The sequence below is a fragment of the Nocardiopsis sp. iso_40 genome (assembly GCF_056173285.1).
Window position 1 is genome coordinate 5,273,636 of the sequence record NZ_CM149666.1, and the last position, 55,573, is coordinate 5,329,208.

Here is a 55,573-nt window from a genome sequence, read left to right on the forward strand (position 1 = left end):
CTAACCCTGGCGCTGCTTGTGGCGCGGGTCCGAGCAAATGACCATGATCCGTCCGTTACGACGGATCACGCGGCACTTCGCGCAGATCTTCTTCACGCTCGGCTTGACCTTCATGGTGACTCCGAACTCATCACATCACCAGTCTTGGGCCGTGCGGCCCCTGACGGGCTACTTGTAGCGGTAAACGATGCGCCCGCGCGTGAGGTCGTACGGGCTCAGCTCCACGACGACCCGGTCGTCGGGGAGAATACGGATGTAGTTCATCCGCATCTTGCCGCTGATGTGGGCAAGGACCGTGTGCTTGTTGTCGAGCTCTACCTTGAACATAGCGTTGGGTAGCGACTCGACAACGGAACCCTCGATCTCGATGGCGCCGTCTTTCTTCGCCATGTCCTCCACGCCTCGCTCATCAATTGGTTGATCATGACAACCCGACGCGACCCCAGTGGCCTCGCATGACACGAAGGCTCCGGCGATCGCGGTGAACCGGATCGCCAAAGCCGAAACACACTGGAAGCTCGGGCCAACTGCAAGAGAGCGTACGCCTGTGGAATGACGTGGCACAAAGAAGGCAGACTGACCCAACAGCCCGCGTATGGGCAGTGTCAGTCTATCCCCTTCGGACAAGTACTCCTAACCGGAGGACGCAGCAGCCTACACCGTCCGCGGCTCGGGCCTGACCGGACGGCGACCTCCCCGCTGACCCCGTCGGGGCCTCACCATACAACACGGGTGCGGGGCGTGCCGTTCCCTCAGCTCTCGCCCTGCCCTCGCTGGGCGGCGAGCACACCGAAGGTGACCACCGACATCAGGATCCCCCAGGGGCCGAGCACCCACAGGAACCAGGGGTAGTCGGCACCGGTCGTGAAGTAGAGGATCAGCCAGATGGAGAAGCACAGGACGTTCACGCCCCCGTAGAGGACCCACGGGACCATGAGCGCCGGGTCGCGCATCCGCAGGGGCGGCACCGAGCTGTCGGAGACGGCGACCCGGGCGATGTCGGCCAGGTCCCGTTCGGGGAGGTCGGTGGTGACCCTCGCCAGCTCGTCCACGGTCCTGGCGCGGTAGACCTCGCCGAGGCGTTCGGTGAACTCCTCGTGGTCGAGCCGGCCCTGCGCGAAGTGCTCCTGGAGCAACTGCGCGACACGGTCGCGTTCGGAGTCGGACGAACGCATCGACGGCGCCGGATCGGACACTGCGCACACCTCGCCTCTACAGCCGTGAGTGGTCGCATCCCCGCCCCGCCCGGTCACCGGAGGGGCCGGGAGACGGGCCCGCCGTCACCAGGTCGGTTGGACGAACCCCATACGGGAGATTTTATCGCGGTTCGACTCGCGCGCGGTCAGCACCATCGGGCCGTCCGCGGTGATCGCGACGGTGTGCTCGAAGTGGGCGGCGCGGCCGCCGTCCCGGGTGACGACGGTCCAGCCGTCGTCGAGCTCCACCACATCGTGCCCGCCGAGCGTGGTCATCGGCTCGATCGCCAGGCACATGCCCTCGACCAGCCGCATGCCGCGGCCCTTCTTGCCGTAGTTCAGCACGTGCGGGTCCATGTGCATCTCGGTCCCGATGCCGTGGCCGCCGTACTCGCGTACGTTGCCGTAGTCACCGTTGGCGCGGATGTGGCCGCCGATCGCGTGGCCGATGTCCCCCAGGCGCATACCCGGGCGCATCTGCGCGATCCCCTGCCACATGGACTCCTCGCACACGTCCATCATCGCGAGGTCCTCGGGCCGGCCCTCGCCGACCGCGATGGTGACCGCGGAGTCGCCGTGCCAGCCGTCGAGGATGGCACCGCAGTCGACGGAGATGATGTCACCCTCGGCCAGGGTGCGCTCGGCACTCGGAATGCCGTGCACGACCTCCTCGTTCACCGAGGCGCAGATCGAGCCGGGGAAGCCGTGGTAGCCCTTGAAGGAGGGGACGGCCCCGGCGTCCCGGATGACCTTCTCCGCGACCGCGTCCAGTTCGAGGGTGGACACTCCGGGCCGCACCGCGGCCCGGAGGGTGTCCAGGGCGCGGGCCACGACCTGGCCCGCCGCCCTCATCTTGGCGATCTGCTCCGGCGTCTTGATCTGCACGCCCGGATCCGCCTTTCGAAACATCAGGCCGCCGACCGCTTCTCGGCGATGGCGGCCTTCGCGCGGGCCGTCACCTCCGCCACGGGTCCCGTGGCGGCGATGGTGGCCAGCAGGCCCTCCGCGGCGTAGAACTCCACCAGCGGCGCGGTCTGCTCGCGGTAGACCTTCAGGCGGTGCCTGATGGTCTCCTCACGGTCGTCCTCGCGCTGGTACAGCTCGGCGCCCTCGTTGTCGCACTTGCCCTCGCTGCGCGGGGCGTCGTACTCGACGTGGTACACCCGGCCGCACTCGGGGCAGGAACGGCGCCCCGAGAGGCGCTTGACGACCTCTTCCTCGTCGACCCTCAGCTCCAGGACGACGTCCAGGCCGCTGCCCAGGTCGGAGAGCATCCCCTTGAGGGTCTGCGCCTGGGGGACGTTGCGGGGGAAACCGTCGAGGAGGAAGCCCCCCGCCGCGTCGTCCTGGGCCAGTCGGTCCTTGACCATGGCGTTCGTGACCTCGTCGGGGACGAGGTCGCCACGGTCCATGAACTCCTTGGCCTTCTTGCCGAGTTCCGTACCACCGCTGACGTTGGCCCGGAAGATGTCACCTGTGGACACCTTCGGTACCGACAGCTCTTCCGCGAGGATCTGGGCCTGGGTGCCCTTGCCGGCCCCAGGCGGCCCCACCAATACTGCACGCATTTATCGCAGAAAACCTTCGTAGTTCCTCTGCTGGAGGTGACTCTCGATCTGCTTCACCGTGTCCAGCCCGACACCCACCATGATCAGGATGCTCGTCCCGCCGAAGGGGAAGTTCATGTCGGCGCCGGTGGCACCGAGAGCAACCATGGGCAGGAGAGCGATCACACCCAGGTACAGAGAGCCGGGGGTCGTCAGTCGAGTCAAGACGTAGTCGAGGTACTCAGCGGTCGGACGCCCTGGTCGGATACCCGGGATGAACCCACCGTACTTCTTCATGTTGTCGGCGACCTCAGTGGGGTTGAAGGTAATCGCCACGTAGAAGAACGCGAACCCGATGATCATGACGAAGAAGGTCGCCATGTAGACGGGGTGGGTGCCCGTGAGGAAGTAGGTCTGGAAGAACTGGGCCACCGGGTGGGTGGAGTCCTGGCCGATCAGACCGACGACCAGCTGCGGAAGGTACAGCAGCGAGGAGGCGAAGATCACGGGGATGATGCCCGCCTGGTTGACCTTCAGGGGGATGTAGGTCGAGCTGCCGCCGTACATGCGGCGGCCGACCATCCGCTTCGCGTACTGGACCGGGATGCGGCGCTGGGCCTGCTCCATGAACACCACGGCGGTGATCAGGGCCAGACCGGCGATGCAGATGATGATGAAGATCCAGACCGACCGCTCCTCGTACATCCCCATGATGGAGGCGGGGAACATCGCGATGACCTGGGTGAAGATCAGCAGGGACATACCGTTGCCGACACCGCGCTCGGTGATCAGCTCACCCATCCACATGATGATCGCGGTACCCGCGGTCATCACGAAGACGATCGTCACCATGGTGATGATGTCCTGGTTGGGCATGTACGTCGACGGGGAGATCGAGTTCTGGAAGAGGGCGCCGGTGCGGGCCATGGCCACGATCGAGGTGGCCTGGAGCACGGCGAGCATGAGGGTCAGATAGCGGGTGTATTGGGTGATCTTGCTCTGTCCGGCCTGGCCCTCCTTCTTGAGGGCCTCCAGACGGGGGATCACCACCGTGAGCAGGTTGATGATGATGCTCGCGGTGATGTACGGCATGACCCCGAGCGCGAACACCGCAAGTTGCAGCAGCGCGCCGCCGCTGAACAGGTTCACCAGGGCGTAGACACCGGACTGGTCCTGCGCGGTGATGAACTCCATCTGGTCCCGGATCGCCGCCGAGTCGATGCCCGGAGCGGGAATCACCGAACCCAGCCGGAAGATCGTCAGGATGAACAGTGTGAACAGCAGCTTATTGCGCAGGTCGGGCGTGCGGAATGCACGAACGAACGCACCTAGCACGTCTCCTCCTGCGCGGCTTCGGCGGCGGAACGGGTTCCAGACATCGCGGCCGATCCTGAATCGTCGTAGAACGTCAGCACCGGGCCTGTCGCCCGGTGCTCGGAAGTACTCACATTACGTCAAGCGGGGAGCTCAAACAGATGGCACTGTAACAGTCATCACCCGACGAGGGGGTTCGTGAGGCATAACGATCAACACTCACAACACATAGGGGCGCCCGCCAGCAGGCCCTATTCGGACCTACCGGGCAGGCGCCCCCAGTGCGCATCGTAGGGAAAACCCTACAGCTCGGTGACAGTGCCGCCGGCGGCGGTGATCTTCTCCTTCGCCGAGCCGGAGAACGCGTTCGCGCTCACCTGCACGGCGACGGTGATCTCACCCGTGCCCAGCACCTTGACGGGCTGGTTCTTGCGAACCGCGCCCTTGGCGACCAGGCCCTCGACGGTGACCTCGCCGCCCTCGGGGTAGAGCTCGCTCAGCCGGTCCAGGTTGACGACCTGGTAGGTCGTCTTGAACCGGGCGTTGCTGAAGCCCTTGAGCTTCGGGATCCGGCGGATGAGGGGCATCTGCCCGCCCTCGAAACCGGGCCGAACGGTGTTACGAGCCTTCGTGCCCTTGGTGCCGCGACCAGCCGTCTTGCCCTTGGAAGCCTCGCCGCGACCCTTGCGGATCTTGGCCTTGTTGGCACCCGGGGCGGGACGCAGGTGGTGCAGCTTGAGCAGCTCGTCGGGGTTGTAGTCGCTCATTCTGCGACCTCCTCGACAGTGACGAGGTGCGAGACGATCGTGATCTGCCCGCGAACCTCAGGGCGGTCCTCACGGACGGTGGACTTACCGATCCGGCCCAGGCCCAGCGACTGGAGAGCAGCGTGCTGCTTCACCTTGCCGCCGATCTTGGAACGGGTCTGCGTGATCTTGATCTTGGCCATGATCAGGCTCCTGCCTTCGCCTCAGAGCGAGCGCGCAGCATGGCAGCCGGGGCCACATCCTCGATCGGCAGACCACGGCGGGCCGCGATCTCCTCAGGCTGGTTGAGGCCCTTGAGCGCCGCCACCGTGGCGTGCACGATGTTCAGCGGGTTGGACGAACCGAGCGACTTGCTCAGGATGTCGTGAATGCCGGCGCACTCCAGGACGGCGCGCACGGGACCACCGGCGATAACACCGGTACCCGGGGCGGCCGGACGGAGCAGGACGACGCCGGCGGCTTCCTCGCCCTGGACCCGGTGCGTGATCGTGCCCTGGATGCGGGGGACGCGGAAGAAGTTCTTCTTCGCCTCCTCGACACCCTTGGCGATCGCGGCCGGAACTTCCTTGGCCTTGCCGTAACCGACACCCACCATGCCGTTGCCGTCTCCGACGACGACGAGCGCGGTGAAGGAGAAGCGACGGCCGCCCTTGACGACCTTCGCGACCCGGTTGATGGTCACGACCTTCTCGATGTAGGAGACACCCTTGTCTGCGGCGCCGCCGCGGCGATCGTCACGGCGATCACGCCGCTCGCCACCGGCGCCGCGCCGCGGTGCTGCAGCCATCAGTGGTTCCTCTTCTCGTGGTTGTTCTTCGCCAGTACAGAGGTCATCGAACTAGAACTCCAGACCGCCCTCGCGCGCCGCGTCGGCGAGCTTGGCGATACGACCGGCGTAGCGGTTACCGCCACGGTCGAAAACGACCGCGGTGATACCGGCGTCCTTCGCGCGCTGCGCGACGAGCTCACCGACCTTGACGGACTTGTCGGACTTGGTGCCCTCGGCGCCACGCACGTCGGTCTCAACGCTGGAGGCGGCGACCAGGGTGTGACCCCTCGTGTCGTCGATCACCTGCGCGACGATGTGCTTGGAGGAGCGGAACACAGCCAGGCGGGGACGCTCGGCGGTGCCCACGACCCTCTTGCGCACGCGGAACTGGCGGCGCTTACGAGCGGTGGTGGCCTTCGCGGTGCGCTTGCGGCTCACGGTGATGCCCATGCCTACTTACCAGCCTTTCCGGCCTTGCGGCGGATGTGCTCACCCTTGTACCGCACGCCCTTGGCCTTGTACGGGTCAGGCTTGCGCAGACCGCGGATGTTCGCGGCGACCTGGCCCACCAGCTGCTTGTCGATGCCCTCGACGTGGAGGAGGGTCGGCTTCTCCACGCGGAAGGTGATGCCCTGCGGGGGTTCCACGACGACCGGGTGGCTGTAGCCCAGCGAGAACTCCAGGTTGGAGCCGCGGGCCTGGACGCGGTAACCCACACCGTGGATCTCCAGCGTCTTGGCGTAACCCTTGGAGACACCCTCGACGAGGTTCGCGACCAGTGCGCGGGTCAGCCCGTGCAGCGACCGGTTCTCCGGCTTGTCGTCGGGACGCACCACCGTGACGATGCCGTCCTCGAAGGAGGCGGTGATCGGCTCGGCGATCGTGTGCTTCAGTTCGCCCTTCGGCCCCTTGACAGTGACGTCTTGCCCGTTAATCGTGACTTCGACGCCCTTGGGGACCGAGAGCGGCAGTCGACCGATTCGCGACATGCTTCAGTCTCTCCCTATTACCAGACGTAAGCGAGGACTTCGCCGCCCACGCCACGCTTCTTGGCCTGCTTGTCAGTCATCAGGCCACCGGACGTCGAAATGATCGCCACACCGAGGCCACCCAGCACGCGCGGGAGGTTCTCCTTCTTCGCGTACACCCGCAGACCGGGCTTGGAGACCCGGCGGATGCCCGCGATGGAACGCTCTCGGGTGGGGCCGTACTTCAGGTCCAGGACGAGGTTCTGGCCCACGGGGGCCTCCTCGGTCCGCCATCCCTGAATGAAACCCTCCTGCTGGAGGATCTCGGCGATGTGCGCCTTGATCTTGGAATACGGCATCGTCACGGTGTCGTGGTACGCCGAATTCGCGTTACGCAGACGCGTCAGCATGTCTGCGATCGGGTCGGTCATCGTCATGGCCGGCTGGCCCTTCCTCACCGCGGTTTCCGAGTGCGGGCTTTCCCAGAGCCTGCCTCCCTGAAGGGTTGCCCCCCGGGAGTGCACAAACGGACCTTCGGCGTGGTCGTGGGCACCGCGGTCCCTCTCGGGACTGCCGTGCCCTGATGGTTGGATGTTGCTGGACCGCGCACCGCCCGGTGGCGGCGGCGGACACTGCTATGAGCTACCAAGCAGGTGGTGGCTCGGGGGGCCGACCGCGCTGTGCGCAGGGTCGGCCCCGCCGGGAACTACCAGCTCGACTTGGTGATGCCGGGCAGCTCGCCCCGGTGCGCCATCTCGCGGAAGCAGATACGGCACAGGCCGAACTTCCGGAAGACGGCACGCGGACGGCCGCACCGCGAGCATCGAGTATACGCACGAACGCCGAACTTCGGCTTCCGCTGCGCCTTCGCAATCAGGGACTTCTTAGCCATCTGTGGTAACCCCTCAGGCTTCCTTGAACGGGAAACCGAGCCGCTTGAGCAGGCTGCGGCCTTGTTCGTCGCTGGTCGCCGTCGTGACAACCGTGATGTCCATCCCACGCTGACGGTCGACCTTGTCCGGGTCGATCTCGTGGAACATGACCTGTTCGGTCAGACCGAACGTGTAGTTGCCGTTCCCGTCGAACTGCTTCGGGGAAAGGCCACGGAAGTCCCGAATCCGGGGCAGGGCCAGCGAGAGCATCCGGTCGAGGAACTCCCACATCCGGTCGCCGCGCAGCGTGACGCTGGCGCCGATCGGCTGCCCCTCGCGCAGCTTGAACTGCGCGATGGAGTTCTTGGCCCGGTTGATCTTCGGCTTCTGGCCGGTGATCGCCGACAGGTCGGCGATCGCGCCCTGGATCAGCTTCGCGTCACGAGCCGCCTCGCCCACGCCCATGTTGACCACGATCTTCGTGAGACCGGGGATCTGCATGACGTTGGCGATGTCGAACTCGTCCTTGAGGCCCGCAGCGATCTCGTTGCGGTACTTCTCCTTGAGCCGCGGCATCGGAGGTGCGGTGATGTCGTTGGTAACCGTCATCAGATGTCCTTACCGGTGCGGCGGGAGACCCGAACCTTGGTTCCGTCTTCCTCGAAGCGGTAGCCGACCCGAGCGGCCTTACCGTCCTCCGCGAGCGCAACGTTGCTCACGTGGATGGGGGCCTCCTTGGTGACGACCTCGCCCTGCTGGCCGCCCGCCGGGTTGGCCTTCCTGTGCTTCTTGACCAGGTTGACGCCCTCGACGATGACACGGTCGTCCTTCGGCATGGCCTTGACGACCTTGCCGGTGGCACCCTTGTCCTTGCCGGCGAGAACGATGACCTCGTCGCCAGATTTGATCTTCATCGCTTAGAGCACCTCCGGCGCCAGCGAAATGATGCGCATGTACTTCTTGTCACGCAGCTCACGGCCGACCGGGCCGAAGATGCGGGTGCCTCGCGGGTCCCCACCGTCCTTGATGAGCACGGCAGCGTTCTCATCGAAGCGGATGTAGGAGCCGTCGGGCAGGCGGCGCTCCTTAGCGGTGCGCACGACAACGGCCTTGACGACGTCGCCCTTCTTGACTCCAGCGCCAGGCAGGGCGTCCTTCACCGTGGCGACGATAGTGTCGCCGATCCCGGCGTAGCGCCGACCCGAGCCACCGAGAACACGGATGGTAAGGATCTCCTTGGCACCCGTGTTGTCGGCGACCTTGAGTCGCGACTCCTGCTGAATCACGTCTGCTCCTGATGTGATGCGTGCGGTCCACTGCCGCACGGCTAGGTGGTCTCACCCCTCGCGTCGGCGGCCGACAACGTGTGTCGGCCGCCGACAGGCTGGGGTTACTTAGCCTTCTCCAGGATCTCCACGACGCGCCAACGCTTCGTCGCGGAGAGCGGCCGGGTCTCCATCATGCGGACCCGGTCGCCGACGCCAGCGGAGTTCGCCTCGTCATGCGCCTTGTACTTGGTCGTCCTACGGATGACCTTGCCGTACAGGGCGTGCTTGACGCGGTCCTCAACCTCGACAACGACGGTCTTGTCCATCTTGTCGCTGACGACGTAGCCCTCGCGCACCTTGCGGTAGTTGCGCGTCGCGGTCTGGTTCTCACTCATTCGGCTGCTTCCTTCGTCTCCTCAGCCGACTCACCAGACAGCGGGACGATGCCCAGCTCGTGCTCGCGCAGGACCGTGTAGATCCGCGCGATCTCGCGCTTGACAGTGCGCAGACGGCTGTGGTTGTCGAGCTGACCGGTGGCGGCCTGGAAGCGGAGGTTGAAGAGCTCTTCCTTGGCTTCCTTGAGCTTCGTGACCAGGTCCTCGACGGACTGGTCGCGCAGCTCGTGGGCAGTCACGGACTTTGCCACTACTCCCACACCTCCCGCTTAACAAACTTGCACTTCATCGGGAGCTTGTGCATCGCACGGCGCAGGGCCTCCTTGGCCACGGCCTCGGGCACGCCCGACAGCTCGAACATCACACGCCCGGGCTTGACCGGCGCGACCCACCACTCGGGCGAACCCTTACCGGAACCCATACGGACCTCGGCGGGCTTCTTCGTCAGCGGACGGTCCGGGAAGATGTTGATCCACACCTTGCCGCCACGCTTGATGTGACGCGTCATGGCGATACGAGCGGACTCGATCTGACGGTTCGTCACGTAGGCCGACTCCAGAGCCTGGATGCCGTACTCGCCGAAGTTGATCGACGTGCCACCCTTGGCCTTGCCGCGCAGGTCCGGGTGGTGCTGCTTGCGGTACTTGACCTTACGAGGAATAAGCACGGGTCAGCTCCCCTCGGTCTTCGGGGCCTCGGCCGAAGCACCAGCCTTGGCCTCGGTGTTCGGGCCACCAGCGGCGCCGCCACGGCGACGACGCTGCGGACGCTCACGACGCTGGCCGCCGCCGGCGGTGCGCTGGGCGGCCTGGGCCGCCTCGCGCTCGGCGCGGGTCACAGGGGCGTCGCCCTTGTAGATCCACACCTTGACGCCGATGCGACCGAACGTCGTCCGGGCCTCGAAGAAGCCGTAGTCGATGTCGGCGCGCAGCGTGTGCAGCGGGACCCGGCCCTCGCGGTAGAACTCCGAGCGGGACATCTCAGCCCCGCCCAGGCGGCCACCGCACTGGATCCGGATGCCCTTGGCACCGCTCTTCATCGCGCTCTGCATGGCCTTGCGCATCGCGCGGCGGAAGGCCACGCGGCTGCTCAGCTGCTCAGCGACGCCCTGGGCGACGAGCTGCGCGTCGATCTCGGGGTTCTTCACCTCGAAGACGTTCAGCTGCACCTGCTTGCCGGTGAGCTTCTCCAGGTCCGTACGGATCCGGTCGGCCTCGACGCCGCGGCGGCCGATGACGATGCCCGGCCGGGCGGTGTAGACGTCCACGCGGACACGGTCACGGGTGCGCTCGATCTCGACCTTGGAGATGCCCGCGCGCTCCATGCCACGGGTCAGCATCCGACGGATCGCGACGTCTTCCTTGACGTAGTCCTTGTAAGACTTGTCGGCGTACCAGCGGCTCTTGAAGTCGGTGGTGATGCCGAGGCGGAACCCGTGCGGGTTTACCTTCTGCCCCACTATCGGGTCCTTTCCTTCGTCTTGGACGAGGCGCCCGAGTTCTCAGCGACGACCACGGTGATGTGGCTCGTGCGCTTCGTGACCCGGAAAGCCCGGCCGAAGCCTCGGGGGCGAATGCGCTTCAGGGTCGGACCCTCGTCCACCCACACGCGCTCGACCACCAGGGTCTCGCGGTCCAGCTTGTCGTTGTGCTCAGCGTTGGCGATGGCGCTTGCCAGCACCTTGCCAACAGGCTCGCTAGCCGACTGGGGCGCGAACCGGAGCACCGCCTGTGCCTCGTCAGCGGGCAACCCGCGAATAAGGTCCGCCACCCGGCGAGCCTTCCGGGGCGTAACGCGGACGAACCGCGCCTGTGCCCTCGTTCCCATCGCTTTTCCCTCGCTCACGGAAATTCATTCCCCACTCACCGTGGAGAAAATGGTTCTTACAACTGCTGCAACCGCTAACGGCGGCTACGGCGGTCTTCCTTGACGTGGCTACGGAAAGTACGCGTGGGAGCGAACTCACCGAGCTTGTGGCCGACCATCGACTCCGACACGAACACCGGAACGTGCTTGCGTCCGTCGTGGACGGCGATCGTGTGACCGATCATCTCCGGGACGATCATGGACCGCCGGGACCACGTCTTGATGACGTTCTTGGTCCCCTTCTCGTTCTGGACTTCCACCTTCTTGATGAGGTGGTCGTCGACGAAGGGACCCTTCTTAAGGCTACGTGGCATCAGACGTGCTCCTTACCGCTTCTTCTTACCGCTACGCCGACGCCGCACGATCAGCTTGTCGCTGGCCTTGTTCTTGGTCCGGGTCCGGCCTTCCTTCTTGCCCCAGGGGCTGACCGGGTGACGACCACCGGAGGTCTTGCCCTCACCACCACCGTGCGGGTGGTCGACCGGGTTCATGACCACACCGCGGACGGTCGGGCGCTTGCCCTTCCACCGCGAGCGGCCGGCCTTGCCCCAGTTGATGTTGGACTGCTCGGCGTTGCCGACCTGGCCAACCGTGGCGCGGCAGGAGATCTCGACCATGCGCATCTCACCGGAGGGCATACGCAGCGTGGCGTAGCCGCCCTCCTTGGCGAGGAGCTGGATCTGCGACCCCGCGGAACGGCCCAGCTTGGCACCGCCGCCCGGCTTCAGCTCGACCGCGTGCACGAACGTACCCGTGGGGATGTTGCGCAGCGGGAGGCAGTTGCCCGGCTTGATGTCGGACTGGGGGCCGTTCTCGACCTTGTCACCCTGCTTGAGGCCGGCGGGCGCCAGAATGTAGCGCTTCTCACCGTCCACGTAGTGCAGCAGGGCAATGCGAGCAGTGCGGTTGGGGTCGTACTCGATGTGAGCGACCTTGGCCGGCACGCCGTCCTTGTCGTGACGACGGAAGTCGATCACGCGGTAGGCGCGCTTGTGGCCGCCACCCTGGTGACGAGCGGTGATCCGGCCGTGGCCGTTACGACCGCCCTTGGAGTGAAGCGGACGAACCAGGGACTTCTCCGGCTCCGAGCGCGTGATTTCGACGAAGTCGCTCACGCTGGAGCCGCGACGACCCGGCGTCGTCGGCTTGTACTTACGAATGCCCATCTTCTTCGCGCATTCCTTTACGTATTGCTTGGTGTGTAGCGGTCAGACCCTGAGAAGGTCAGACACCGAAGATGTCGATCCGCTGGCCGTCGGCCACGCTGACGATCGCGCGCTTGGTGTCGGGACGCTTCCCGAAACCGAAACGGGTCCGCTTGCGCTTACCCTTCCGGTTGATCGTGTTCACGCTCGTGACCTTCACCTCGAAGATCTTCTCGATCGCGATCTTGATCTGGGTCTTGTTGGCGTCGGGGCGAACGATGAACGTGTACTTGTTATCGTCCATGAGCCCGTAGCTCTTCTCGGAGATCACCGGCTCGACGATGATGTCCCGGTGGTCGGCGATCCTCACTGGTCGTCCTCCTCGGACTCAGCGGCCTTCGAGGTACCGGCCGCGTGGGCCAGGAACTCGGCGTAGCCCGCCTCGGTGAAGACCACGTCGTCCGCGTACAGGACGTCGTAGGTGTTCACCTGGTCCGCGTCGAGGATGTGCACCTCTTCGAGGTTGCGCAGGGCGCGCCGGTTGTGCTCGTCCTCGCGGGCCAGGACGACGAGAACCTTGTCGGACTCGGTGACCTGGCGCAGCGCCTTCAGAGCGTTCTGCGTGAGCTTGGCGTCCGCGTCCTCGGCCACGAACTGGCTGACGACGTGGATACGGCCGTGGTTGGCCCGGTCGGAGAGGGCACCGCGCAGGGCGGCGGCCTTCATCTTCTTCGGGGTCCGCTGGCTGTAGTCACGCGGCTGGGGACCGTGAACGGTGCCACCACCGGTGTACTGCGGGGCGCGGATCGAGCCCTGACGGGCGCGACCGGTTCCCTTCTGGCGGTAGGGCTTCTTGCCACCGCCGCGGACGTCGCCGCGGGTCTTGGTGGCGTGGGTGCCCTGCCGACCGGCAGCCAGCTGGCCGTTCACGACCTGGTGGATCAGCGGAATGCTGACCTGCTGGGCGAAGACGGACTCGGGAAGCTCCACGCTGCCCTTGGAACCGCCTTCAGGGTTCTTGACCTCGATCTGGGCCATGGCTTACTTGTCCCCCTTCACAGCGGTGCGGACGAGCACCAGACCGCCGTTGGGACCGGGCACAGCACCCTTGACCAGGATGAGGCCCTTCTCCGCGTCCACGGAGTGAACGGTCAGGTTCTGGATGGTCTTGCGCACGTTGCCCATGCGCCCGGCCATCCGCATGCCCTTGAAAACGCGGCCGGGAGTGGCGCAGCCGCCGATGGAACCGGGCGAGCGGTGCTTGCGCTGGGTGCCGTGCGTGGCGGAGAGACCACGGAAACCGTGGCGCTTCATCACACCGGCGAAGCCCTTGCCCTTGCTCTTGCCCGTGATGTCGACCTTCTGGCCGATCTCGAACGAGGCGGCGTCGACCTCCTGGCCGAGCTGGTACTCGGAGGCGTCGGTGGTGCGCACCTCGACGTAGTGACGGCGCGGGGTCAGGTCGTTCGCGCGAAGGTAGTCGCCGAGAGGCTTGTTGACCTTGCGCGGGTTGATCTGCCCGTAGCCGAGCTGGATGGCGGAGTAGCCATCGGTGTCCGGAGTCCGGATGCGGCTCACGACGCACGGACCGGCCTTCAGGACGGTTACCGGCACCATCTTGCCGGCGTCGTCGAAGACCTGGGTCATGCCGAGCTTTTCGCCCAGAACTCCCTTGATCTGCTTGGTGGCCATGTCTGTGCGTCCTTAAAGCTTGATCTCGATGTCAACGCCAGCCGGCAGGTCGAGACGCATAAGCGAGTCGACCGTCTTCGGTGTGGGGTCGATGATGTCGATCAGCCGCTTGTGGGTGCGCATCTCGAAGTGCTCGCGCGAGTCCTTGTACTTGTGCGGCGATCGGATGACGCAGTAAACGTTCTTCTCCGTCGGCAGCGGCACCGGGCCCGCGACCTGTGCGCCAGTTCGCGTCACAGTCTCAACGATCTTGCGCGCCGAGCTGTCGATGACCTCGTGGTCATAGGCCTTTAGCCGAATGCGGATCTTTTGTCCCGCCATGTGGCCTGTTCGTCCTTCGCTTCAGTGTCCGTAACGGTGAGCTGTCCCGGTCACAGACGCCCAGGCCCGTCGGCGAATCCGCCGGCGTGTTCGGCCGTGAGCCCCTATTCCCTTGAGAAACCGCAACAGGGCTTGCCCCTGCGGTGCGTCACCGTCACAGAGCCCGATGACGTCTTGTCAGTGTGGTGGGTGGGCCGCGGTGAGGCGGCCCACCCACCACGTCGGGGCGGCTCCTCAGGGGGCCACCCCAACGTGTGTGCTACTTGATGATCTTCGTGACGCGACCCGCGCCCACGGTCCGGCCACCCTCGCGGATGGCGAACTTCAGGCCCTCTTCCATCGCGACCGGCTGGATCAGCACGACGGACATCTCGGTGTTGTCACCGGGCATGACCATCTCGGTGCCCTCCGGCAGCGTCACGACGCCGGTGACGTCGGTGGTGCGGAAGTAGAACTGCGGGCGGTAGTTGTTGAAGAACGGCGTGTGGCGGCCACCCTCGTCCTTGGACAGGATGACGACCTGGCCCTCGAACTCGGTGTGCGGGGTGGTCGTGCCGGGCTTGATCACGACCTGGCCGCGCTCGACGTCCTCGCGCTTGATGCCGCGCAGGAGCAGACCGACGTTGTCGCCGGCCTGGCCCTGGTCGAGCAGCTTGCGGAACATCTCAACACCGGTGACGGTGGTGGTCTGCTTGTCTTCCTTGATACCGACGATGTCAACGGTCTCGTTGACGTTGACGATACCGCGCTCGATACGACCGGTGACGACGGTGCCGCGACCGGTGATCGAGAAGACGTCCTCGATCGGCATCAGGAAGGGCTTGTCGGTGTCACGCTCGGGCTCCGGAATGAAGCTGTCGACCGTGCCCATGAGCTCCAGGACGGCCTTGCCCCACTCGGCGTCGCCCTCGAGCGCCTTCAGAGCCGAGACCTTGGTGACGGGAACGTCGTCGCCGGGGAACTCGTACTCGCTGAGCAGCTCACGGACCTCGAGCTCGACGAGCTCGAAGATCTCCTCGTCGTCCACCATGTCGGCCTTGTTCAGGGCGACGACGATGGCGGGGACGCCGACCTGGCGGGCCAGGAGCACGTGCTCCTTGGTCTGCGGCATCGGGCCGTCGGTGGCGGCCACGACCAGGATCGCGCCGTCCATCTGCGCGGCACCCGTGATCATGTTCTTCACGTAGTCCGCGTGGCCGGGGCAGTCGACGTGAGCGTAGTGACGCTCGGTCGTCTGGTACTCGACGTGAGCGACGGAGATGGTGATACCGCGCTCGCGCTCCTCGGGAGCGTTGTCGATGTCCTCGAACGGGGTGAACGGGTTCAGGTCCGGGTACGCGTCGTGCAGCACCTTGGTGATGGCTGCGGTCAGCGTGGTCTTGCCGTGGTCAATGTGACCGATGGTGCCGATGTTGACGTGCGGCTTAGTCCGCTCGAACTTTTCCTTCGCCACTGGAAGTCTCCTAGACGTACAGAACTATCTGACTGTGGTCCAACCCGCGGTTGCGGGAACAGCCTGGTTACGTGTTCGCGACTATTCGCCGCGAACCTTCGCCACAATTTCTTGGGCGACAGCGGACGGAACCTCCGCGTAGGAGTCGAACACCATCGAGTAGTTGGCTCGACCCTGCGTACGGCTGCGCAGGTCACCCACGTAGCCGAACATTTCCGAAAGGGGCACCTGGGCCTTGACGAGCCGGACACCGGAACGCTCGTCCATGGACTGGATCTGTCCACGACGGGAGTTCAGGTCACCGATGACGTCGCCCATGTACTCCTCGGGCGTGGTGACCTCGACGGCCATGACCGGCTCGAGCAGCGCAGGCTTCGCGAGCCTGACGGCCTCCTTGAAGGCCATCGAACCAGCGGTCTTGAACGCCATCTCGGAGGAGTCGACGTCGTGGTACTGGCCGTCCTGCAGCGTCACCTTGATGCCGACGAGCGGGTAGTGCGCGAGCACACCCAGCTCAGCGGCCTCCTGGCAGCCCGCGTCGACCGACGGGATGTACTCCCGCGGGATGCGGCCACCGGTGACGGAGTTGACGAACTCGTAACCCGACGCGTCGCCCTCTTCGGCCACGAGCGGCTCGAGGTCGATCTTGACCTTGGCGAACTGGCCCGACCCACCGGTCTGCTTCTTGTGGGTGTAGACGTGGCCTTCGACCTTCTTGCGAATGGTCTCGCGGTAGGCCACCTGGGGCTTGCCGATGTTCGCCTCGACCTTGAACTCGTCGCGCATGCGGTTGACCAGCACCTCGAGGTGCAGCTCACCCATGCCGGAGATCACGGTCTGGCCGGTCTGCTCGTCCGAGGCCACCTGGAAGGAGGGGTCCTCGTCGGCCAGACGCTGGATCGCGATGCCCAGCTTCTCCTGGTCGCTCTTGGTCTTGGGCTCGATGGCCACCTCGATGACCGGAGCCGGGAAGGTCATGGACTCCAGGACGATCGGCGAGCCCTGCTCGCAGAGCGTCTCACCGGTCGTGGTGTCCTTCAGGCCCATGACCGCGACGATGTCGCCCGCGCCCGCCTCGGGGATCTCCTCACGCTTGTTGGAGTGCATGCGGTAGATCTTGCCGATGCGCTCCTTGCGGCCCTTCAGGCTGTTCAGAACCTGGGTACCGGCGGTGAGGACACCCGAGTAGATGCGCACGTAGGTGAGCTTGCCCAGGTGCGGGTCGCTCATGATCTTGAAGACCAGTGCGGACATCGGCTCGTCCACGCTCGGCTTGCGCTCGAGCTTGGTCTCCTCGCTCTCGTCCTTGGGGTCGTGGCCCTCGATGGCGTCCACGTCCAGGGGCGAGGGGAGGTAGGCGGTGACCGCGTCGAGCAGGGGCTGGACGCCCTTGTTCTTGAAGGCGGTGCCGCAGACCACGGGGACGGCGGTGCCGGCGATGGTGGCGCGACGGATCGCGGTCACCAGCTGCTCCTCGGTGGGCTCCTGGCCCTCCAGGTACAGCTCCATGATCTCGTCGTCGGCCTCGGCCAGCGTCTCGATGAAGGAGTCGCGGGCCTCGCGGGCGGCGTCCGTGTGGGTCTCGGGGATGTCGACCGTGTCGTACATCTCGCCGAGCTTGGCCTCGTCGTTCCAGACGTAGGCCTTCATCTTCACGAGGTCGATGACGCCCTGGAAGTCGCTCTCGGCGCCGATGTTCAGCTGGATCGGCATGGCGTTCGCGCCGAGGCGCTCACGGAACATGTCGACACAGCGCTGGAACTCCGCGCCGATCTTGTCCATCTTGTTGACGAAGCAGATCCGGGGGACCTTGTAACGGTCGGCCTGGCGCCAGACCTGCTCCGACTGGGGCTCGACGCCTTCCTTGGCGTCGAACACCGCGACGGCACCGTCGAGCACACGCAGCGACCGCTCGACCTCGACCGTGAAGTCGACGTGGCCAGGCGTGTCGATGATGTTGATGGTGTAGTCGTCCCAGTGGGTGGTGGTAGCAGCCGAGGTAATGGTGATACCCCGCTCCTGCTCCTCCTTCATCCAGTCCATGGTGGCAGCGCCATCGTGGACCTCGCCCACCTTGTGGGTCACACCGGTGTAGTAGAGGATCCGCTCGGTCGTCGTGGTCTTGCCCGCGTCGATGTGGGCCATGATGCCGATGTTGCGGACCTTGGCCAGGTCAAGCAAAGTCTTAGCCATGAGGCTCGTCTTCCCTAGGTCTCAAGGAATCGATTCGCCGCGGGATTACCAGCGGTAGTGGGCGAAGGCCTTGTTCGACTCGGCCATCTTGTGCGTGTCCTCACGCTTCTTGACAGCCGCGCCCAGACCGTTGCTGGCGTCAACCAGCTCGTTCATCAGACGCTCCGTCATGGTCTTCTCACGGCGCTTGCGCGAGAAGTCGACCAGCCAGCGCAGGGCCAGCGTGGTGGACCGGGAGGCGCGAACCTCAACCGGCACCTGGTAGGTCGCGCCACCGACACGGCGGCTGCGGACCTCCAGCGCGGGCTTGATGTTGTCCAGGGCTCGCTTGAGGACGACGAGCGGGTCCTGACCGGTCTTCTCACGGGCGCCTTCGAGGGCGTCGTAGACGACGCTCTGTGCGATGGAGCGCTTGCCGTCGAGGAGCACCTTGTTGATGAGTGCGGTGACGAGCGGCGAGCCGTAAACCGGGTCGGTGATGAGCTGGCGCTTCGGCGCCGGGCCCTTGCGCGGCATGCTTACTTCTCCTTCTTGGCGCCGTAGTGGCTACGGGCCTGCTTGCGGCCCCGGACACCCTGGGTGTCGAGCGAACCGCGGACAATTCGGTAGCGGACGCCCGGCAGGTCCTTCACTCGACCGCCACGAACCAGCACGATGCTGTGCTCCTGGAGGTTGTGACCAATGCCGGGAATGTAGGCCGTGACCTCGATGCCGCTGCTCAGCTTGACGCGAGCGACCTTACGCAGAGCGGAGTTCGGCTTCTTCGGCGTAGTGGTGTAGACACGCGTGCACACACCACGACGCTGCGGACTCCCCTTCAGCGCCGGGGTCTTGTTCTTTGCGACCTTGTCCTGTCGGCCCTTGCGGACCAGCTGCTGGATGGTGGGCACCGCGTCTCCGTCTTCCTCGTGACCTACGCCGGTTCTCGTAGCCGATATCGCTATTGACCTGCTGAATTTCCCGAAACTCCCCGACCCCCGAGGTCGGGCGTGTCGCACTTGTTCCCACGCATGGCGGATGGCGCACACCCGGCCGTAAGGCCGATTCACAGGAGGGGGTTCACATGCGCCGCGCGCCTTGCGTCCGTCCTGTGGAGGACTGGGGCGCCGCACACGCACGTGTGACCCGTCGACTCACGGGCACAATCACACAGGCTACCGCTTACCGAACAGGCGGTCAAAACGGTGTGCGACATGGCGAGACAAGCGGAACCGGATCTCGCGTAGCCGTGGGTCACCCCTAGTCTACGCGCTTCCAGACTCGTTTCGCCCATGTTTTCCCGCCGGGGGGACGGGTGGAGGGCCGCAAAAGGGCAACGGCCGCTCCCAGGGGGCCAATTGTCCCCCGGAAGCGGCCGAGAAGCTACAGCGCGAACCAGATCGCGACGGAGATCACCGTCACCAGGATGCCGATGACCGCGAAGACGGTACCGGTGGTGATCAGCCCCAGCCCGTCGAGTGTGCCGCGCGACTCACGGATCGCCCTCTTGGCCTTGGGGCCGGTGACGAACAGCGCCAGGACCGCGGTGATCACACCGAGCCCCGGGAGCAGCGAGGCCACACCCAGCCACAGGGTCAGGTTCGCCCCGGGTTCGGTGTCGGCCAGGAAGTCGACGCTGTCGTACCCGGGGTAGGCGTCGCCCACGTCCCCGCCCAGTGGCGCGTCGTCGAAGCCCGGGAAGTCCGCGGCGATCCGGTCCCGGCGCCGCCGGGACTGCCTGGGCCGTTCCGGCATCCCGTAGTCCGCCGGGGTGAAGCCGTCCTCGTAGTCCGACTCCTCCTCGCGGGCCTCGTCCTCGGCGGCGCGTTCCCGAAGGGCCCGGTCCACGGGCGGCGGCACCGCTCCCAGGTCGGAGGGGACCCCGGGAGCCACCGGCTCCTGTTCCTCCGACGGACCGCCGGGTCCGTCCCCGGCCCGGTCGTCGGCCAGGTCGCCGTAACCGTCCTCGTCCCCGTACTCGCCGTATTCGACGCCGTCGTCGAGCCGGTCGTCGTCCACGTCCCCGTAGGCCCGGTCCCGGTAACCGTCCCCGCCGGAGGCGGCCCCGCGCTCGTCGTAGCCCAGCTCGTCGTAGCCCCGGGGTTCCTCCCGGTCCCAGGTGCTCCGGGTCCCCGCGGACCAGTCCTGACGGACTCCGCCGTCGAGGCCGCCGGGGTCGGCGGGGTCGGCGGGGTCGGCGGGCCCGTCGAAGGAGGGTGCCGTGAACATCTGGGTGGAGCCCTCGCCCCCGCGCCAGGAACCGTCCTCGGCAGCGGCGGCGGAGCCGCCCCAGGAGGGCTGGCCCAGGGGGTGTTCGTCCGGGGCCGCCCGGCCCCACGACGGTTCCTCGGCCGGCGGCGCGTCCCAGGAGAGCCCGTCCCGCGCGGGTGCGTCCCACGGGCGCTCGTCCCACCCCTGGCCGGAGGCGGGCCCGTACTCCTCCTCCGGGCCCGGGTCCTCCTTGGCCCTGGCCCGCGACTGCATGTCGGCGATGGCGGCCAGGGGGTCATCGGAGGTGGCCACGGCCGCGGACAGCTCGCCCGTGTCGGGTCCGCCGTCCCGCTCCCCCGCGGGTTCCCCGTCGGGGGCGGCGCCCCAGTCGGTGTCGGCGCTCCAGTCGGTGTAGGAGGGCTCCTCCGGGGCCGTGTCGCGGCGGCGGCGCTCGGCGTCACGGACCACGTCGGGCAGGCGGGGGTCGTCGCGGTCGAAGGCCCAGGTGTTGCCGCTCCCGCTGCCGATCCCGCCCCGGTCGGCGGAGACCGCGTCGGGCGGGGGCGCGGAGAGCTCGTCCTCGTACCCGCCGGTCCGGTCGCGGGTGTACTGGTCGCGCGCCGGGGACTCGTCGAGCGGTGGCACGGGCCGGGGCGAGAGCTCGTCGTCGTACCGGTCGACGCCGTAGGAGGGGGCGGGGGCCGGGTCGCTCCACTGCCGGGCGGTCGGCTCGGCCCAGGGCTCGGTGGTGCCCGCACCCCTCCAGGCGTCCCCGCCGTCCGGTGTCGGGCTCCAGCTGTCCAGGCCACCGGTGCCCGGCCACTGCTGCGGCTGGTCCCGCTCGGGCTCGGGCCGCCATGCCTGTCCGGCCGGACCCGCCCAGGTGTCCTGCGCGGGCTCGGGGGCCGACGGCTCGCCCGCGGTTGCGGGCTCGGGCTCCGCGGCCGCCTGCGGCGCCCAGGAGTCCTCGGCCGGAGCGGTCCAGGTGTCCTGCGCGGGTTCGGGGGCCGGCGGCTCCGCTCCCCACGATCGCGCGTCCGCGGTGGGCTCCTCGGCCGCCCAGCCGTCGCCCGCAGCCGGGGGTGCCTCGGCGGACCAGGTGTCGTTCACCGTTCCGGATGCCTCGGCCGCCCACGGCTGCGCAGCCGGAGCGGCCGTGTCCGCCGCCGGGAACGGTTCGGTCCCGGCTTCCCCGGCGGGCCGGATCCGTCGTGCGGGGGCCTCCTCGGGCTCCTCCTCGGCGGGCCGGGCGGCCCACGAGTCGTTCCCGGACGCCGCCCAGCTGTCGTCGGCGGGTTCGGAGCCCTCCGGCGGCAGCGGGACCTCGGCGCTGGCGGCGATACCCGGGTAGCCGCCGGTCGCGGCGCTCTCCCGGGCCTCCGTCGGGACCTCGGTCTCCACCGGCCCCTCCGGCTCCGGGAACCCCCCGGGCGCACCCAGCGGGTCGCTCTCCCCCGGGATCCGGGTGACCGGCTGGTAGGCCGTGCTCCCCGCGCCCGGGTAGGAGATCCCCGGAACGTACGGGGGCTCCCCGCCGTAGGTCGGCGGGGTCTCCTTCGGGGCCGCGGGCGGACCGCCCAGGGCGTCCGGGTAGGGCTCCACCATGGCCGGACGCGAGGCGCTCAGCCCGGCGTAACCCCCGCTGTCCGGGAAGACCGCGCCACCGGCGGGGGCGTCGTCGCCCTCCCCGGTGCCTTCCTCGCCCTCCAGGGGGTCCTGGTACTCCGACTGTGTGCGATAGCGGTTCTCACTGGGCTTGAACCACGAGTCCGCGTCCTGCTCGGACGCCCGGTTCCCCGGTGCGTCGCCCCCGTTATCAGTCACTTGCCTGCTCTCCCGCCAGCGCCGTAGCGCCCTCTCCCCGTCCACACAGCGGTGTGCGGACCGACAACGACGAAACGGCGGCGGGGCCACCCCCGCTGTGGGGGTGGCTGACCGCCGCCGTCAGCTCAGCCAACGTTCAGGTTGACGCTTACCGGTTGTACGGCCCGAAGTCGTACTCCTCCAGGGGAACGGCCTCTCCCGATCCCTGACCGAAGGTGTACTCGCTGGGCTCCTCGTAACCGGAGACCGAGTACATCGAGGCCTTGGCCTCCTCGGTCGGCTCCACCCGGACGTTGCGGTACTGCGGAATTCCGGTACCGGCCGGGATGAGCTTACCGATGATGACGTTCTCCTTGAGGCCGAGCAGCGGGTCGCTCTTGCCGTGGATCGCGTTCTCGGTCAGCACGCGGGTGGTCTCCTGGAAGGAGGCCGCCGACAGCCAGGACTCCGTGGCCAGCGAGGCCTTGGTGATACCCAGCAGTACCGGACGTCCGGCGGCCGGCTGGCCGCCTTCGGACACGACACGTCGGTTGATCCGCTCGAACTTGGGCCGCTCGACCATCTCACCGGGCAGCAGCTCGGTGTCGCCCGACTCCAGGATGTTCACGCGCTTGAGCATCTGGCGGACGATGATCTCGATGTGCTTGTCGTGGATGGACACACCCTGCGACTTGTACACCTCCTGGACCTCCGACACGAGGTGCTGCTGCACCGCGCGCGGGCCCTGGATGCGAAGCACCTCGTGCGGGTTGATCGCACCCTGGATGAGCTGCTGGCCGACCTTGACGTGGTCGCCGTCGCCCACCAGGAGCTGCGCACGCATCGGGACCGGGTAGGCGATCTCGTCCGTGCCGTCGTCGGGGATGACGACGATCTTGCGGCTCTTCTCGGTGTCATCGATCCGGATCCGGCCCTCCATCTCGGAGATCGGGGCCATACCCTTGGGGATACGGGCCTCGAAGAGCTCCTGGACACGGGGCAGACCGTGGGTGATGTCCTGACCGGCCGAACCACCCATGTGGAAGGTACGCATGGTCAGCTGGGTACCGGGCTCACCGATGGACTGGGCCGCGATGATACCGATCGCCTCACCGACGTCCACCGGCTTACCGGTCGCCATGGAGCGGCCGTAGCAGGTGGTGCAGACACCGATCTTCGCCTCACAGGTCAGCGACGAGCGGATGCGCACGCGGGTGACCCCGTGGGCGACGAGCTTGTCGATGTTCTGCTCGGAGGTGTCGGACAGCGCCGGGAGCACGAGGTTGCCCTCGGGGTCCAGCGTGTCCTCGGCGATCGTCCGACCGAAACCGGTGTTCTCGACGTTGTGCTTGCGCACGACGACGCCGGCGGCGTTCTTCTCACCGATCTCGTGCCAGAGCGAACGGTCGGTGCCGCAGTCGATCTCACGGACGATGACGTCCTGTGCGACGTCCACCAGACGCCGGGTCAGGTAACCCGAGTCGGCGGTACGCAGGGCGGTGTCGGCCAGACCCTTGCGCTGACCGTGCGTGGAGATGAAGTACTCCAGCACGGACAGGCCCTCGCGGTAGGAGGACTTGATCGGACGCGGGATCGTCTCACCCTTGGTGTTGGAGACCAGACCACGGATACCGGCGATCTGGCGCACCTGCATCGGGTTACCGCGCGCACCGGACTGGACCATCATCCACACCGGGTTGTCGGCGGGGAAGTTGTCCTCCATGTTCTTGGCGACCTCGGCCGTGGCCTGGGTCCACACCTCGGTGAGCTCCTGACGGCGCTCGTCGTCGGTGATCAGACCGCGGTCGTACTCGCGCTGGATCTTGTCGGCCTTGCCCTCGTAGCCGCTGAGGATCTCGGCCTTGCGCGGAGGCGCGACGACGTCCTCGATACCGATGGTCAGGCCGGACCGGGTGGCCCAGCGGTAACCGGCGTCCTTCAGGGCGTCCAGGGTCGTGGCGACCTGGACCTTCGGGTAGTTCTCGGCGAGGTCGTTGACCAGGACCGAGACCTGCTTCTTGCCCACCTGGAAGTTGACGTAGGGGTAGTCCACCGGGGTGGCCTCGTTGAAGAGGTACCGGCCCAGGGTGGTCTCCAGGACGTAGACGTCGCCCTGCTCCCAGCCCTCCGGCGGCGTCCAGTCCTTGGGCGCGGGAGCGCCGTCGGCGATACGCAGCCGGATCCTGGCCTGCAGGTCCAGGTCACCCAGGTCGTAGGCCATGATGGCCTCGGCCGGGGAGCGGAAGGCGCGGTCCTCGCCCCTGGCCCCGGGCTTCTCCGTCGTCAGGTAGTACAGACCGATGATCATGTCCTGGGTGGGCATGGTCACGGGCTTGCCGTCGGACGGCTTGAGGATGTTGTTGGTGGCGAGCATCAGCAGCCGCGCCTCGGCCTGGGCCTCGGCGGACAGCGGCAGGTGCACGGCCATCTGGTCACCGTCGAAGTCGGCGTTGAACGCCGTGCACACGAGCGGGTGGATCTGGATGGCCTTGCCCTCGACCAGCTGCGGCTCGAAGGCCTGGATGCCCAGGCGGTGCAGCGTGGGAGCACGGTTCAGCAGAACCGGGTGCTCGGTGATGACCTCTTCGAGGACGTCCCACACGACCGGACGGGACCGCTCCACCATGCGCTTGGCGCTCTTGATGTTCTGCGCGTGGTTCAGGTCGACCAGGCGCTTCATCACGAACGGCTTGAAGAGCTCCAGGGCCATCTGCTTGGGCAGACCGCACTGGTGCAGCTTGAGCTGCGGGCCGACGACGATGACCGAACGGCCGGAGTAGTCGACTCGCTTACCGAGCAGGTTCTGACGGAAACGGCCCTGCTTGCCCTTGAGCATGTCGGACAGCGACTTGAGCGGACGGTTGCCGGGACCGGTGACCGGGCGGCCGCGGCGGCCGTTGTCGAACAGCGCGTCGACGGCCTCCTGCAGCATCCGCTTCTCGTTGTTGACGATGATCTCGGGCGCGCCGAGGTCCAGAAGCCGCTTGAGGCGGTTGTTCCGGTTGATGACGCGGCGGTACAGGTCGTTGAGGTCGGAGGTCGCGAAGCGGCCGCCGTCCAGCTGCACCATCGGACGCAGGTCCGGCGGAATGACCGGGATGCAGTCCAGCACCATGCCCATGGGGCTGTTGGTGGTGTTGAGGAACGCCGAGACGACCTTGAGCCGCTTCAGGGCGCGGGCCTTCTTCTGGCCCTTGCCGGTGCGGATGGTCTCCCGGAGCTTCTCCGCCTCCTCGTCCAGCTCGAAGTTGGACAGGCGGTCCTGGATGGCCTGGGCGCCCATGCCGCCGCGGAAGTACTTCCCGAAGCGGTCCCGCATCTCGCGGTAGAGCATCTCGTCGCCCTCGAGGTCCTGGACCTTGAGGTTCTTGAAACGGCTCCACACCTCGTCGAGGCGGTCGATCTCGCGCTGGGCGCGGTCGCGCAGCTGGCGCATCTCACGCTCGGCGCCCTCGCGCACCTTGCGGCGCGCGTCGCCCTTGGCGCCCTGCTCCTCCAGCTCGGCCAGGTCGGCCTCGAGCTTGCGGTGGCGCTCCTCGATGGTGGAGTCGCGGCGCTGCTCCAGGTGCTGCTTCTCGACCGAGATCCGGGCCTCCAGCGACTGGAGGTCGCGCTCACGGGCCTCGGTGTCCACCCACGTGACCATGTAGGCGGCGAAGTAGATGATCTTCTCGAGATCCTTCGGCGCCAGGTCCAGCAGGTAGCCCAGTCGGGAGGGCACGCCCTTGAAGTACCAGATGTGCGTGACGGGGGCGGCCAGTTCGATGTGGCCCATCCGCTCACGGCGCACCTTGGCACGGGTCACCTCGACGCCGCAGCGCTCACAGATGATGCCCTTGAAGCGGACGCGCTTGTACTTGCCGCAGTAGCACTCCCAGTCCCGGGTCGGACCGAAGATCTTCTCGCAGAAGAGTCCGTCCTTCTCGGGCTTGAGGGTGCGGTAGTTGATGGTTTCGGGCTTCTTGACCTCGCCGTGCGACCACTGGCGAATGTCGTCGGCGGTGGCGAGGCCAATCCGCAGCTCGTCGAAGAAGTTGACGTCGAGCACTTAATTCGTCCCCTGCTCTCGGATTCCGCGGAAGTTAGACCTCTTCGACACTGCTCGGCTCTCGCCTGCCCAGGTCGATTCCCAGTTCTTCCGCGGCGCGGAAGACGTCCTCGTCACTGTCCCGCATCTCGATGGACATACCGTCACTGGACAGCACCTCCACGTTCAGACAGAGCGACTGCATCTCCTTGATGAGCACCTTGAAGGACTCAGGGATACCCGGCTCGGGGATGTTCTCGCCCTTGACGATGGCCTCGTAGACCTTGACGCGTCCCACCACGTCGTCGGACTTGATGGTGAGCAGCTCCTGGAGCGCGTAGGCGGCACCGTAGGCCTCCAGCGCCCAGACCTCCATCTCACCGAAGCGCTGACCGCCGAACTGCGCCTTACCGCCCAGCGGCTGCTGGGTGATCATGGAGTACGGGCCGGTGGAGCGGGCGTGGATCTTGTCGTCCACGAGGTGGTGGAGCTTCAGGATGTACTTGTAGCCGACGGAGATCGGCTCCGCGAAGGGCTCACCGGTACGGCCGTCGAACAGGCGGGCCTTGCCGTCGGTGTTGATGAGGCGGTCGCCGTCCTTGTTCGGGCGGACCGACTGGATGAGGCCGCTGAGCTCGTCACCGTGCAGGCCGTCGAAGACCGGCGTGGCCACACGCGAGTTCGGTTCGACCTCGGCGGCGCCGATCGCGTGCAGCGACTTCTGCCACTCCTCCTCGACCCCCTCGACCAGCCAGCCGTTCTTGGCCAGCCAGCCCAGGTGGACCTCCAGCACCTGACCGACGTTCATTCGGCCGGGGACGCCCAGCGGGTTGAGGATGATGTCGACGGGGGTGCCGTCCTCCAGGAAGGGCATGTCCTCCTGGGGCAGGATCTTCGAGATGACGCCCTTGTTGCCGTGACGGCCGGCGAGCTTGTCACCGTCGGTGATCTTGCGCTTCTGGGCCACGTAGACGCGGACCATCTCGTTGACGCCGGGGGCGAGCTCGTCGCCCTCGTCGCGGCTGAACACCCGGACGCCGATGACCTTGCCGGTCTCGCCGTGCGGCACCTTCAGGGAGGTGTCGCGGACCTCGCGGGCCTTCTCGCCGAAGATGGCGCGGAGCAGGCGCTCCTCCGGGGTCAGCTCGGTCTCGCCCTTGGGCGTGACCTTGCCGACGAGGATGTCGCCGTCGACGACCTCGGCACCGATGCGGATGATGCCCCGGTCGTCGAGGTCGGCCAGGACCTCCTCGCTGACGTTGGGGATCTCGCGGGTGATCTCCTCCGGACCCAGCTTGGTGTCACGGGCGTCGACCTCGTGCTCCTCGATGTGGATCGAGGAGAGGACGTCGTCCTGCACCAGGCGCTGGGAGAGGATGATCGCGTCCTCGTAGTTGTGGCCCTCCCAGGACATGTACGCCACGAGGAGGTTCTTGCCCAGCGACATCTCGCCCTGGTCCGTGGACGGACCGTCGGCGAGGACCTGCTTGGCCTCGATCCGCTGACCCTCGTACACGATGGGGCGCTGGTTGAAGCAGGTGCCCTGGTTGGAGCGCTGGAACTTGCCCATCCGGTACGTCTTGCGCGTGCCGTCGTCGGCCATCACGGTGACGTAGTCGGCGGTGACGTCCTCGACCACGCCGGCCTTCTCCGCGACGATGACCTCACCGGCGTCGGTGGCGGCGCGGTACTCCATGCCGGTGCCGACGAAGGGCGACTCGGCGCGGAGCAGCGGCACGGCCTGGCGCTGCATGTTGGAGCCCATGAGCGCGCGGTTGGCGTCGTCGTGCTCCAGGAAGGGGATCATGGCGGTGGCGACCGACACCATCTGGCGCGGCGACACGTCCATGTAGTCGACCTCGTCGGTGCTGACCTGCTCGAACTCTCCGCCCTTACGGCGGACGAGCACGCCGGCCTCGGCGAAGGTGCCGTCCGGGTTCATCGGCGTGTTCGCCTGCGCGATGACGTAGAGGTCCTCCTCGTCCGCGGTGAGGTAGTCGACGTGGTCGGAGATGCGACCGTCGATGACCTTGCGGTACGGGGTCTCCACGAAACCGAAGGAGTTCACGCGGCCGTAGGCGGCCAGCGAGCCGATAAGACCGATGTTCGGGCCCTCGGGCGTCTCGATCGGGCACATGCGGCCGTAGTGGGACGGGTGGACGTCCCGGACCTCGAAGCCCGCGCGCTCACGGGACAGACCGCCCGGACCCAGCGCGGAGAGGCGGCGCTTGTGGGTCAGGCCCGCGAGCGGGTTGGTCTGGTCCATGAACTGGGACAGCTGCGAGGTGCCGAAGAACTCCTTGATGGAGGCCACGACGGGGCGGATGTTGATCAGGGTCTGCGGCGTGATCGCCTCGACGTCCTGGGTGGTCATCCGCTCACGGACGACGCGCTCCATCCGGGCCAGGCCCAGGCGGACCTGGTTCTGGATGAGCTCGCCGACGGTGCGCAGGCGGCGGTTGCCGAAGTGGTCGATGTCGTCGGTCTCGACCGGACGGGGACCGAGGGCGGTCTCCTTCTCGACCTCGCCCGCGTGCAGGCGGACCAGGTAGTCGATGGTGGAGACGATGTCCTCTTCGGTGAGGGTGCCCTGCGTGAAGTCGGTGTCCAGGCCGAGCTTCTTGTTGATCTTGTAGCGACCGACCTTGGCCAGGTCGTAGCGCTTGGGGTTGAAGTACAGGTTCTCCAACAGCGCCTGGGCCGACTCCTTCGTGGGCGGCTCTCCGGGGCGCAGCTTGCGGTAGATGTCCAGCAGCGCGTCGTCGGTGCCCGCTGTGGGGTCCTTCTCCAGGGTGTTGCGGATCGACTCGTACTGGCCGAAGCGCTCCAGGATCTGGTCGGTCGTCCAGCCCAGCGCCTTGAGCAGGACGGTGACGCCCTGCTTGCGCTTGCGGTCGATGCGGACGCCGACGAAGTCGCGCTTGTCGACCTCGAACTCCAGCCAGGCACCGCGGGACGGGATGACCTTGCAGCCGAACAGGTCCTTGTCCGAGGTCTTGTCGACGGACTTGTCGAAGTAGACACCCGGGGAACGGACCAGCTGGGAGACGACTACGCGCTCGGTACCGTTGATGATGAAGGTGCCCTTGACGGTCATGAGCGGGAAGTCGCCCATGAACACCGTCTGGCTCTTGATCTCACCGGTGTCGTTGTTGATGAACTCCGCCGTGACGAACATCGGGGCGGAGTACGTCATGTCCTTGTCCTTGCACTCCTCCTCGGAGTACTTGGGCGGCTCGAACCGATGGTCGCGGAACGACAGCGACATCGTGCCCGAGAAGTCCTCGATCGGACTGATCTCCTCGAAGATCTCTTCGAGACCGGACTGCTCCGGAACGTCCTTGCGGCCAGCGTTACGGGCCGTCTCGACCCGGGTCTTCCACGTGTCGTTGCCCAGCAGCCAGTTGAACGACTCGGTCTGCAGGGCCAGAAGGTTGGGAACCTCGAGGGGCTCCTGGATACGGGCGAAAGAAACGCGGTGCGGACCAAGGGCGTTAGCGGAGGCGTTGCGCGAGGCTGCCAACAGGGGTCCTTCCGAAGGCTTGTGGCGGTTGAAGCGCGCACGCCAGACGATCCGTCACGAGAAGTACCGCCGCAACGCGGTTGAGACGGTCACATCGATCGGGTTCGGGCTTTCCGGATCCAGCGAAATGGGACGGCGGAAACCGAACACCGATACAGGGATCACCAAAGGGCAGCGCAAAAGAGCAGTGTAGCCGAACACCACACCGCTGTCCACTCACGGTCCACAGCGCCACTCACGACACCGGCAGGATCACCCGTGGAGGGCGATCCGTCAAGCCCGCCCCTCGTGCACCGGCGCCCCCGGCGGGGTGGCTCCGGTCCGGGTTCCGACCGACGGCGGAGCCGACGGCCGTCCCCGGGGGGAGGCCCTGGACCATCAGGGTGAAACAGCGCGCCTGCCCTGGCCCCTCGGGGGATGTGAGCCAACGGACACCCGGAAAGGTTCCCCCGCCCAAGGCGGGTAAACACTCTCCCCGTGCCCCGTCAAGATTCCCGGGACGGGAGGTTATCGCGTCCGGGGGACAGTTCGCACACGCGGCCTCGGCGGATCCCGCCCCGGACCGCCCCAGCTTCGCACACCACCCGGCGCACGGCAGGTCAGACACGGCGCCGTTCACGACATAGGGGACGTCGGACCGCGCGGTCGGCGGACGTTCGGCCCCGTTTCCGGCCGACGGGCCCGGGGCTGTCGGCGGACCGGGTCCCCCGGTGCCGTTCCGCCCCGCGCCCGGAGGGGCGTCAGCCCTCCCAGGACACAGGAAAGCGGCCGCCCCTCCCGGAGGAGGGACGGCCGCTTCACGCAGACCAGCGGGCATCTGGGGCCCGCGGAGGACTACTTGAGGGTGACGGAGGCGCCAGCGCCCTCAAGGGCGGCCTTGGCCTTGTCCGCGGCCTCCTTGCTGACGCCCTCGAGGAGCGGCTTCGGGGCGTTGTCGACGAGGTCCTTGGCCTCCTTGAGACCCAGGCTCGTGAGGCCGCGGACCTCCTTGATGACCTGGATCTTCTTGTCGCCAGCGCCCTCGAGGATGACGTCGAACTCGCTCTGCTCCTCGGCCTCCTCGGCGGCGCCGCCGCCGGCGGGGCCGGCAGCGACGACGGCGGCCGGGGCGGCGGCGGTGACGTCGAACTTGTCCTCGAACAGCTTCACGAACTCGGAGAGCTCGAGGAGGGTCATCTCCTCGAACGCGGCAAGCAGGTCCTCGTTGCTGAGCTTCGCCATGGTGCGATCTCTCTTTCTCTAACGACACGCGCGCCCAACGGCGCATCGTGCGAGCCAGTGGCCGGGCGCCGTCGGCACCCGCCGTGGTTCATGGGGTTTAAGCGGCTTCCTCGGAACGCTTGTCCGCCAGGGCCTGCGCGAGACGCACAGTCTTGGACGGGAGCGCCTGGAAGACGGCGGCGGCCTGGCCCTGCTTGGCCTTGAGCGCACCGGCCAGCTTCGAGAGGAGAACCTCTCGGGACTCCAGATCGGCCAGCTTGGTGACGTCCTCGGCGCTCATCGACTTGCCGTCGATGAGACCGCCCTTGATCACCAGGGGCGAGTTCGCCTTCGCGAAGTCACGCAGACCCTTGGCGGCCTCGACGACGTCCCCGCGGACGAAGGCGATGGCGGACGGGCCTTCGAGCAGATCAACGATCTGCTCGTCGACTCCGGCCTCCTTGACCGCAAGCTTGGTCAGCGTGTTCTTGACGATGCGAAAACGCGCTGTCTGACCGAGGCTGTTACGCAGTTCAGTGATCTGCGCAACAGTGAGCCCCCGGTATTGGGTCAGCACGGCGCCGTTCGACTCACGGAACTCGTCCGAGAGTTCGGCGACCGCGGCTGCCTTGTCCGGCCTCGCCATGGGACTCCTTCCAACAGTGAACGCTGGTTGGTTCCCAAGGACTCCACGATCGGCGTCAGCACGAGAAAAAGCCCCGAGCGCGAGGCGCACGGGGCACGACCGCGTTCTCGGAGCGTGGCTCGCACGCACCGGAACGGGAAAGCTCTGGTGACACCTGCGCGGGCGCCCATCAACGGGTCCTTGGGTCACCCGAGCGGGTGACGACCAGCGGTCTTCGGCAATTACCAATGCTAACGGACGAATGGGGGTGCTCGTCCAATCGGGGCCGCACGCGGGAGTGATCCACGCCTCATCCGCCCGGCCCCGATCCGCCCTCCGGGAGGCCGGGGAGGAGGCGACATCACCGTTCTGTGAGGAACGGATACCAATCACGCCCATCGACGGAACGCGATACCGGGAATGTCCGTCGAAGGTGAGAACATCAAGTCACACCTGACGGGCGCCCCCCGCTCTCCGACGCGCCCCGCTTCCCCCATCGAAGAAAGTGAACACTTCTCTTGAAGACCCGTACCCCGGCCTTCCTGGCCGCCGGTTCCCTGTCCCTGGCCCTCGCCCTCACCGCCTGCGGCAGCGACGCAGCCGAGGAGGAGACCACGACCGAGGCCGCGGCGGAGGAGGAGCAGGGCGGCGACAAGAAGAGCACCATCGAGGACCTGCTCAGCAGCCTCGGGGGCAACACCGACGAGGTCACCAACTACACCCTCACCCTCGACATGACGACGCCCGACCCCGACATGGGCGAGATCACGATCGGCATGGTCTACGAGGTGATGGACGACCCCGAGGCCGTCCAGACCACCATCAGCATGCCGTTCCTCGGCGAGATGATGTTCGAGATGATGTCCCTGGGCGGCGAGCTGCCCGCCGACGTCACCGCCGAGGACCTGGGCACCGGCACCGTCATCACCGAGGAGGGCCAGGAGCCGCTGGTCGCGGACCCGTACGGCTTCGAGGGCGATGCCCCCTGGATCCGCGGCGGCCAGGGCCAGATGGAGCAGGACCCGAACGACGTCTTCGACATCGACTCGCTGCCCGATCTCGCCAAGGCCCTGGCCGAAGTCGACCAGGCCGAGGAGACCGGGACCGAGGCGATCGACGGCGTCGAGACCACGGTCGTCCAGGGCACCCTGACCGCCGAGGACCTGGACGGGCTCACCCCCGAGCAGAGCGGTGTGCTCGAGAAGCTGATGGGCGGCGAGGTCGCCGGGTCCCTGGACGTCACCCTGTGGATCGACGACAACGGCTTCCCGATGCGGACGGAGTTGTCCAACGACGAGGCCGACGTCTCGATGGAGTTCTCCGCCATCGACTCGACCTCCTTCGAGATGCCCACCGAGGACCAGATCGGCACCGCGTAACCGCACACGCCGACGGCCCCGTCTCCGCGCGGAGACGGGGCCGTCCGCTGTCCCGGACTGTCCCGGGTCCCTGCCCCGGGACAACAGGAGGGCCCCCGGCCCGCCGGCTCGCCGTCCGAAGACGGCGGCGGTCGGGGCCGGGGGCCCACGGGGTCAAGCAGGCGTGTCAGGCCTCGAGCGGAATGCTCGGACCCATCGTGGTGGTGACCACGGCCTTCTTGATGTAGCGGCCCTTGGCGGCGGACGGCTTGAGGCGGTTGACCTCGTCGATCGCGGCCTTGTAGTTCTCCAGCAGCTTGGGCTCCTCGAAGGAGACCTTGCCGATGATGAAGTGCAGGTTCCCGTGGCGGTCCACGCGGAACTCGATCTTGCCGCCCTTGATGTCGGTCACGGCCTTGGCCACGTCCGGGGTGACGGTGCCCGTCTTGGGGTTGGGCATGAGGCCGCGCGGACCGAGCACGCGGCCGAGGCGGCCGACCTTGCCCATGAGGTCCGGGGTGGCCACGACGGCGTCGAAGTCGAGGAAGCCGTTCTGGACCCTCTCGACCAGCTCGTCGTCACCGACGATGTCGGCGCCAGCGGCACGGGCCTGCTCGGCACGCTCACCGGTCGCGAAGACCAGGACCCGAGCGGTCTTGCCGGTGCCGTTCGGCAGGTTCACGGTGCCGCGGACCATCTGGTCGGCCTTGCGCGGGTCGACGCCCAGGCGCAGGGCGACCTCGACGGTCGCGTCGAACTTGACCTTGGTGGTCTCCTTGGCCAGCTTCACGGCCTCGGCGGGGCTGTAGAGCCGGTCGCGGTCCACCAGGTTGTCGGCTTTGCGGTGGTTCTTGCTGCGCTTCACGCTGTTCTCCTAAGGGAACGTGTGGTCCTAGGGCCAGCGCCTGGCCCTGCCACTGTGGTTCTTGCCGTCGAGCGGCCCCGAGGGGGGAGCTACTTGACCTCGATGCCCATCGAGCGGGCGGTACCGGTGACGATCTTGGCCGCGGCCTCGATGTCGTCGGTGTTGAGGTCGGGCAGCTTGGTCTGCGCGATCTCACGGACCTGGTCGGCGGTGATCGAACCGGCGGTGGTGCGGCCCGGGTCGGTGGCGGCCTTGTCCAGACCGGCGGCCTTCAGGATCAGCCGCGGCGCCGGGGGCGTCTTGGTGATGAAGCTGAAGGAGCGGTCCTCGTAGATGGAGATCTCAACGGGGATGACGCTGCCGCGCTGGGCCTCCGTAGCAGCGTTGTACTGCTTGCAGAAGTCCATGATGTTGACGCCGTGCGGACCGAGGGCGGTACCGACGGGCGGCGCCGGGGTCGCCTGACCGGCGGGGAGCTGCACCTTGACGAGTGCGGCAAGTTTCTTCTTCGGAGGCATATCGGGTCCTTTGCCTGATCTGCGTTGTGTGCCGGCCCCTGCCTCCCTGACGGCACCGCGGGGTCACGGGACCACGGCGGAACCGCTGCCGAAGGAGGCTGCCCGCGTTCGGGTACGGGGTACCCGGGCGCGGAGTCACGGCCCGTCGGGACCGGACGGGCCGGAGCGTGTCCCGCCTGGGCGGGGCACGCGACAGTGGGTCCGCCCATCACGGGGCGGACCCACCAAGTCTACGTCGCCCGGACAGTGGTCCGGGCGGGTTGTGGGGAAGACCCCACGGGGTCAGATCTTGGCGACCTGGTTGAAGGAGAGCTCCACCGGGGTCTCACGGCCGAAGATCGACACCAGCACCTTGAGCTTCTGGGTGTCGGCGTTGATCTCGCTGACGGTGGCGGGCAGGGTCGCGAACGGACCCTCCATGACCGTGACGGACTCGCCGACGTCGTAGGCCACGTCGGAGCGGGCCTCGCCGCCGCCGGAACCCTTGACCTGCTGGGTCTGCTCCGGCTCCTCCTCCGGCTCGGGGGCCAGGAGCTTGGCCACCTCGGTGAGGCTCAGCGGGGCGGGCTTGTTGGACAGGCCCACGAAACCGGTGACACCGGGGGTGTTGCGGATGGCCGACCAGGACTCGTCGGTCAGGTCCATGCGGACCAGGACGTAGCCGGGCAGGACCTTCTCGGTGACCTGCTGGCGCTTGCCGCTCTTGACCTCGGTGACCTCGTGCTCGGGCACCTCGACCTGGAAGATGTACTCCTCCATGTTGAGGGACTGGGTGCGGCTCTCGACGTTGGCCTTGACCCGCTTCTCGTAACCCGCGTAGGTGTGCACGACGTACCAGTCGCCGGGCAGCAGGACGAGCTCGTTCTTGTACTCCTCGACGGGGTCGAGGCGGGGCAGCTCGGGCTCGGCCCCGGCTTCGTCGGATTCGGTTCCGTCGGCAGCCTCAGCGTCGTCGGCCTCGGCGTCAGCGGCCTCGTCGGTGCTCTCAGCGGCCTCTTCGGCCAGCTCCGGGCTGTCGGCGTCGGTCTGCTCGACCGTTTCCTCGGACAGCTCGCCCGCCAGGCCGGTCTCTTCCGCCGACGACTGATCCGGCTCCTCTTCGGGGAAGTCGTCAGAGGTCAGTGGGGACTCGGACACGGCTGCTCTTTCTCTCGTCGGATTCGCTAGTGCGTGCGACGCACACCGAACAGGCCGTGCGTCGAACCCAGTTCTGCCAGCTTACGGTCTTTCCGGGCGACGCGGGACCAACGCGCGGACGAGCGGGAGCGGAGTGGCCGCGAAAACGGCCACCGCCAGGGGCACCCGCCGGGTTCCCGGGGGCGCGGCCTGGGTCCCCTAGGCGCCCGCGGGGCGGCCGAAGGTGCTGTAGAGCCAGGTCACGGCCTCACCGAAGGCGAAGTCGAGAAGGGAGACGTAAGCGAGGACGATCACGACGAACACCAGCACGACGATGGTGTAGGTGACGAGTTCCTTGCGCGTGGGCCAGCGGACCTTGCGCAGTTCCCCGACGACCTGCTTGGTGAACGTCACCGGACCGGTACGACGCTTCGGCTCCTTGTCGGGCTTGGCGTCGGCGTCAGTCTGAGTCACCTGGGGTCCTTAGGGTCGCGGGCTGCTTCGTATCCCCGTAGTTCCGTTGTCTCCGCGGCGGGGCGGCGATGGACGCCACCCCGTACCACGTGCGGACTTGCAGGGCAGGAGGGACTCGAACCCCCAACCGCCGGTTTTGGAGACCGGTGCTCTGCCAATTGAGCCACTGCCCTTGAGCGGAAACTGCGCTCCCCACCATAGCCGGTTCTGAGTGCTGTCGCACACCCTCAGTGGTGTGACACCTGCATAACGACGAACCGACGCGAACGAGTGTACGCCCTCCACGCTGCTCGGGCCAAACCGTTTGACCGCGGGCCCGACCGGGTGTCCGGACCCCGGGGCCGACACCCTCCGGGAACTTCGTCCGGCGGACCGGGGCCTTCCCCCGCAACCGGCCCCGGAGCACACATGACAACATAGGAGCATGACTGACCGACCCCGTATCTCTGCACGTATCAGCGCCATCTCCGAGTCCGCCACCCTCGCGGTGGACGCCAAGGCCAAGGCCATGAAGGCGGAGGGCCGTCCCGTCATCGGCTTCGGCGCGGGTGAACCGGACTTCCCGACCCCCGACTACATCGTCGAGGCCGCGGTGGCCGCGGCCCGTGAGCCGCGCTTCCACCGCTACACCCCCGCCGGCGGCCTTCCCGAGCTGAAGAAGGCCATCGCGGAGAAGACCAGGCGCGACTCCGGTTACGAGGTGGATCCTGCTCAGGTCCTGGTGACCAACGGCGGGAAGCAGGCCATCTACGAGGCCTTCGCCGCCATGCTGGACCCGGGCGACGAGGTCATCGTCATCGCCCCGTACTGGACCACCTACCCCGAGTCGATCAAGCTCGCCGGCGGTGTCCCGGTCTTCGTCGTGACCGACGAGAGCACCGGCTACATGGCCAGCGTCGAGCAGCTCGAGGCCGCGCGCACCGACCGCACCAAGGTGCTGGTGTTCGTCTCCCCGTCGAACCCGACCGGTGCCGTCTACCCGCGCGAGCAGGTCCGCGCCATCGGCCGGTGGGCCGACGAGCACGGCCTGTGGGTACTGACCGACGAGATCTACGAGCACCTGGTCTACGGCGACGCCGAGTTCTCCTCGCTGCCCGTCGAGGTCCCCGAGATCGCGGACCGCACCGTCATCGTCAACGGCGTCGCCAAGACGTACGCGATGACCGGCTGGCGCGTGGGGTGGATCATCGGTCCGAAGGACGTCGTCAAGGCGGCGAGCAACCTCCAGTCGCACGCCACCTCGAACGTCGCGAACGTGTCGCAGGCCGCCGCCCTGGCCGCCGTCTCCGGCGACCTCACCGCGGTCGAGGAGATGAAGAAGGCCTTCGACCGCCGCCGCAGGACCATCGTGCGGATGCTCAACGAGATCGACGGCGTCCTCTGCCCCGTTCCCGAGGGCGCGTTCTACGCCTACCCGTCGGTGAAGGGCGTCCTGGGCAGGGAGATCCGCGGCCGCAGGCCGCAGACCTCCACCGAGCTCGCCGAGGTCATCCTGGAGGAGGCCGAGGTCGCCGTGGTGCCCGGTGAGGCCTTCGGCACCCCCGGCTACCTGCGCCTGTCCTACGCGCTCAGCGACGAGGACCTGGCCGAGGGCGTGAGCCGCATCCAGAAGCTGTTGGCCGAGGCGAAGTAGCCCCGCCCCCTTCTGACGACGAACGCGCCCCGGGTCATCGGCCCGGGGCGCGTTCGTCTCATGTGGTGTTGGCCATTCCCGGCGCGGTGGGTGCCCTTCATGCGGCAGGCTTACGTCATGGAGACACCGACCACCGCTCGCCGACTGGACCGGCTGCCCAAAGCACATCTGCACCTGCACTTCACCGGCTCGATGCGCCACGAAACCCTGGTGGAGCTCGCCGCGGAGCGGGGCGTGCACCTGCCCCAGGCCCTGGCCGAGGAGTGGCCGCCCAAGCTGAGGGCCACGGACGAACGTGGCTGGTTCCGCTTCCAGCGCCTCTACGACATCGCCCGGTCCGTGCTGAGAAAGCCCGAGGACATCTACCGCCTGCTGCGGGAGACGGCCGAGGACGAGAGAGCCGCCGGTTCCCGTTGGCTGGAGATCCAGGTCGACCCCAGCGGCTACGCGGCGCTCTTCGACGGGCTGACCGCGACCCTGGAGCTGATCCTGGACGCCGCCCGCGTGGCCGAGCGGGACACCGGGGTGTCCATCGGCCTGATGGTGGCCGCCAACCGGACCAGGCATCCGCTGGACGCCCGGGCGCTGGCCCGGCTGGCCCGGCAGTACACGGGCAGGGGCGTGGTCTCGTTCGGGTTGAACAACGACGAGCGCCGGGGGCGCGCACGCGAGTTCGAGGCGGCGTTCCGGATCGCCAGGCGGGCCGGGCTGCTCTCGACCCCGCACGGCGGGGAGCTGAACGGGCCCCGGAGCGTGCGCGAGTGCCTGGACGAGCTGGCCGCGGACCGGATCGGCCACGGGGTCCGGGCCGTGGAGGACCCGTACCTGCTGGAGCGGATCGCCACCCAGGAGGTGACCCTGGAGGTGTGCCCGACCTCCAACGTGAGCCTGGGGGTGTTCGAGGAGCTCGACCACGTGCCGCTGCGCAGGCTGTACCAGGCCGGGGCGCCGATCGCCCTGGGCACCGACGACCCGCTGCTGTTCGGCCCCAGGCTGGTGGAGCAGTACCGGATCGCCCGCGAGGTCTTCGGGTTCTCCGACACCGAGTTGGCCGACCTGGCCCGGATGTCCGTCCGGGGCGCGGGTGCCCCCGACTCCCTGAAGAAGGAACTGCTGGCCGGGGTGGACGACTGGCTGGCGGGCGAGCCGGAGCCGGTCGAGGGCTGAGCCCGCGCCCCGAACCGGCGACGCGGGCGCCCCGTGCGCTCCTCCTCCCTCGCCCCGGTTCCGACGGCGGTGCGGGGCAGGGGGCTCCGTCGGCCGACCCTGCCCCGACGGACCGGGCGGGTCAGCCCCTGTCGACGGGCAGACCGGCCCCCGCCCAGTCCTCGATGCCCTCGCGGTACTTGCGGACCCGGGTGTAGCCGAGTCCCTCCAGGGCGGTCGAAACGGCCTGGCTGTTGCCGCACGCGGGGTTGGAGCAGTACACGGCGATGAGGGCGTCCCGGTCGGGGAGCAGTCCGGCCGCCTTGTCCGCGACCTCGTCCGCGGTCAGCGGGAGCGCGCCGGGCAGGTGCTGCTGCTCGTAGTAGGCGCCGCCCAGGGCGTCCAGGACGGTCACGGTGCCGTCGTCGATGTGCTTCCTGAGTTCGTCTCGGCTGATCAGCGCTGTCATGTCACTCTCCCTGCCGGACCGCGGTCCGGCCTCCACGAAAATCGGACCGAAGTCCGCTTATGGCCGCGAGCCTAACCGGACTCAAGTCCGCTTGTCTAGTAGGATGGTGCCCGTGAACGACGAACTGCTCCAGGTCCTGCGCCGGCCGCCCCGGGAACGCGCCGACGCCGCCCGCAACCGGACCCGCCTGCTGGAGGCCGCGGCCCGGCTCTTCGCCGAGGGGGGTGTGGAGGCCCTGACCGTCGACGCGGTCGCCCGGACCGCCGGTGTGGGCAAGGGGACGGTCTTCCGCCGCTTCGGCGACAAGTCCGGGCTGGTGGCCGCCCTCCTGGACCAGCGCGAACGCGAACTCCAGGAGGCGGTGATCTTCGGTGGACCGCCCCTGGGGCCCGGGGCGCCCGCGCGCGAGCGGGCGCTGGCCTTCTTCGACGCCTACCTGGGTTACCTGGCCGACCACCTGGACCTGGTCCGGCTGTCGGAGACCGCCGCGCCGGGCGCCCGCTTCCGCATCGGCGCCTACGCCTTCTGGCACCGGCACCTGGCGATCCTGTGCGCGCACAGACCCGACCCCGACCACCTCGCCCACCTGCTCCTGGGGATGGTCGCCGCCGACCTCAACGCCGAACTGCTCGGACAGGGCCTGGGGTGGGACCGGATCCGCGCGGGGGTCGCCTCGGCCGCCGACACCCTGGTCGGCCCATCGTCACCGGAGGCCTCCTGAGGAGGCGGGACGCACGCAGGGGCCGGGGACACCCCGGAACCGACGGAGCGCGTGTCGGCTTCCGGCTGGCCCGGCCGGCTCCGGACGCTGTCAGCAGGGATGACTGGGCGGTGCGGCGGGCATGGGGAAGGAAGCGCGTCCGGCCTCTCCGCGGTCGACGCACGGGTGGCTGGAGGCCCCTATGCCCATTCCCCTCATCGCCTGGGCCGTCGTGGCGGGCGGTGCCGCCGTCACCACCTACGTGGTGCGCAGGATGTCGAAGGACGAGGACTTCGCCCAGCGGGTCCGGGAGATCAGGAGCGCCGCGGGCGAGGTCGCGGGCGAACTCGCCAGCGGTGCGGTGAGCATGCTCGAGGTGGCTGAACTCCTGGACATGGAGGAACAGGTCGCCATGCGGCACATAGACAAGATGGCCGAGAAGGCGGAGGACGAGGAGTGGAAGCGCTTCACGACCTCCCTGGAGACCTGGACGACCACCCCTGACGTGAGCGAGGAGACCAGGGCCCTGGCCGGGCGCCTGCGCCTGTACGCGGAGCGCGCGAGGTGAGCGGATAGTTTCGCTCGGGATCGTGTGGGGCCCACCCGGAACGGACGCCGTTCTCCGGACGGGCCCCTACCGGTCCGGCAACCGCACGGACCGGGGCGAGGGCTCAGGCGAGGAGCATCCAGGCGCCCTGGACGAGCATGGCCGCGCCCGCGGCGAAGAACAGCACCGCGGCCCCGATCTGGATGGCCCTCTCCGGGAGCTTCTTGCCGAGCACGGCCCCGAGGGCGATGGCGATCGCGTCGGCGGCGACCATGCCGACCGTGGAGCCGATCCACACCGGGAGCCAGTGGTGCTGTGTGCCGACGGTGATGGTGGCGAGCATGGTCTTGTCGCCCAGCTCGGCGACGAGGAAGACCACGAAGACCGTCATGAAGCCCGAGCGGATCCGGCGGGAGGCGGCGCGCTCCTCGTCCTTGGCGGTCATCTCGTCGCCGCGCAGGGTCCAGGCGCCGAAGAGCAGGAACGCGATGCCGGCGGTGAGGGTGAGCCAGTCGGTGGGGACCGCGGCGCCGAGGAACTCGGCCAGGAAGACGCTGCCCAGGTGGACCGCCGCGGTGGCGGCGGTGATGCCCAGGAGCACCGTGAGGACCCGGTGGCGGGTCGCCAGCGACATCGCGACGAGTTGGGTCTTGTCGCCCATTTCGGCGACGAAGATGGCGAAGGCGCTCACACCGAGGCCGACCATAAAAGCTGACATGCGCTGCTCCCGCTGTCCGTGATGGGCAGAAGGAGGCGGAGGACGCCCCTTCAACCCGGTCGTTTCCTACCGGGTCAAAGGTCTCGTCCGCCCCGGGCACCGAGGGGCCTGCGCTCCGCTCAGCCGTGCTCAGTAGGGCTCACACGGCCGGGGCTGCGAGCCCAGTATGTCGACCGTGCGGATTGGGGACTACTCCCCTTCGACACCGAAGACATTACCAGAACCATTTTTCATTGCAATTTATTGCCCTGTCGAATTCATTCAGCAACCTCGCCTGAAAAATGTGTTTGGCGCACCCAACTCAATTCTTCGTTCCTTTGTTCCTGCTGGGCGGGGCTCACAGGCAACACCCCAGGTCAACCCCGGGGTCCCCCGATGCGTCACACTTCAGAGACCACTCCCATCCCCCACCCGAGGAGAGTCCCCCATGCGCAGGAACCCGTCAGCCGCCGTCGGAGCAGTAGTGGCAACACTCCTCGTGGCCGCATGTTCAGGGCACAGCTACGACCAGGACGAGCACCGCGAAACCATCGAGGCATACGGGGTCAGCGTCCGGGACATGGACGCGGTCACCGAGAGGTTCGAGTCGGCCTGCGGCACCGAGGACCCCCAGGCCTGGACCGACGACTACATGAATCAGGGCAGCGACGCCGGACTGCTGATCGTCGGTGTCGAGCAGATGTGCCCGGACCGGGCCGGGGAGTTCGAGCAGGCGCTCGAAAAGCACGGCTGGTAGCCGGCCGGAGCCCGGCACGGACCCCGGCCAGGAGTGGCGGGGGCGGCCGGTGCGCCCCGGTGGTCACCGCGCCGGGGGCCGGTCACCGCCCTCGAGGCTGACGCCCACCATGACCGGTTCGTTGACCAGGCGCACGCCGAAGGCCTCCTCGACCCCGGCCCGCACCTCGCGGGCCAGGTCCAGCAGGTCAGCGGTGCTGGCGCCACCGGGGTTGGTCAGGGCGAGCGTGTGCTTGCCGGAGATCCGCGCGGGACCGGCCCCGTAACCCTTGGCGAACCCGGCCCGGTCGATCAGCCAGGCCGCGGACAGCTTCACGTTGCCTTCGGGGTCGGGGTGCCCGGGGACCTCGGCGTCGGCCCCCAGGCGCGCGGCGGCGCGCTCGCGGAAGGCCGCGTACTCCTCCGGGGCCAGGACCGGGTTGGTGAAGAAGGAACCGGCGCTGCGGGTGTCGGGGTCGGCCGGGTCCAGCACCATGCCCTTGCCCCGGCGCAGCCCCAGGACGACCTCCCGCGCCCGGGCCAGCGGGACCCGCTCCCCCGCCGCCACGCCCATGGTGCGGGCGACCTCGGCGTAGCGGACCGGGCGGCTCAGGCCGCCCCTGCGGAGCTCGAAGACGACCTCGCACACCACGTACCGGTCGCGCCCCTTGAAGACGCTGTCGCGGTAGGTGAACCCGCAGTCGGCGTTGGACATCGTGACCAGCTCACCGGTGGTGCGGTCCAGGGCGAGCACCTCCCGGACGGTCTGGCTGACGTCCTGGCCGTAGGCGCCGACGTTCTGGATGGGGGTGGACCCCACCCGGCCGGGGATGCCGGAGAGGAACTCGATGCCGTTGAGGCCCTCCGCGACGGCCCGGCCGACCAGGGGGTCCCACTCCACACCCGCGTCCGCCCGCAGCAGGACGACCTCCTCGCCGGTTTCCGGGTCTGTTCCGGCCTCGGTCAGCGTGACGCCCCGGGAGGCCACCAGGACCACGGTGCCGGGGAACCCGTCGTCGGCCACCACCAGGTTGCTGCCGCCGCCGAGCACGAGGACGCGCTCACCGTCCCGGTCGGCCCCGGTGACGAGCCGGACCAGCTCGTCGGTGCTGTCAGCGGTGAGGAAGGCCTTGGCGGGGCCGCCCAGGCCGAGTGTGGTGTGGTCGGCGAGCATCGTGGACACGGGCATACCTCTGGTGGAGAGAACGAACGCGGGCGCGGGGCGGGGCGGCTAGGGGAGGCGGACGACGGCGGAGGCCTTGGCGAGGACCTTGGCGCCGCCGGAGCGGGCGGTCAGCAGCACCGTGACGGTGCCGTCCTCGTTCTTGGCCTTGACCTTGCCGGCCACGGTGATCTCGGCGCCCTCGTCGTCGTCGGGCACCACCACGGGGGCGGAGAAGCGCACCGAGTAGTCGACGAGGCTGCCGGGGTCGCCGGTCCAGTCGGTGACGACCCGTCCGGCCTCGGCCATGGTGAACATGCCGTGCGCGATCACGTCGGGCAGGCCGACGGACTTGGCGAAGCGCTCGTTCCAGTGGATGGGGTTGAAGTCACCCGAGGCACCCGCGTAGCGAACCAGGTCCAGGCGGGTGACCGGGAAGGTCCGCTCGGGGATCTGGGTCCCGACCTCGACGTCGGCGTGGCTGATCCTGCTCATCTTTCTTCCCCGCTTCCTAGGAACCCCGGACGACGAGCATCATGCCCGCCGTCACCACGTGCTCGCCGTCGGCCGCCTCCGCCACCGTCTCCAGGGTGAGCAGTTCGTTGCCGCCCAAAGCCTTGATGTCGGTGATGCGGGTGAGGGTGGTCAGGACGTCGCCCGCGCGGAGCGGGCGGCTGTAGTGGAAGCTCTGGTCGCCGTGGACCACCCGGGAGAAGTCCACCCCCAGGTCGGGGTCGGCGATGGCCAGGGCCGACCCGGCCATCCCGAGGATCACCGGAAAGGTGGGCGGGGCGATGACGTCGGGGTACCCCATGGCCTTGGCCGAGGCCCGGTCCAGGTAGACCGGGTTGAGGTCGTTGATCGCCTCGGCGAACTCGCGGATCTTGCCGCGGGTCACCTCGTAGGCCTCGGGCGCGGGGTACTCCCGGCCGAGGTAGTCAGGGTTGATCGCCACGCTCTGCCTCTCCTGTGCACTGTGCGGCCGCACGGGGCCGGCCATAACAAAAGCCCGGTGAGCGATGGGCTCACCGGGCTGGAGTCTACGAGAAACCGACCGCTCCCCGCCTGGGGCGAACGGACCTTCGAGAACCTAGCGGGTCTCGCGGTGGTCGTTGTGCTTGCGGCAGTTCGGGCAGAACTTCTTGATCGTGAGACGGTCGGGGGTGTTCCGACGGTTCTTGCGCGTGATGTAGTTCCGGTGATTGCACTCCTGGCAGGCCAGGGTGATCTTCGGCCTCACGTCTGTGGCAGCCACTTCGGAGTGCCTTTCTCGCTGGAGACATTACCTAGGCGCAGTTGAACACTGCTGCAGACCCACGACGACCCCTGAGTTCTCTGTCTCAGGGGTCAGCGGGTTGGTAGCGGGGGCCGGACTTGAACCGACGACACAGCGATTATGAGCCGCTTGCTCTACCGACTGAGCTACCCCGCCCCGGATCGGACGGGAGTCGATCCAGTTCGGAACACTCCCGGCCCAGGCCGGTGACGTTCCACCGGCCACCCACCTGAGTGGACCGGAACCTCATCAAGTGGTGGAGCCCCTTTACGGAATCGAACCGTAGACCTTCTCCTTACCATGGAGACGCTCTGCCGACTGAGCTAAAGGGGCGCGCTGTGGGGCTTTCTCTCGGCCGCCCCGGGGGCGTTGCCCCCTTGCGCTGGTCATGACTATACAGGGATCTGGGGGTGGTCTGCCAAATCGAATACCCGGGCCCGCCCCAGCAGCCCCGCCCCGGAGCTCCACCGCCCTGCCATGCAAGCACGAAATCCCAGTTCAGAGCAGCTTTCCCAAGCACGGAGAGCTTCCCGGGAAGAGCCCGGAAAGAGGCCGAATGTGACGCCGTGCACCCCCGTGGGGGGCGCTGTGCGCCCTCTGGGGGCCGCCGGGGTCACGAAGCGCCCTCGGCAAGCCAGACGTTGGACATCGCGTCGCGGTTGATCGTGCGGATGTCCGCGGGCAGGCCCAGCCGGCGCAGGGCGTCGGACAGCCGGGTGTCGTGGGTGAACACGATGAGCTGCCGGTGCCGCCCCACCTCCGCCAGTACCGAGGCCAACCCCTCGACCGTCTCCGTGTCCATCGCCTGGACCGGATCGTCGAGCAGCAGGAAACCGAACGGGTTGCCCTCCACCAGCGTGCGCGGCAGGCAGATGGACAGCGCCAGGGCCTGGAACTCGCCCTGGCTGAGCAGCCCCGGCGCGCTCGTCTGGTCGGCCACACCGTCCACGGCCACGTCCACCTCGACCCGCCGACGGGCCCCGCGACCGATCAGCCGCATGCCCTGGAGGTCGATGTGGCGTTCCTGGCGCAGCCGGAACCACACCTGCTCGGCCTGGTTGGCCACCGGCCCCAGCCGCTCCGCCCGCACCCCGCGGGCGTGGTCGGCCAGCCAGTTCAGCGCCGTCTCGGCGGCGCCCAGCGCCTCGCTGGCGGCCACTGCCTCCCGGGCCTCCTCCAACCAGCCGGAGAGGCGGTCGGCGAGGTCGGCCCAGCCGCCCGTGGGGTCCTCCAGCCGTTCGGCGGCGTCCCGCCGCGCGCTGACCGCCGCGGCCCGGAGCCTGCGGCCCACCGTCTCGATGTGCTCAGCGAGCTCCCCGAGGTCGTCGATGTCCGCGCCCGACTCCCAGAGCGCCCACACCTGGCCGAGCTCGCTGTCCGGCGGCAGCCACCCCGGTGTGGGCGAGAGCAGGAAACGTGCCTGGTCCCGGGCGGCCTCGGCCCGCTCGTAGGCGGCCGAGGCGCTGGCCGCCTGGGGTCGCAGGGCGCGCAGCTGCGCGTTGGCCCGGCGCACCCAGTCGGGGCCCAGCGCCCCGGTGGCGGAACAGGTGGGGCAGGTGGTCTCGGTGGGGTGGCGTTTGTGGTGTTCCAGGGCCTGTTCCAGGAGCTGGACCACACCGTGCGCGTGGTCGCCCTTGGTCCCGGCGGCCATCGCCAGCTCCATGGCGGCACCGCGCAGCTCGTTGACGACGTCGCCGATGAGCGCGCGTTCGGGCACGGAGAGGCGGCGCAGGCGGCGCAGGACCACGTGCAGGGCGGGGTCGCTGGGGCCGTCGTCGGCGGCGAGGCGGCGCAGGGCCTCCAGGTCCGTGCTGGGCGCGGAGAGGAGCTGGACGGCCTGGACGGCCCGGGGGTCGTCGGAGGCGCCGAGCGCCTCCAGAAGGGGGCGCACCTCCCTGGAGGGGCGGTCGCGCCGCCGGACCAGGCCGTCGCAGACCTTGGCCAGGCGGCGTTCGGCCTCGGCCAGCCCGGTGAGTCCGAGCAGGGCGGTGAGGGTGTCGTAGAGCTCGGCGGCGCGGCCGGTCACGGTGCGGCCGAGCTCGTCGTAGGACAGGAAGGGCCGGTAGCGGACGAGGTTCTCGCCCCAGTCGAGGGTGCGCAGCGGGGAGATCTCACCGTCGGGGTGGACCACCTCGCCGCGCGCCGAGCGCACGCTCTCCCCCGTCCAGCGGCGGCTGATCCGGGTGGGCCCGCTGTCACCGGCGATGTGGATGTCGACGGTCGCCTCGGTGCGCTCGTCGTAGTGCAGGTTGCGCCAGCCGTCGCGCCAGCCGGTGGGCATGGCGTCCCAGCGGGGGTTTCGGCCGGTCAGCGCCGCCTCCGCGGCCTCGGCGAAACTGGACTTGCCGGAGCCGTTGCGGCCGACGATCACGGTCAGTCCGGGCCCCGGGGGGAAGGTGAGTTCCGCGGGACGCCCGATACCGCGGAAACCCTGGACGCGGATACCGGTGAGGTAGGCCCGGCGCACCCGCCCGGGCGGCGGCCCCGAGGGCCCGGCCGGCACCGTCTCGGGGATGTGCTCACCGCGCAGGAGGGCTTCCAGCGCGTCCTCGCCCCAGAGTGCCGCGTTGACCCAGGCCCTGGCCCGGGACGGCATCCCCGAGCGCGCCAGGGCTTCCAGGAGGGCCGTCGCGGTGGGGTCGTCGGTCTGGGGTGCGGCCCCGTGGCCGTCCCGTCCTGCGTGCGTGTCCGCCTCGGGTATCCGAGTCACCTTCGCCACCCCGCTCCGTTCTCGAACCTGCACCAGCAGAGTAGGACAGGACGGGAGGAAGTGCGCTGGTGATGCGCACAACCCCTACACCCCGACGAGCCTCCTCCTACTACCGTCCCAGGTGAAGTGCAGCGTCGCGATCCCCGGGACGTTGGGGTCGCGCAGGCACTCGTAGATGTTCAGGCTCGGCACGCTCGCGAAGCAGCCCCAGACGCGTTCGGACGTCAGGACGAAGTCCAGGTCCAGTTCGACCAGCAGGCCGAGCAGGCGCCCGTGGGTGGGTTCGTCGACCTTGGCGAAGGCGTCGTCCAACAGGATGAGGCGCGGCGCCCACGGCGCCCGCACCGCCAGGGCGTCGAACTGCGCGGCGGCCGCGGCGAACAGCACCAGGTAGGCGACCACGCGCTGCTCGCCCTGGCTGAGGGCGGTGCGGTGGCCCAGCCGGCGCTCGTCCCCGGCGGAGTCGGTGACGTAGACCGTGAAGGTGAACCAGGAGCGGTAGTCGAGGGCGGCGCGCAGCTGGGCCCCGCCGGTGGCGGTCGGGTCCAGTCGGCGGATCGCCTCGATACAGCGGCGCAGGGCGTCGCGCAGCCGGGTTGTCTGGACGCGGGTGCGCTCCTCGGCCGGGGTGGCCAGCAGCGGGACGACCGCCTCGATGTCGGCCCCGGCGTCGGGCGCCAGGCTCCAGTCCAGGCGCACCCCGAGCCCCGCGGACGTGGTGACGTCCTTGAGGACGTCGTTCATGGTCGCGATGAGGGCGCGGGCCTCGTCGATCTGGCGGGAGAGGTGTCCGGCGAGCTCACCGAGCAGGTGGCGCTCGAAGGCCTCCTCCTCGGCGAGGGCGACGGTCTCCTCGGCGCGGACGACGGCCCCGGCGACGCGTTCGGCGTAGGCGGTGACGTCGTGGGCCCCGTCCTCGTCGTGGACGGTGAGGCGTTTGACGCCGCGCGGCTCGGTGAGTTCGGTGCGGGTCTGGGACAGGCCCACGGAGGCGAGGAGGCGGTGCAGCTCCTCGCGGCTGCCGAGGATGGCGCTGTCGTCGACCTCGTCGACGTCCTCCTGCGCCGCCAGGCCCTCCTCCAGCTGGCCGATGAAGGAGGCCAGGAGGGCCAGGCGCTCGTCGGGCCCGGACCCCTCGGCCTCCGTCCGCCCGTTGACGGCCTCCAGGTAGCGGGCCAGGGGCGCCTCCTGCGCGGCGCAGTCCTCCAGCCCGGCGGCGCGGAGCAGGACGGCGTCGGGGACGGTGTCCTCGGCCCCGGTGACGGCCTTGCTGCCGGGATCGCCGACGGTGGTGACCGAGGAGACCAGGGTCCGCCCCGCGGCCAGGGCCCGGCGGACCTGCTCGGCGCGTTCGGCGGTGGCGGCGTCGAGGCGGGCCTCGGCGCTGACGCGCTCGTCCCGGGCGCGCTGTGCCTCGCGTTCGAGTTCGGGGAGGCGCTCGGCGGCCTCCCGGGCGCGGGCCCGTACCTGTTCGCGGGCGGCGTCGATCTGCTCGGCCGCCACCCCCCGGGCGCGGTCGCCGAGCTCGAACTGGCGGCGCACGGTGATCATGTCGTCGATCGCGGCGGCACGGGCGTCCTCGGCCAGCACGCGGGCGGCGCGGGTGCGGGACCAGGCGGCCACGTGGCGTTCGTGGTCGGCGAGCTCCCAGGCCAGGACTTCGAGGTCGCGCAGGGCCGAGGCGATCAGGACCCGCAGGTGGTCCAGGGCGCGCAGGGCGCTGTCGAGACCGGCCCGTGTGGTGGGCAGGCCCTCGTCCCCGGCCGCCTCCGCCAGTCGGGAGCGGAGGTCGAGGAGTTCGGTGCGCGCGGCCCCGGCGGCCTCCTGGGCGGTCTCGTGCGCGCGCCGGGCCGCGGCCACGTCGTCCCGGGCGACGTCGAGGGCGGCCCAGGCCCGGACGAGCGGAGCGGAGTCGGGCAGGGACCGGGAGACGTCGAGCAGCTCGGCGTAGGAGTGTTCGACCGCCCAGCGGCGCTCGCCCGCCTCGGCCAGGAGTGCCTCGGCGATGGCCATCCGGCGGTCGGTGTTGGCGGCCTGGCGGTCGCGGGCGCGTTTGCGGGCGGCCTCGCCGATGAACTCGGGTTCGTTCTTGTGGTGGGCTCCGGAGGCCACGCCCAGGCGCCAGCCGCCGGAGAGCGACATCGAGCTGACGGTGGCCACGGAGCTGTCCCGGCGGTGCTTGGCCTCGGTGTCGTCAGCGCCGGCGGGCGTCTGGGCGTCCTCCGAGTGCAGGGCGACGGAGGCCAGGAGGGCGCGCAGGTTGTCGTGGTGCACGCTGCGGTCGGGGGCCGGCACGGGGACGAGGACGTCCAGGAGGGTGCGGCCCTTGGCCGTGCGGGCCGGGGTGACGATGAGGTCGCGGCTGCTGGGGTCGTGGAGGCTGCCGTCGGCGCGGATCCACCCGGCGAGCAGGCCGCTGGCCTCCAGCGCCGCCTCCAGTCCGGCCTGTTCGCGGAGGCTGAGCCCGTCGGCGAAGTCGACGGCCAGGTGGAAGGGGACGCCGTCCTCCTCCGGGCGCGGGTAGGTTGCCCAGGCGGGGCGCTCGGGTGCGCTGTCGGCGTCCCGGGCCCGGCGGGCGGCGAGGTCGGCGAGCTCGTCGGAGAGCTGGCCCTCCTCGTTGACGGCGACGTCGCGCCGGGCGCGCAGCTCCTCCAGGAGCGGGTCGACAGCGGTGTGGGCCAGACGTGCGACGGTGGCCGGGACCCCGGGGTCCAGGACGCGCAGGGCGTCGGTGATGGGCAGTTCGACGCTGCCCTCCAGTTCGTGGACGGTCTCACCGAGGGCGTGGGCGTGGTTGGAGTCGCGCAGGCCGGCCGCCCAGGAGCGGACCCCGTCGGCGTAGGCGGTGCTTTCGGCGCGCAGGGCGTCGATGGCCTCCTGCTCACGGGTGTGGGCACGCTCCAGCACGGCCTCGGCGCTCTCGGCCTCGCTGGTCAGGGCGACCAGGCGGCGGTCCGTGGCCGCCTCTGCGGTGGTGAGGCCGGTCAGCCGGACCGCGAGGTCGGTGCGGTCGGCCGCGGCGTCGGCGGCACCGGTGAGCTGGTCGTGCAGGAGGCCGAGGTGTTCGCGCAGGACGGCGAGGTCGATGCCGTCGACCGGGGCGCGTTCCACGGCCTGTTCCAGCCCCTGGAGGTCGACCCGGGTGGTGTTCTCCCGGGGCGCGTGGACCGTGGTGGTCGCGTCGGGGACCTGGCCGAGGGCCCGGGGGTCGAGTCCCGCCGCGGTGGCCGCGCGGGAGGCTTCGATGTGGGTCTGGCGGAGGACCTCCAGCGCGCGCTCGATGGCCGCGGTGTCCTCGGCCAGGCGGTCCACGGCGTGGGTCTCGGTGGTGACGGCGTGTTCGGCCGCGGCCCAGGCCGCCTCCGCCGCGCGGATGTAGGCGCCGACGGCGGCGTCGTAGGCGCGGCGTTCGTTGGTGGTGGCTGTGGCCGCGTCGTTCTGTGCGGTGGCCAGGGTGCCGTCGTCGGCGTTGGCGGTGTCCCGGGTGCGGCGGGCCTGGTCGCGTTCCTCGGCGACCTGGCTCTCCGCGGTGATGAGCTCGTCCAGCTCGGCGCGCAGGCGGTCGGTCTCCTCCGTGCGGCGGGTGCACGAGTCGAGCTGTTCCCGGACCTCGGCCGCGCGGGTGCGCAGGGTGTGCAGGAGGTAACCGTGGTAGTCGGCGAGGAAGGCGGTGACGCCGGCCCCGGCCTCGGTGAGCTCGTCCTTGTCGGTGCGCGCCTGTTCGAGGTCGGCGATGTTGCGGGCGACCTCGTCCAGGATGGACTCGTCCATCGGGGGGAGCGCCTCGGACAGGACGCTGACCAGCTCACCGGCCTCCAGCCGGTCGCCGATGGTGGGGCGGCGCAGGCGGTAGAGCAGGTGGATGAGGTTGCGGTAGCGGACGGAGTCGTCGATGCCGAACAGGCTCCGCATCACCCGGGCACGGTAGGGGACGGCGCTGGTGAAGCAGTTGTCGGCGCCGATCTCCGAACGCAGCCGGTCCACGGGTTTGGGGCGGCCGTCGGTGACCAGTTCCAGGTCGTGTCCGACACGGCGGTCGGTCACGAAGTACACGCAGCGGGGGTCGGCGTCGCCGACCGCCATGACGGCGGCGCCCAGGGTGAGGTGCCGGGGCGGGGCGTCGGTCCCGTCCTGGTCGGAGACCGCCGGGGAGGCGGTGCCCGCGGCCTCGGGGTCGGCGGCGGGGGCGGGGGCGGTGAGCAGTGCCGACGCGGAGCCGGGTCCGTCGGGGGTACGCGCGGCGGAGTCCAGGCCGCGGTCGCCGCGGGCGGTGGTGAACTCCACCCACAGGTAGCCCAGGCGGGTGGCGGGCCCGGACTCGTCCTCGGCGTCCTGCCCGGAGGGGTCCTCGGGCCCCTGGACGGGTCCGCCCAGCAGGTCGGGGCCGGTGTCCTCCTCGTCGGGACCGCGGGAGGCCCGGGGGTCGTCGGCCATGAGCCAGCGCAGGCTGGTGCGGTTGGTCCCGGTGGTGTCCAGCCGCCGGACGTCCCCGTCCAGCAGGAAGGGGAGCAGCATCTCCAGCGCCTTGGACTTGCCCGCGCCGTTGCGGCCGCGCAGCAGAAGCCGACCCTCGGCGAAGTCCAGGACGTGGTCGTCGTACTGCCAGACGTTCCGGATTCCCGCGCGTTCGAGGCGGTAACGGGGGGTGTCGGCAGGATCAGCCGGAGCCGTCCCGGGGGCCTCGATCGTCTCCTGTGTCACCACTGGTCGCGCTCACCTTCTCGTTCGCCACCGCTTGCAGCACGGACGCCACCCGGTCGAGGTCGCCGCGGGGGTCGGCCTGGGCGTCGGGCCCACCGTGACCGGAACCACGCGGTTGCGCGGAGTGTGTCCGGCTGTCTTCGTCATTGTCCTGGATCCGGGGGACGCGATCGTCCACGTCGGCGCCGAAGCGGGCCGCCGCCGCACTGAGGAGCCGCTCCCCCGGTCTGCCCGTGAGCAGACCGAGGCCGCTGAGGAGCTCCAGCACGAGAGCGGACAGCCGGTCCGGGGCGGGGAGCTCGGGTCCGGCGGTACGCGCCCACTCGGCGCGGGCCGGGGCGTCAGCGCCGCCGAAGGCCTCCAGCGCAGCGTGCAGTTCCTGTTCGGGGACGGGGACGGAGGTGGCGGGGCGGCCGGGGTGCAGGCGGCCGGAGAGGTGGCGGACCAGGGCGAGGGCCGTGTGCCCGACTGGGTCGTCCGAGGGGAAGCACGGGGTCGCCGCGGCCTCGTCCGGCATGACGAGCGCCACACCCTCGGCGCGGATCTCGGTGTCGCAGCCGAGGAGGTTGCCGAGCGCGGCGGCGGCCCGCCACTGGTGGGCGGCCAGGCGGTCGCGCTGGCGGTCCGGGAGCCGCTCCCGGTAGACGACGGCGGTCTCGGCCAGGATGCGGCGCAGGACGACCTCGCCCGCCTGGTCGCTCTCCGGGTCCGGGTCGACGGCGTCGGCGAGGAAGGACTCGGGGTCGTCGCCGGCCCTGGGCAGGTGCGCGGCCACCGAGCGCAGGACCTCGGTGTCCGGGAGGAGCCCGGCGTCGACGGCGGCGTCGGCCTGGTGTCCGCGGACCGTGCCCGAGGTCTCGGTGAGCGCGCCGAGGCCGATCAGGTGCTGCAGGGCGGCGCAGAAGGCCCGGCGTTCGCCGAGGCCGCGCGCGGGATCGGCGTCGATCCCGGCTTCCCGGGCGGCGGCGCGGACCTGCGCGGCGAGGGAGCGGACCGTGGTGGGCCCGGTCCGCTCGACCAGGACCGCGAGGGCCAGGGCGAGGTAGGTGTGGGCCCGGGGGGTGAAGCGGGAACCGGTGGGGCGGGTGAGGGGCCGGACCACCTCGCTGACCAGGCCGCGCTTGACCAGCCGGGCGTGGTCGTCGGCCACGGTGAGGCGGTAGCCGAGGACCCGCTGGAAGCGTTGGACGAGCCATTCCGCGTGCGATCGCACGAGGGAGAACTCGGCGGGGTGGGTGCGCCGGGTGAGCAGGGGGCGGGCCATGAGGGTGCGCGCGGCGGCCTGCCGCTCACCGATGAGGGCGGCGTCCTCCGTGTGGGTGTTCGTCTCCATCACCCCCACCTCCGCGTCCAGGGCGTTTGCGTCGTGATCTCGATGGGACCGGTGGTCTCCGTGTCGGGGTCCTGGTTCTGGTCGGGTTCGGTTTCCGCGGCCGATTCGGGCTCGGGTTCCGGTGCTGTCCCCGCTCCCGTGAACGCGTCCGGAACCCGGATCGGGGCCGTGTCCGGTTCCGGGGAGGCCTCCGTGCCCGACTCCGATACCGGTTCCGCGAGCGTGCCCGGCTCCGTGGCCGTTTCCGGGGCCGGATCCGGGAGCAGGTCCGGGGCCGTTTCCCCCTCCGGAGCCGTCTCCCGAACCGGGGGCTCGTCCGGTTCCGGTTCCGCGAACGTGTCCGGTCCGGGGAGGGTACCGGTGGGGGCCGGTTCGCCGACAGGGTCGTTCCCGGCACTGACCGGCGCGACCGCGGCCGGGGCCCGGACCTCCTCGCGGGTCGGGTTCCCGGGCGGGGGCGCGGTGTCCAGCGTGTGCTGCTCGTAGGAGGTGACCCGCAGCCGCAGCCCCTCCAGGGTCAGGTCGCCGCCCTCGCCGCGGACCGTGACCTCGGCCCCGGGGGCGGCGTACACGTGCAGGCGCAGTCCGAACTCCAGGTCGCCCGCGGAGGTCGGCCGACGGGAGGCGTCGCCGGAGCCGAGGGCCGCGGTGAGCAGTTCCATGAGGACCTCCATCCCGGCGCCGGACAGGTCCAGGCGGGCGTGGTCCCCGGTGGGTTCGGCGAGCAGGGAGCGGATCTGTTCGGCCCCGGCGCGACGCCAGTGGGCGGAGGACTCGGCGGCGTCCCGCAGCCGGGCCTGCTGGGCGCGGTGGTCGCGCACGGGTTCGGGCAGCCGGGTGCCGGGGTGTTCGGTGACGGTGCTGCGGTCGGGTTCGGCCTGCCACCAACTGGTGGTCGCCGCGACGGTGTCGTCGACGCGCCCCTCGATGTGGCGGGCGGGGTGGAGGGCGAAGGCAGCCGCGGCCAGTTCGTCGGCCCGGTCGGGTTCGGCCTCCTCGAACCAGGTGGCCAGGCGCAGCAGGGCAGCGCGGCCGTGCCGTGGCACCGGCCGGTCACCGGTGCCCTGTCCGTCGTCCGCGCGGTCGTCCGTCCGCTGGTTGAGTCCCACAACTCAGCAGACTAGAGACCTCCGGAGCCCGCCACGCCCGATTCGGCCCTCACCGACCCCGGTGAACTGACCCGGGCAGCCACTCTGAACAGGACTTTCGTTCCTTTTCTGAACTTTGTAAGGATTCGGCGGTCAGCGGCGGGAGTCAAAACTCACGTCGGGCCCCGCACTGTCGGTGCCGTACCCGTGTCACCGGGTCCGGGCCGGGATGTTGAGGCGGCCGCCGTCGGCCTGCTCCAGCGCGTCCCGCTGCTCCTCGGGCATGCCCTCGTCGTACTCGGTGACGGTGTACGCGGAGAAGTACCGGGTGCCGTCCGCCTCCACCGGCTCCCCGAGCTCGATCTCGACTTCGTAGGGGTCGTCCTGGCACCCCTGGTCCATGCACCAGGTGCCCAGGACCTCCCCCTCGCCCCGGGCGCCGGTCCCGCTCCACTCGTCCCACTCCATGTCGGAGAAGGTCGTGAACTCGGAGGCGACGTACTCCGTCGGCCGCTGGTCGTCGAAGCCCTCCTCGTCGCCGTACAGGTTGAGGACGTACACCTCCTCCCCCTCCGCGGAACCGCCGTCGGCGGCGGTCTCACCCGAACCGCCGTCGGTGGCCGTCCCCTCGGGGGAACCGTCCGCCTCCGGGGAGTCGCCGCCGGCCGCGGCGCCGTCGTCCTCGGGCTCCTCGGCCTGCCCGCAGGCCGACACCGCCAGTGCCAGCACCGCCCCGGCCAAGAGTGTGCGCTTCATCTCGACTCCTCGCTTGCGACCAGTACGGTCGCGGACAGCGGCGAGGCCCCCCGGCAGATGCCGGGGGGCCTCGGTCCCGCTCTTTTCCGTCACTGGGGCCTCAGGGCCCCGTCACCACACCGGGGTGGTCAGTAGCCGTGACCGTGCTCCGCACGGTCGTGGCTGACGTTGGTGCCCGCCGGGCCGTTGATGCAGTCGCCCGTGGTCTGCGGCGACAGGATCGGCACGTTGGCGCCGACCAGCCCCACGGCCAGCTCGGTGTTGCACAGCTGAATCGGAACCAGCTGAAGGTTCTGGTTGAACTGCTGGTCGCCACCGTGCGACGCGGAGGCCGGAGCGGCCGCGAGCATCGCGCCGAGCGCGACACCGGCGATCGCCGTGGCGGCGGTGAACTTGCGCAGCATCGTCGGATCTCCTAGTCGATGTTGGTGCTGACCGGGCCGTTGATGCAGTCGCCCGTGGTCTGCGGCGACAGGATCGGCACGTTCACACCGGCGAGCAGTCCGACGGCCAGCTCGGTGTTGCACAGCTGGACCGGGACGGCCTGCAGGTTCTGGTTGTACTGCTGGTCGCCGCCGTGCGAGGCGGACGCGGGAGCCGCGGCGAGGATGGCGCCCAGGGCGACACCGGCGATGGCGGTGGCAGCGGTGAACTTACGCATTGTGGGGTTCTCCTAGTCGATGTTGGTGCTGATGGGGCCGTTGACGCAGTCGCCCGTGGTCTGCGGCGACAGGATCGGCACGTTGACACCGACCAGGCCCACGGCGGCACTGGTGTTGCACAGCTGGACCGGAATGGCCTGCAGGTTCTGGTTGTACTGCTGGTCGCCGCCGTGCGAGGCGGAGGCCGGCGTGGCGGCCAGAACGGCGGAGAAAGCGGCACCAGCAACGAGGCCGGCAACACCGAGCTTACGCAGCATTGAACTACCCTTCGAAAAAGTTTGAGATATCGTCTCGGTCGAGCTAATTGCCGGAACTAGCTGATGTTGGTGCCGACGGGGCCGTTGACGCAGTCGCCGGTGGTCTGCGGCGACAGGATCGGGACGGTGACGGCGACCAGGCCAACGCTGCCGGTCAGGTTGCAGGACTGCACCGGAACGAGCTGGAGGTTCTGGTTGAACTGCTGGTCACCACCGTGCGAGGCGTGAGCGGGAGC

Annotated in this window: 62 protein-coding genes and 3 tRNA genes (1 of these 65 only partly in view); 6 read left to right on the forward strand and 59 right to left on the reverse strand. The window is 69.0% G+C overall.

Features of this window, described 5'->3' with window-relative positions; translation table 11 throughout:
• From rpmJ to rplJ, 37 genes are all read right to left on the reverse strand, one after another.
• Positions 1-114 (reverse strand): 50S ribosomal protein L36, encoded by a 114-nt coding sequence (rpmJ, locus tag AC0VYD_RS22815; protein WP_013156136.1) that lies wholly within the window; start codon positions 112-114, stop codon positions 1-3.
• Between the two features lie 54 nt (positions 115-168).
• Positions 169-390 (reverse strand): translation initiation factor IF-1, encoded by a 222-nt coding sequence (gene infA / locus AC0VYD_RS22820; protein ID WP_017578623.1) that lies wholly within the window; start codon positions 388-390, stop codon positions 169-171.
• Between the two features lie 362 nt (positions 391-752).
• Positions 753-1,196, reverse strand: coding sequence for a DUF1707 domain-containing protein (locus tag AC0VYD_RS22825; protein ID WP_475477429.1), 444 nt, complete (start codon positions 1,194-1,196; stop codon positions 753-755).
• Between the two features lie 84 nt (positions 1,197-1,280).
• Positions 1,281-2,105: a type I methionyl aminopeptidase gene (gene map / locus AC0VYD_RS22830; RefSeq protein ID WP_452542726.1), complete on the reverse strand. Its 825-nt coding sequence runs from the start codon at positions 2,103-2,105 to the stop codon at positions 1,281-1,283.
• Positions 2,105-2,764 carry an adenylate kinase gene (locus AC0VYD_RS22835; RefSeq protein WP_475477430.1) on the reverse strand — a complete coding sequence of 220 codons (660 nt, stop codon included), beginning with the start codon at positions 2,762-2,764 and terminating at the stop codon, positions 2,105-2,107. The genes map and AC0VYD_RS22835 overlap by 1 nt, the downstream gene beginning before the upstream one ends.
• The gene (gene secY, locus AC0VYD_RS22840) at positions 2,765-4,078 is read right to left on the reverse strand and encodes a preprotein translocase subunit SecY (protein ID WP_191266611.1); all 1,314 of its coding nucleotides are present in this window, start codon (positions 4,076-4,078) and stop codon (positions 2,765-2,767) included.
• Positions 4,079-4,359: 281 nt separating this feature from the next.
• Entirely contained in the window at positions 4,360-4,824 is a 465-nt protein-coding gene (gene rplO, locus AC0VYD_RS22845; protein WP_191266613.1) for a 50S ribosomal protein L15, read from the reverse strand.
• Complete coding sequence (gene rpmD, locus AC0VYD_RS22850) at positions 4,821-5,006, reverse strand: 50S ribosomal protein L30 (protein WP_017542991.1); 186 nt, start codon at positions 5,004-5,006, stop codon at positions 4,821-4,823. Before rpmD ends, rplO begins: the two co-directional genes overlap by 4 nt.
• Before the next feature lie 2 nt (positions 5,007-5,008).
• Positions 5,009-5,611: a 30S ribosomal protein S5 gene (gene rpsE / locus AC0VYD_RS22855; protein ID WP_191266623.1), complete on the reverse strand. Its 603-nt coding sequence runs from the start codon at positions 5,609-5,611 to the stop codon at positions 5,009-5,011.
• Positions 5,612-5,662: 51 nt separating this feature from the next.
• On the reverse strand, positions 5,663-6,043 hold the full coding sequence (rplR, locus tag AC0VYD_RS22860) for a 50S ribosomal protein L18 (protein WP_191266627.1): 381 nt from the start codon (positions 6,041-6,043) through the stop codon (positions 5,663-5,665).
• 2 nt (positions 6,044-6,045) lie between these two features.
• Positions 6,046-6,582: a 50S ribosomal protein L6 gene (gene rplF / locus AC0VYD_RS22865; protein ID WP_191266629.1), complete on the reverse strand. Its 537-nt coding sequence runs from the start codon at positions 6,580-6,582 to the stop codon at positions 6,046-6,048.
• A gap of 17 nt (positions 6,583-6,599) precedes the next feature.
• On the reverse strand, positions 6,600-6,998 hold the full coding sequence (gene rpsH / locus AC0VYD_RS22870) for a 30S ribosomal protein S8 (RefSeq protein WP_191266632.1): 399 nt from the start codon (positions 6,996-6,998) through the stop codon (positions 6,600-6,602).
• Positions 6,999-7,267: 269 nt separating this feature from the next.
• Complete coding sequence (locus tag AC0VYD_RS22875) at positions 7,268-7,453, reverse strand: type Z 30S ribosomal protein S14 (protein ID WP_017573364.1); 186 nt, start codon at positions 7,451-7,453, stop codon at positions 7,268-7,270.
• Positions 7,454-7,466: 13 nt separating this feature from the next.
• Positions 7,467-8,042 (reverse strand): 50S ribosomal protein L5, encoded by a 576-nt coding sequence (gene rplE / locus AC0VYD_RS22880; protein WP_191266634.1) that lies wholly within the window; start codon positions 8,040-8,042, stop codon positions 7,467-7,469.
• Positions 8,042-8,347 carry a 50S ribosomal protein L24 gene (gene rplX / locus AC0VYD_RS22885; protein ID WP_191266637.1) on the reverse strand — a complete coding sequence of 102 codons (306 nt, stop codon included), beginning with the start codon at positions 8,345-8,347 and terminating at the stop codon, positions 8,042-8,044. The genes rplE and rplX overlap by 1 nt, the downstream gene beginning before the upstream one ends.
• Before the next feature lie 3 nt (positions 8,348-8,350).
• On the reverse strand, positions 8,351-8,719 hold the full coding sequence (gene rplN / locus AC0VYD_RS22890; protein WP_475477431.1) for a 50S ribosomal protein L14: 369 nt from the start codon (positions 8,717-8,719) through the stop codon (positions 8,351-8,353).
• A 104-nt stretch (positions 8,720-8,823) separates the two neighbouring features.
• A complete protein-coding gene (gene rpsQ, locus AC0VYD_RS22895) occupies positions 8,824-9,096 on the reverse strand; it encodes a 30S ribosomal protein S17 (protein WP_017542998.1) in 273 nt (90 codons plus the stop codon).
• Entirely contained in the window at positions 9,093-9,347 is a 255-nt protein-coding gene (rpmC, locus tag AC0VYD_RS22900) for a 50S ribosomal protein L29 (RefSeq protein WP_017542999.1), read from the reverse strand. The genes rpsQ and rpmC overlap by 4 nt, the downstream gene beginning before the upstream one ends.
• Positions 9,347-9,763: a 50S ribosomal protein L16 gene (rplP, locus tag AC0VYD_RS22905; RefSeq protein WP_191266649.1), complete on the reverse strand. Its 417-nt coding sequence runs from the start codon at positions 9,761-9,763 to the stop codon at positions 9,347-9,349. Before rplP ends, rpmC begins: the two co-directional genes overlap by 1 nt.
• Positions 9,764-9,766: 3 nt before the next feature.
• Entirely contained in the window at positions 9,767-10,555 is a 789-nt protein-coding gene (gene rpsC / locus AC0VYD_RS22910) for a 30S ribosomal protein S3 (protein ID WP_191266653.1), read from the reverse strand.
• Positions 10,555-10,923, reverse strand: coding sequence for a 50S ribosomal protein L22 (gene rplV / locus AC0VYD_RS22915; protein ID WP_191268019.1), 369 nt, complete (start codon positions 10,921-10,923; stop codon positions 10,555-10,557). The genes rpsC and rplV overlap by 1 nt, the downstream gene beginning before the upstream one ends.
• Positions 10,924-10,997: 74 nt before the next feature.
• Complete coding sequence (rpsS, locus tag AC0VYD_RS22920; RefSeq protein ID WP_053616300.1) at positions 10,998-11,276, reverse strand: 30S ribosomal protein S19; 279 nt, start codon at positions 11,274-11,276, stop codon at positions 10,998-11,000.
• 12 nt (positions 11,277-11,288) lie between these two features.
• Positions 11,289-12,128 (reverse strand): 50S ribosomal protein L2, encoded by an 840-nt coding sequence (gene rplB / locus AC0VYD_RS22925; RefSeq protein ID WP_473038028.1) that lies wholly within the window; start codon positions 12,126-12,128, stop codon positions 11,289-11,291.
• 58 nt (positions 12,129-12,186) lie between these two features.
• Positions 12,187-12,477, reverse strand: coding sequence for a 50S ribosomal protein L23 (rplW, locus tag AC0VYD_RS22930; protein ID WP_475477432.1), 291 nt, complete (start codon positions 12,475-12,477; stop codon positions 12,187-12,189).
• A complete protein-coding gene (gene rplD / locus AC0VYD_RS22935) occupies positions 12,474-13,145 on the reverse strand; it encodes a 50S ribosomal protein L4 (RefSeq protein ID WP_191266658.1) in 672 nt (223 codons plus the stop codon). Before rplD ends, rplW begins: the two co-directional genes overlap by 4 nt.
• Positions 13,146-13,148: 3 nt before the next feature.
• Positions 13,149-13,799: a 50S ribosomal protein L3 gene (rplC, locus tag AC0VYD_RS22940; protein ID WP_191266660.1), complete on the reverse strand. Its 651-nt coding sequence runs from the start codon at positions 13,797-13,799 to the stop codon at positions 13,149-13,151.
• Between the two features lie 12 nt (positions 13,800-13,811).
• Positions 13,812-14,120, reverse strand: a complete 309-nt coding sequence (gene rpsJ / locus AC0VYD_RS22945) for a 30S ribosomal protein S10 (protein ID WP_013156110.1) — start codon at positions 14,118-14,120, stop codon at positions 13,812-13,814.
• Positions 14,121-14,379: 259 nt separating this feature from the next.
• Complete coding sequence (tuf, locus tag AC0VYD_RS22950) at positions 14,380-15,573, reverse strand: elongation factor Tu (RefSeq protein ID WP_475477433.1); 1,194 nt, start codon at positions 15,571-15,573, stop codon at positions 14,380-14,382.
• A gap of 81 nt (positions 15,574-15,654) precedes the next feature.
• Entirely contained in the window at positions 15,655-17,766 is a 2,112-nt protein-coding gene (gene fusA, locus AC0VYD_RS22955; RefSeq protein WP_473038025.1) for an elongation factor G, read from the reverse strand.
• 45 nt (positions 17,767-17,811) lie between these two features.
• Positions 17,812-18,282, reverse strand: a complete 471-nt coding sequence (rpsG, locus tag AC0VYD_RS22960; protein ID WP_191266666.1) for a 30S ribosomal protein S7 — start codon at positions 18,280-18,282, stop codon at positions 17,812-17,814.
• Between the two features lie 2 nt (positions 18,283-18,284).
• Entirely contained in the window at positions 18,285-18,656 is a 372-nt protein-coding gene (rpsL, locus tag AC0VYD_RS22965; RefSeq protein WP_014912437.1) for a 30S ribosomal protein S12, read from the reverse strand.
• 472 nt (positions 18,657-19,128) lie between these two features.
• Entirely contained in the window at positions 19,129-21,780 is a 2,652-nt protein-coding gene (locus tag AC0VYD_RS22970; RefSeq protein WP_475477434.1) for a hypothetical protein, read from the reverse strand.
• 148 nt (positions 21,781-21,928) lie between these two features.
• Positions 21,929-25,807, reverse strand: a complete 3,879-nt coding sequence (locus tag AC0VYD_RS22975; protein ID WP_473038023.1) for a DNA-directed RNA polymerase subunit beta' — start codon at positions 25,805-25,807, stop codon at positions 21,929-21,931.
• A 34-nt stretch (positions 25,808-25,841) separates the two neighbouring features.
• Positions 25,842-29,309, reverse strand: coding sequence for a DNA-directed RNA polymerase subunit beta (gene rpoB / locus AC0VYD_RS22980; RefSeq protein WP_475477435.1), 3,468 nt, complete (start codon positions 29,307-29,309; stop codon positions 25,842-25,844).
• Between the two features lie 54 nt (positions 29,310-29,363).
• The gene (locus AC0VYD_RS22985; protein ID WP_475477436.1) at positions 29,364-29,525 is read right to left on the reverse strand and encodes a hypothetical protein; all 162 of its coding nucleotides are present in this window, start codon (positions 29,523-29,525) and stop codon (positions 29,364-29,366) included.
• A 618-nt stretch (positions 29,526-30,143) separates the two neighbouring features.
• The gene (gene rplL, locus AC0VYD_RS22990; protein ID WP_475477437.1) at positions 30,144-30,530 is read right to left on the reverse strand and encodes a 50S ribosomal protein L7/L12; all 387 of its coding nucleotides are present in this window, start codon (positions 30,528-30,530) and stop codon (positions 30,144-30,146) included.
• Positions 30,531-30,627: 97 nt separating this feature from the next.
• Positions 30,628-31,155 (reverse strand): 50S ribosomal protein L10, encoded by a 528-nt coding sequence (rplJ, locus tag AC0VYD_RS22995; protein WP_191266683.1) that lies wholly within the window; start codon positions 31,153-31,155, stop codon positions 30,628-30,630.
• A gap of 497 nt (positions 31,156-31,652) precedes the next feature.
• Between rplJ and AC0VYD_RS23000 the strand changes: the two genes are divergently transcribed.
• Positions 31,653-32,513, forward strand: coding sequence for an SCO4651 family lipoprotein (locus AC0VYD_RS23000; RefSeq protein WP_475477438.1), 861 nt, complete (start codon positions 31,653-31,655; stop codon positions 32,511-32,513).
• Between the two features lie 166 nt (positions 32,514-32,679).
• Here AC0VYD_RS23000 and rplA read toward each other — a convergent pair whose 3' ends face one another.
• The 5 genes from rplA to AC0VYD_RS23025 form a co-directional block, all read right to left on the reverse strand.
• Positions 32,680-33,357: a 50S ribosomal protein L1 gene (rplA, locus tag AC0VYD_RS23005; protein ID WP_475477439.1), complete on the reverse strand. Its 678-nt coding sequence runs from the start codon at positions 33,355-33,357 to the stop codon at positions 32,680-32,682.
• Positions 33,358-33,446: 89 nt separating this feature from the next.
• Positions 33,447-33,875, reverse strand: a complete 429-nt coding sequence (gene rplK / locus AC0VYD_RS23010) for a 50S ribosomal protein L11 (RefSeq protein WP_191266699.1) — start codon at positions 33,873-33,875, stop codon at positions 33,447-33,449.
• Between the two features lie 282 nt (positions 33,876-34,157).
• Positions 34,158-35,012, reverse strand: a complete 855-nt coding sequence (gene nusG, locus AC0VYD_RS23015) for a transcription termination/antitermination protein NusG (protein WP_475477440.1) — start codon at positions 35,010-35,012, stop codon at positions 34,158-34,160.
• Between the two features lie 198 nt (positions 35,013-35,210).
• The gene (gene secE, locus AC0VYD_RS23020; RefSeq protein ID WP_191266703.1) at positions 35,211-35,465 is read right to left on the reverse strand and encodes a preprotein translocase subunit SecE; all 255 of its coding nucleotides are present in this window, start codon (positions 35,463-35,465) and stop codon (positions 35,211-35,213) included.
• A gap of 100 nt (positions 35,466-35,565) precedes the next feature.
• A tRNA-Trp gene (locus AC0VYD_RS23025) sits at positions 35,566-35,638 on the reverse strand.
• Between the two features lie 251 nt (positions 35,639-35,889).
• On the opposite strand from AC0VYD_RS23025, the gene AC0VYD_RS23030 reads away from it, so the two are divergent.
• Both AC0VYD_RS23030 and AC0VYD_RS23035 read left to right on the forward strand, forming a co-directional pair.
• On the forward strand, positions 35,890-37,098 hold the full coding sequence (locus AC0VYD_RS23030; protein WP_475477441.1) for a pyridoxal phosphate-dependent aminotransferase: 1,209 nt from the start codon (positions 35,890-35,892) through the stop codon (positions 37,096-37,098).
• Positions 37,099-37,215: 117 nt separating this feature from the next.
• Positions 37,216-38,265, forward strand: coding sequence for an adenosine deaminase (locus AC0VYD_RS23035; protein WP_475480350.1), 1,050 nt, complete (start codon positions 37,216-37,218; stop codon positions 38,263-38,265).
• 121 nt (positions 38,266-38,386) lie between these two features.
• On the opposite strand, the gene AC0VYD_RS23040 is transcribed toward AC0VYD_RS23035, so the two are convergent.
• On the reverse strand, positions 38,387-38,713 hold the full coding sequence (locus AC0VYD_RS23040) for a rhodanese-like domain-containing protein (RefSeq protein WP_475477442.1): 327 nt from the start codon (positions 38,711-38,713) through the stop codon (positions 38,387-38,389).
• Positions 38,714-38,825: 112 nt separating this feature from the next.
• Here AC0VYD_RS23040 and AC0VYD_RS23045 point away from each other — a divergent pair, with 112 nt between their 5' ends.
• Together AC0VYD_RS23045 and AC0VYD_RS23050 are read left to right on the forward strand one after the other, a co-directional pair.
• On the forward strand, positions 38,826-39,434 hold the full coding sequence (locus tag AC0VYD_RS23045) for a TetR/AcrR family transcriptional regulator (protein ID WP_475477443.1): 609 nt from the start codon (positions 38,826-38,828) through the stop codon (positions 39,432-39,434).
• Between the two features lie 181 nt (positions 39,435-39,615).
• The gene (locus AC0VYD_RS23050; protein ID WP_475477444.1) at positions 39,616-39,981 is read left to right on the forward strand and encodes a hypothetical protein; all 366 of its coding nucleotides are present in this window, start codon (positions 39,616-39,618) and stop codon (positions 39,979-39,981) included.
• A gap of 103 nt (positions 39,982-40,084) precedes the next feature.
• Here AC0VYD_RS23050 and AC0VYD_RS23055 read toward each other — a convergent pair whose 3' ends face one another.
• Complete coding sequence (locus AC0VYD_RS23055) at positions 40,085-40,678, reverse strand: TMEM165/GDT1 family protein (protein ID WP_475477445.1); 594 nt, start codon at positions 40,676-40,678, stop codon at positions 40,085-40,087.
• Positions 40,679-41,141: 463 nt separating this feature from the next.
• On the opposite strand from AC0VYD_RS23055, the gene AC0VYD_RS23060 reads away from it, so the two are divergent.
• Positions 41,142-41,414, forward strand: a complete 273-nt coding sequence (locus tag AC0VYD_RS23060) for a hypothetical protein (RefSeq protein WP_475477446.1) — start codon at positions 41,142-41,144, stop codon at positions 41,412-41,414.
• Positions 41,415-41,477: 63 nt separating this feature from the next.
• Here AC0VYD_RS23060 and AC0VYD_RS23065 read toward each other — a convergent pair whose 3' ends face one another.
• The 15 genes from AC0VYD_RS23065 to AC0VYD_RS23135 form a co-directional block, all read right to left on the reverse strand.
• Positions 41,478-42,581: a UDP-N-acetylmuramate dehydrogenase gene (locus AC0VYD_RS23065; protein ID WP_475477447.1), complete on the reverse strand. Its 1,104-nt coding sequence runs from the start codon at positions 42,579-42,581 to the stop codon at positions 41,478-41,480.
• Between the two features lie 42 nt (positions 42,582-42,623).
• The gene (locus AC0VYD_RS23070; protein ID WP_475477448.1) at positions 42,624-43,049 is read right to left on the reverse strand and encodes a MaoC family dehydratase; all 426 of its coding nucleotides are present in this window, start codon (positions 43,047-43,049) and stop codon (positions 42,624-42,626) included.
• A gap of 16 nt (positions 43,050-43,065) precedes the next feature.
• A complete protein-coding gene (locus AC0VYD_RS23075) occupies positions 43,066-43,509 on the reverse strand; it encodes an FAS1-like dehydratase domain-containing protein (protein ID WP_473038007.1) in 444 nt (147 codons plus the stop codon).
• 135 nt (positions 43,510-43,644) lie between these two features.
• Positions 43,645-43,809, reverse strand: a complete 165-nt coding sequence (rpmG, locus tag AC0VYD_RS23080) for a 50S ribosomal protein L33 (RefSeq protein WP_026117477.1) — start codon at positions 43,807-43,809, stop codon at positions 43,645-43,647.
• 101 nt (positions 43,810-43,910) lie between these two features.
• Positions 43,911-43,986: transfer RNA gene (locus tag AC0VYD_RS23085), tRNA-Met, on the reverse strand.
• A gap of 101 nt (positions 43,987-44,087) precedes the next feature.
• Positions 44,088-44,163: transfer RNA gene (locus tag AC0VYD_RS23090), tRNA-Thr, on the reverse strand.
• Positions 44,164-44,443: 280 nt separating this feature from the next.
• A complete protein-coding gene (locus AC0VYD_RS23095; RefSeq protein WP_475477449.1) occupies positions 44,444-46,549 on the reverse strand; it encodes an AAA family ATPase in 2,106 nt (701 codons plus the stop codon).
• 75 nt (positions 46,550-46,624) lie between these two features.
• Positions 46,625-51,244 carry a TIGR02680 family protein gene (locus AC0VYD_RS23100; RefSeq protein ID WP_475477450.1) on the reverse strand — a complete coding sequence of 1,540 codons (4,620 nt, stop codon included), beginning with the start codon at positions 51,242-51,244 and terminating at the stop codon, positions 46,625-46,627.
• On the reverse strand, positions 51,198-52,574 hold the full coding sequence (locus AC0VYD_RS23105) for a TIGR02678 family protein (RefSeq protein WP_475477451.1): 1,377 nt from the start codon (positions 52,572-52,574) through the stop codon (positions 51,198-51,200). Before AC0VYD_RS23105 ends, AC0VYD_RS23100 begins: the two co-directional genes overlap by 47 nt.
• Positions 52,574-53,683 carry a DUF2397 family protein gene (locus tag AC0VYD_RS23110; protein ID WP_475477452.1) on the reverse strand — a complete coding sequence of 370 codons (1,110 nt, stop codon included), beginning with the start codon at positions 53,681-53,683 and terminating at the stop codon, positions 52,574-52,576. Before AC0VYD_RS23110 ends, AC0VYD_RS23105 begins: the two co-directional genes overlap by 1 nt.
• Before the next feature lie 189 nt (positions 53,684-53,872).
• The gene (locus AC0VYD_RS23115) at positions 53,873-54,418 is read right to left on the reverse strand and encodes a hypothetical protein (RefSeq protein ID WP_475477453.1); all 546 of its coding nucleotides are present in this window, start codon (positions 54,416-54,418) and stop codon (positions 53,873-53,875) included.
• Between the two features lie 128 nt (positions 54,419-54,546).
• Positions 54,547-54,822 (reverse strand): hypothetical protein, encoded by a 276-nt coding sequence (locus tag AC0VYD_RS23120; RefSeq protein ID WP_475477454.1) that lies wholly within the window; start codon positions 54,820-54,822, stop codon positions 54,547-54,549.
• Between the two features lie 11 nt (positions 54,823-54,833).
• Entirely contained in the window at positions 54,834-55,079 is a 246-nt protein-coding gene (locus AC0VYD_RS23125) for a hypothetical protein (RefSeq protein WP_473038000.1), read from the reverse strand.
• A 12-nt stretch (positions 55,080-55,091) separates the two neighbouring features.
• A complete protein-coding gene (locus AC0VYD_RS23130) occupies positions 55,092-55,337 on the reverse strand; it encodes a hypothetical protein (protein WP_191266743.1) in 246 nt (81 codons plus the stop codon).
• A gap of 56 nt (positions 55,338-55,393) precedes the next feature.
• Positions 55,394-55,573: the 3' portion of a hypothetical protein gene (locus AC0VYD_RS23135; protein WP_017578673.1), read on the reverse strand. Its footprint extends 66 nt past the window's final position; only the last 180 of its 246 coding nucleotides appear in the window; the start codon falls outside the window, past its right edge; its stop codon occupies positions 55,394-55,396.

Excerpts from the sequence above, each read along its gene's own strand:
- rpmJ (WP_013156136.1), bottom strand. The coding sequence starts at position 114 with ATGAAGGTCAAGCCGAGCGTGAAGAAGATCTGCGCGAAGTGCCGCGTG.
- infA (WP_017578623.1), bottom strand. The coding sequence starts at position 390 with ATGGCGAAGAAAGACGGCGCCATCGAGATCGAGGGTTCCGTTGTCGAG.
- map (WP_452542726.1), bottom strand. The coding sequence starts at position 2,105 with ATGTTTCGAAAGGCGGATCCGGGCGTGCAGATCAAGACGCCGGAGCAG.
- AC0VYD_RS22835 (WP_475477430.1), bottom strand. The coding sequence starts at position 2,764 with ATGCGTGCAGTATTGGTGGGGCCGCCTGGGGCCGGCAAGGGCACCCAG.
- rplO (WP_191266613.1), bottom strand. The coding sequence starts at position 4,824 with ATGAGCGACTACAACCCCGACGAGCTGCTCAAGCTGCACCACCTGCGT.
- rpmD (WP_017542991.1), bottom strand. The coding sequence starts at position 5,006 with ATGGCCAAGATCAAGATCACGCAGACCCGTTCCAAGATCGGCGGCAAG.
- rpsE (WP_191266623.1), bottom strand. The coding sequence starts at position 5,611 with ATGGCTGCAGCACCGCGGCGCGGCGCCGGTGGCGAGCGGCGTGATCGC.
- rplR (WP_191266627.1), bottom strand. The coding sequence starts at position 6,043 with ATGGGCATCACCGTGAGCCGCAAGCGCACCGCGAAGGCCACCACCGCT.
- rplF (WP_191266629.1), bottom strand. The coding sequence starts at position 6,582 with ATGTCGCGAATCGGTCGACTGCCGCTCTCGGTCCCCAAGGGCGTCGAA.
- rpsH (WP_191266632.1), bottom strand. The coding sequence starts at position 6,998 with ATGACGATGACCGACCCGATCGCAGACATGCTGACGCGTCTGCGTAAC.
- AC0VYD_RS22875 (WP_017573364.1), bottom strand. The coding sequence starts at position 7,453 with ATGGCTAAGAAGTCCCTGATTGCGAAGGCGCAGCGGAAGCCGAAGTTC.
- rplE (WP_191266634.1), bottom strand. The coding sequence starts at position 8,042 with ATGACGGTTACCAACGACATCACCGCACCTCCGATGCCGCGGCTCAAG.
- rplX (WP_191266637.1), bottom strand. The coding sequence starts at position 8,347 with ATGAAGATCAAATCTGGCGACGAGGTCATCGTTCTCGCCGGCAAGGAC.
- rpsQ (WP_017542998.1), bottom strand. The coding sequence starts at position 9,096 with ATGAGTGAGAACCAGACCGCGACGCGCAACTACCGCAAGGTGCGCGAG.
- rplV (WP_191268019.1), bottom strand. The coding sequence starts at position 10,923 with ATGGGAACGAGGGCACAGGCGCGGTTCGTCCGCGTTACGCCCCGGAAG.
- rpsS (WP_053616300.1), bottom strand. The coding sequence starts at position 11,276 with ATGCCACGTAGCCTTAAGAAGGGTCCCTTCGTCGACGACCACCTCATC.
- rplB (WP_473038028.1), bottom strand. The coding sequence starts at position 12,128 with ATGGGCATTCGTAAGTACAAGCCGACGACGCCGGGTCGTCGCGGCTCC.
- rplD (WP_191266658.1), bottom strand. The coding sequence starts at position 13,145 with ATGGCCCAGATCGAGGTCAAGAACCCTGAAGGCGGTTCCAAGGGCAGC.
- rplC (WP_191266660.1), bottom strand. The coding sequence starts at position 13,799 with ATGGCCACCAAGCAGATCAAGGGAGTTCTGGGCGAAAAGCTCGGCATG.
- rpsJ (WP_013156110.1), bottom strand. The coding sequence starts at position 14,120 with ATGGCGGGACAAAAGATCCGCATTCGGCTAAAGGCCTATGACCACGAG.
- fusA (WP_473038025.1), bottom strand. The coding sequence starts at position 17,766 with ATGGCTAAGACTTTGCTTGACCTGGCCAAGGTCCGCAACATCGGCATC.
- rpsG (WP_191266666.1), bottom strand. The coding sequence starts at position 18,282 with ATGCCGCGCAAGGGCCCGGCGCCGAAGCGCCAGCTCATCACCGACCCG.
- rplL (WP_475477437.1), bottom strand. The coding sequence starts at position 30,530 with ATGGCGAAGCTCAGCAACGAGGACCTGCTTGCCGCGTTCGAGGAGATG.
- rplJ (WP_191266683.1), bottom strand. The coding sequence starts at position 31,155 with ATGGCGAGGCCGGACAAGGCAGCCGCGGTCGCCGAACTCTCGGACGAG.
- rplK (WP_191266699.1), bottom strand. The coding sequence starts at position 33,875 with ATGCCTCCGAAGAAGAAACTTGCCGCACTCGTCAAGGTGCAGCTCCCC.
- AC0VYD_RS23030 (WP_475477441.1), top strand. The coding sequence starts at position 35,890 with ATGACTGACCGACCCCGTATCTCTGCACGTATCAGCGCCATCTCCGAG.
- AC0VYD_RS23035 (WP_475480350.1), top strand. The coding sequence starts at position 37,216 with ATGGAGACACCGACCACCGCTCGCCGACTGGACCGGCTGCCCAAAGCA.
- AC0VYD_RS23040 (WP_475477442.1), bottom strand. The coding sequence starts at position 38,713 with ATGACAGCGCTGATCAGCCGAGACGAACTCAGGAAGCACATCGACGAC.
- AC0VYD_RS23050 (WP_475477444.1), top strand. The coding sequence starts at position 39,616 with ATGCCCATTCCCCTCATCGCCTGGGCCGTCGTGGCGGGCGGTGCCGCC.
- AC0VYD_RS23055 (WP_475477445.1), bottom strand. The coding sequence starts at position 40,678 with ATGTCAGCTTTTATGGTCGGCCTCGGTGTGAGCGCCTTCGCCATCTTC.
- AC0VYD_RS23065 (WP_475477447.1), bottom strand. The coding sequence starts at position 42,581 with ATGCCCGTGTCCACGATGCTCGCCGACCACACCACACTCGGCCTGGGC.
- AC0VYD_RS23070 (WP_475477448.1), bottom strand. The coding sequence starts at position 43,049 with ATGAGCAGGATCAGCCACGCCGACGTCGAGGTCGGGACCCAGATCCCC.
- AC0VYD_RS23105 (WP_475477451.1), bottom strand. The coding sequence starts at position 52,574 with ATGGAGACGAACACCCACACGGAGGACGCCGCCCTCATCGGTGAGCGG.
- AC0VYD_RS23115 (WP_475477453.1), bottom strand. The coding sequence starts at position 54,418 with ATGAAGCGCACACTCTTGGCCGGGGCGGTGCTGGCACTGGCGGTGTCG.
- AC0VYD_RS23120 (WP_475477454.1), bottom strand. The coding sequence starts at position 54,822 with ATGCTGCGCAAGTTCACCGCCGCCACGGCGATCGCCGGTGTCGCGCTC.
- AC0VYD_RS23125 (WP_473038000.1), bottom strand. The coding sequence starts at position 55,079 with ATGCGTAAGTTCACCGCTGCCACCGCCATCGCCGGTGTCGCCCTGGGC.
- AC0VYD_RS23130 (WP_191266743.1), bottom strand. The coding sequence starts at position 55,337 with ATGCTGCGTAAGCTCGGTGTTGCCGGCCTCGTTGCTGGTGCCGCTTTC.